Here is a 57,671-nt window from a genome sequence, read left to right on the forward strand (position 1 = left end):
ATATGAGGACAAAAAAACCAGAGACAAATATTTCTAAATGTCTCTGGTATAAAGTCCAACTTTTTGGGGTCACCTTAAATTTTGGTTGTGCTTTTTTTGCAATTAAAAATCCACATGCATGACATGTGGATAAGATTTAGATATCGTATTGTACTAAAGTATTGATGTAATAATTTTTGTTAACATCTCTTCCGCCAAGTTCAGTAAGTTCAATCAAAAATTCCATAGCAGTGATTTCGCCACCGTTTTTTTCAACTAACTTAGCTACTGCATTCACAGTTCCACCTGTTGCCAATAAGTCGTCAACTATAGCAACTTTGTCGCCTTCATAAATCGCGTCTCTGTGTACTTCTAATTTGTCGGTACCATATTCCAAATCATAAGAATACTCTGACACTTCTCCAGGAAGTTTTCCAGGTTTTCTAACAGGAACAAATCTAACTCCAAGCGCATATGCTACAGCTGAGCCGAACAAGAATCCTCTAGCTTCTGGAGCTGCTATCACAGTTATTCCTTTGTCTTTTAAATCTTCTACCATAAGGTCTACTGCGTATTTGTAGGCTTCTTTGTCGTTTAACAATGTAGTAATATCTTTGAATGAAATTCCTTCTTTTGGAAATCCGTCTATAACTCTAATTTTTTCTTTTAAATCCATTTTCATCACCGTTTCTTTTTTACTGTATTATCTACATCTATAGTATACCATATTGTGAGATTTGTTTGTTGTTAAATTATTTTTAGTTTTCTAAATCGTTATGTTTTTTATTTAAAAATTTTGTCAAAATATTTTATTTACAACTATATTTATATATGTTACGATATGTTTGGAGAGTGATGTAATGGACAGTTCGAGTGTCTCGCAAATAATTGCGTTAGTGTTCTTGGTTGCAATGTCCGCCGTATTTTCATCAAGTGAAACGGCGATAACATCTGTAAGCAAAATAAAAGTTCGACAATTAGACCAAAAAGATAACAAAAATGCACATTTACTGAAGAAACTGCACGATAATATGCAAACTACCATATCTACTATTTTGATTGGTAACAACATTGTAAATATCGCAGCGAGTTCTATAGCTACAATTTTATTCACAAATATTTTTCATCAAAACGGAGCTTTGATATCTACAGTTGTAATGACTGTTTTTGTGTTGATTTTTGGAGAGGTTTTACCAAAAACAATTGCACAATACAAAAACAAATCCGTAGCATTAAAGTTTTCAAGGTTTATTTATTTTCTGACTTTAGTTTTCAAACCAATTGTAAAAGTATTAAACCTCTTAACTCGTTTGATAATCAAACTTTTTGTTGGCGAAGATGAGGATAGTTCGACACTTACCGAAGAAGAACTAAAAACTTTGGTGGAAGTTAGTGAAGAAGAAGGCGTACTGAAAAATCAAGAAACTGAAATCATGATAAATGCGTTGGAATTAAAGGAAACTCTAGCAGTTGATATTATGACTCCAAGAACTAGCATGGCATCAGTTGATATTGAAGATGCAGAGAGTGATTTGAAGGAAATCATCAAAAATATTACTTATTCTAGAATTCCAGTCTATGAAGGCAGCATCGACGATATTATAGGCGTTCTTCACATAAAAGAATTAGCGCACAAAATCATCGAAGATGACCAAGATTTTAAAGTCAGAGATATCCTAAAACCAGCATTTTATGCTTATGAATACATTCCAGTAGTGGATTTGTTCAAACAAATGAGAACTAAAAATATTTCCATCAGTATAATTATCGATGAGTACGGTGGAACTAGTGGAATTGTAACGATGGAAGATATCTTAGAAGAACTTGTCGGAGAAATCGACGATGAATACGACAACGAAAAAGAAGTAACTAAACTTAGCGACAATGAATACTTAGTCGATCCTGAAATGAGAATTGATGAAGTAAACGAAAGATTTGACCTTGACATTCAAAGCGACAAATTCGATTCAATCGGAGGATTTGTAATAGAATTATTGGACAGAATGCCCAAATCAAAAGATGAGGTTGAATTTGAAAACTTGAAATTCGTCGTAGTTAATGTTGATAAAAGAAAAATTACACAACTAATGATAATATTCAAATAATTTACTCTCACGAGATTCGTGAGAGTTTTTTTGTGGGAAAAGTTCCAAATATAATAACATAAACAAAAAGTAGAAAATCATTTTTGCACGAACATCTGACTACATAAATTGGCGATTTCAAAATCTCGAACTACTAAAATCCAAAACTCAAGCAAGGCTCTCAAACAGTTGGATTTTTTAACGTAGTTCTTCGATGAGAAATCACAACAATTTATTCCGTATGATATTCTTAGCAAAAATGTAATCTACTTTAATTTTTTTAATATTTTATTATTTCCCTATTCCCAACGCCTCTTTTGCCAATTCATCAGCCATATCGTTATAAGTATCGTTGGAGTGACCTTTAACTTTGACGAAATTAATATCGATTTGAGGCTTTATTTCGTCAATAAATTTCTTGTAGCTTTTGGTTAAATAATTGTTTGTTTTCCAGTCGCCATTAGCCCAGCTTTCAATCCCTTGATAATCATAAAAAATCGTGATTTTGTTCATTTTAAGTTCGACTGCTTTTTTAATTGCAAATACCGACCCACTTACTTCTCCCGATACATTTCTATGCGTTGAGAATTCTGATTTGGGAAATTTTTGATTGAATTTGTCGATTTTACCATTGTGAAACAACACACAACCAAAACTATATTCTCCCGTATCTTTTTTAAATGATCCATCTACATAAGCCACACACTCATTTTCATTTAAGCTATCAATTGACGCTACTTTTTTATTATCTTCGCCATTTATAAAATTATCTGCCTCTTCTTTTGTCTTAAAAGATTTGAAAATCGCTCCCTTAAAACCATTTACTTGTTGTTGGCACTCTGACCAACTATTGTATATCCCCGGATTTTTCCCAATTTTTACTGCATAAAATTTACTCATTACATACCCACACGCTCAAAGTTCCAGCTCCCACTTCAAAATCTCCGAATCCTTCATCATCGATTACAATTTCATTAGAATTTGTTCCAGTGATTTCCGTATACTTTTTACCTGCATTTTCCTTTCCTACATTCATTCTCAAAGTGTTGATGTCACCCGTGCTGATTACAACAGCCATTGGATTGTGAAAATCATCACCGTGTCTAATCCAACCTATCAAATTTTCACTTTCCATATAATCTGTCTGTTCTCCAAATGCGTAGTGTTTTCTGATGTACATCAAATTGTCTATAATATCCTTTTGCCCTTCGATATTAAATTCTCCACCTATTTTACAATAATCACCGTAAAACACGCAAGGATATCCATCTTTTCTTAGTAAAATCAAACCGTACGCAATCTTTTTGAACCAAGGTTCTACAAATGATTCCAACGATTGACCAGGTTCGCTGTCGTGATTATCCACGAATGTAACCGCAATTGCCGGATGTTCTTTTACCAAAGTATTGTCGAAAATTTTTCTCATATCAAATTTATCGCCCATTTTCGATGCAGAATACATATTAAAATGAAGTGCCACATCGAACAAATCCACGTCATATTTCGTATCGTACAAATAATGATTGGTGTTGTCCTTATCTTGTAACCAAAATTCACCGAAAAAATAAAAATCGCGATTAACAACATTTTGTATATGTTTGGTGAAATCAATTATGAATTCATCGTCAATGTGTTTAAGCGCGTCGTATCTGAATCCGTCCACATTAACATAATTCACAAACCATTCTCCCCATCTAAAAAGCTCATCTTTAACATCAGGATTTTTGTGGTCAATATCTGCAAACATCAAATAATCGAAATTTCCTTTTTCGTTAGAAACATTCTTGCTAAATCCTTTGTTTTCTCCAGCGACTTCAAAAATTGCTTTCTTTTGTTGTTTATTATCAAAATCAACTCCATTAAAATGTTGGAAATGCCACACAAACTCAGAATATTTTCCATTCCTACCTTTAAAATCAAATCCAGTCCATGCTTCAATATCATAAGCATCAGTAATTCTTTTCGTCCTGTCGTTAGGATCGACTTCGTAAGCCTTAAAAGTTTCTGAGAAATCAGCTCCAGCTTTGTGATTTAAAACTACATCTGCATACACTTTTATGTCATTTTCGTGCAAAACTTCGATTAGTTTTTTCAATTCTTCTACAGTTCCGTATTTTGTACGCAAAGATCCTTTCTGATCAAATTCTCCCAAATCGTACAAATCATACACACCATAACCAACATCATTAGTTCCCGTTGCTTTAAACATTGGAGCAAGCCACAACGCATCAATACCTTTTTCTTTTAAATTTTTCGCTTCTTTCGTCAAATTTTTATAATAATTTCCATCGTCTGGTAAGTACCATTCAAAAGCCTGCATCATTATTTCGTTTCCCATTTGTTCCTCCTATTAATTGTAAGAAATTGCTTTATATTGTATAATCTAATAAGATTATAACATTAAAATGATAAGAATAAGGAGAATAAATGCAATATTTAGTCGGTAGAAATCCTGTTATGGAAGCTTTGGAAATGGATATGGGAGTAACCAATCTATACATACAAAAAGGCGAATTAAAAGGATTTATTAAAAAAATAGAAAAAAAAGCTTACGATATGGGAATTAAAATCGAATACGTCGATAAAAAATACATCGAAAAATTCGCAGAAAACACTGCTCATCAAGGTGTTATGGCAAAAATGCCAAGTTTTGGTTATTCAAGCGTTGATGAAATGATAATTTACGCCAAGAAAAAAAATGAAGATCCTTTTTTGATAATTTTAGACGAAATAACAGATCCTCACAATTTAGGATCCATCATTAGAACTGCAGAAGTTGCAGGATGCCACGGAGTTATAATTCCAAAACACCGAGCTTGTGAAGTCAATGCAACTGCAATCAAAACAAGCGCAGGAGCTGTTTTCAATATCAAAATCGCACGTGTAACCAACATAACCACGACAATTAATTATTTAAAAGAACATAACATTTGGATTTACGGGGCTTGTGGCGAAGCTTCACAAACTCACACACAAGCTAACTTGAAAGGACCTATCGGCCTTGTAATCGGAAACGAAGGCAAAGGAATTTCGAGATTAGTCAGAGAAAATTGTGATCAATTAATTAAAATCCCTATGTATGGAAAAACAGAATCACTCAACGCATCAAATGCTGCGAGCATTCTAATTTATGAAGTCATACGCCAAAGGTATGAAAAATAAACAAATTTATCTTTATGTCGATGGTTATAATATAATAAATGCATGGCCTAATTTGTACAAATTATCAAACGATGTGGATTTGGATAGTGCCCGTGAAGAGCTCATTGATATAATGAAAGAGTATCAAAATCTAAGCGGAGAACAAGTTTATGTAGTTTTTGATGCTTATCTTGTAAAAGGTGGAATGAGCATTGAAGAAAAGCGTGATAATTTGACGGTGGTTTACACAAAAGAACACGAATCTGCAGACAGATATATTGAGAGAAAAGTCAACGATATGAAAAAGCACGACAAAATGTATGTGGCAAGCAACGATGGAATGATTCAACGAATTATTTTATCGCGTGGAGGAATTAGAATTAGCGCCAATGAACTTTGGAAAAATTATCTAACTTTAAAAGAAAACCTCAGAAGATCTAAGCTAAGGAAAAGAAAACAATCTACTGAAAATATTGTTACTATAGATGATGAAATTTATCAACAATTAGAAAAACTTCAAGATGAAATAAAAAAACAAAACTAGGTTATGTGACCTAGTTTTGTTTTTTTAACATAAGGAGATACCCATTTAATGGATAAAATGAAAACGTTATTAACTGTTTTTATTATATCACCCTACATATAAATTGTCAAAATTTAAAATTAAATTTCCACCATTTATTCTTGTTTATCTTTCTCTATCAAGTTTTTTATTGCTTCAATTGCAACTTTAATGGCTACATCAGTATCATGACACACAGGATTGTCTAAGTGTTTTTTCTCACGTTCTTGGTTTGCTACAACCAAAAAACAAGATCCACATCTTACTCGAAGATAATTTGCAACTACAAAAAGAGCTGCCGATTCCATCTCACTTGCCAATGTGCCAAGCCTTTTCCAAGCTTCCCATTTGTTTAATAAATCGTATGACACAGGCATTTTTTCTGGCTCGTGTTGTCCATAGAAGCTGTCTTTGCATTGAACAACTCCAACGTGGTAATTGTGCCCCAAATCTTTTGAAGCTTTTACCAATGAATTTGTCACATCTAAGTTTGCAACTGCAGGAAATTCTATCGGAGCGTATTCTTTACTCGTTCCTTCAGCTCTTATAGCTGAATTTGCTATAACCACATCAGAACTTTTTACATCTTCTTGAATTCCCCCACAAGTTCCAACTCTTATGAAAGTATCTGCACCTGCTTTGACAAGTTCTTCCATTGCTATTGCTGCAGAAGCACCACCGATTCCAGTGCTTGTTACAGAAACTTTTTCTCCATTTATAGTTCCAGTGTATGTTACATATTCTCTATGATCTGCTACTAATTTTGCATCGTCAAAATACTTTGCAATTTTTTCGCATCTTTTTGGATCTCCTGGAAGGATTACATACTTCCCTACATCTCCATTTTTAATATTCAAATGATATTGCACGCCTTCTTCTGCGTATTTCATAAAATCACCTCTTTTTTATCTATATTACTAGTATATACTAATTTTAGATAAATAGCATTATTGAGCGTTGATTTTGATGTAATTTGTGCGATAAATTATTTTTTTGAAGAAAATTCCCACAATTGTATTCAAAACTGAAGTTGGTAAACACACTGCAACAAACATTGATGGTAGTAGCTCTACAAAATTTTCTGTACCCATTCCCATTGGAATTGCAAGAGATAAAAATACAAATCCACTTGTCAAAGTTCCTATCGCAAATATGAGATTGGATTTTCTGCTGGTTTTTCCCATCAATTTGAACAAATAAAATACAATAATTCCTGAAACTAATTTATCAATTATGTTTGGAAGCTGTCCCATTGGGAAACTTGTTGTAAAAGCTGCAATTGCCCCTGCAAACAAACTCAACACAAAAGCTTCTTTTACATTATCCATAAATAATATTGCCAAAAACATCATTACTAACAAAAAATCTGGTTTTACTCCCATGAACAACGCAGGTGTAACGTAATGAAGCAATAATCCTACACTTAAAAATATCGAACTTACTGTTAATTTTTTTGAATCCATAATATCTTCCTTTCTTTTTCATAAAATTTTACTCTTCTAAAATCATTTCATAAGTTCATTTCATTACACTCACCTGCCTTTATAATAAAAAAACACCTGTTCCCCAAAAGGAACAAGTGTCAAAACTCGCGTTACCATCCTAATTTATGTGCAAAAATGCACACATCTCTTTCAGATACTTCCATATCCTATCCCTGTAAAGTGAGAATCACTTTTTGAACTACTATTTTTCATTCAAAATTCAGATAACCCCATTCATATAAACTTCTCTTAGAAATTCGCACCAACCATTTCCTCTCTTGAAGTTTCATTTATACTACTATCTTATCTATTGAATTTAATATTTTTAAATATTTCCTAATATTATATCACAAATAAAATAATTTACAAGTTATAAAACAGTTTTAAAATTAACATTTACCAAATCTTTTATAGAATTGTAAATCAAAGTTCTATCCAAAACTTCATCCAAAAACTCTTGCAATTCTTCTCCTTCATAAAATGAGAAGAAATAAATGTCAATATTGATTTTGTTGATAATACTCTTATCTTCAAAACCTATAACATTTAACAGATACATCGGATTGTCGATATCTAAGTTCACCTTAGCTTCGATATCTTGTAATATAGTGTTTCTTTTCTTTGCAACTCTCATCATAGTCAAAATCAACTCTGAAACGATGGAGCTTACGAAAAAATCAATTGATGTAAATTCTTCTTTTTCTGAATCAAATGAAATAGATGAGTCCACAGGAATACATGATTTTTCGTTGTAAACTTTGACCAAATCATCGGATACAATAGCTCTGAAACTCTTTTGGAATGAATTTATATCATCATTCATATTCTTTCCTCAATTTATTTCTAGCATCAATCATCGATTGTAGTTTTTCTCTTATGTGGTCGTATTCATTTACTGGTCTATTGGAGAATGTAGCAAATCCACAGTCTGGGTTTAGCCATAATTTATCCTTGTCGATAAATGTAAGAGCTTCCTTGGCTCTTTTGTAAATTCCATCTGTATCTTCCTTATCATCCAATCTTGGATTTAACACTCCAAGTCCCAAAATCACTTTGTTATTGATTCTTTCATCAGCTAGTAATGCTTTTAATTCCCCAGCTCTTGGAGTAGAAAATTCTAACGCCAATAAATCAGCATTGATATCTGCAAACAAATCTAAAAGCGGAGTATAAGGGCCTGTCAATAAAATACTTTCGTTTTTACTCCAATTACCACGACACACGTGAAGTGAACAAATAGATTTGTCCCTATCGACACTATCCATCACGCTTTTTATCAAATGTGTGGCAAACTTTAACTCTTCAGTTGGATCTTTTCTAGTAGACAAAGATGCACACATAAATGTTCTTGGTTTACCTTCAGTGAACACAATTTCTGTAAGAACTGGTTCATCAAATTGAATTACATCTACTCCGATTTCTTGAAGATTTTTGATTTCTTTTCTGTAGATATCAATTACATCTTCTCCCAAATCTTCCTTACTGTCGTAATATTTGGAACTAACATTTGCAAGCCACATACTTCTTGTAACCAAGTAAGGACCAGGCATTGTAATCTTAACAGGCTTATCAGTTAATGATTTCAAAAGTTTTAATTCTTCTGATACAATGTCTCCTTTATATTCCAATTTGCCAGTACAAATAGCGTTCTTAATAGATGTAGCAGGAACATCCAATGTCGTCAAAATATTTTCGAACTCTCTTTTATCATCGACGTAATCTAGCATTTCGGCCATACTCATTTGAGTTACTCCACCTAGTTTTTCAGAAATAAAAGATACGTAATTGTCTCTTTCTATTTCTCCACTTGTGATTACATCGATATCCAAATCTTCTTGTAATTTTACAACTTCTTTAGTCTTATCATATACCAATTGTTCGTAGTCAGAAAGGCTAATCATATTAGCCTTTAACATCCTACGAGCTTTCATTATTTCGTCTCCTCTTGGCATAGATCCTATCAAAGAGGTATTGAATAATTTATTGTTCACTATTGAATTCCTTTAAGAAATTTCCTAAATATTCATTAGCTTCAGTAATTTGTTTGAAACCTTCTCTTCTACCAGGAATCCATTGTTTTAATCCTTCAAGATCCATGATTTCTTTTTCTTTTTCGTTGTTGTAATCCATCTTGAACATAATGTCATCAAATGCTTTGATGTCTTCATCAGAAACTTCAGGATTGAATGTAAATATACAATGGTCAAAGTTATCAGTTTTATCTAAAACTTCAACTTCGTTTTTGTCTAGTGTACCATCACTAATCCAAGCATCATAATTTGTACTTAAACAGAATGATGCATCAACTTCTCCATTAACCATAGCAATCATGCTGTCTTTTTCTCCACCAACGTGGTCTCCATGTAAGCCAACACCGATATCAAATCTTTTTTCAGTGTAATCTTTACCATATTCTAAACCATTTTGATGTAAATAGTTTATAGGAATAAGTCTTGCTTGTGGAGAATCAATAGCTCCAAATCCTATTGTTTTTCCTTTTAAATCAGAAACTTTTTCAAAATTTCCCTTTTTAACTACTAGATAAGTTTTCTTATCTCTATCAGTATCTCTCATACATCCGATCTTATCTTTTCCGTCAGATCTCAAATGAGCGTCTAAATGTGCTAATGGGGAATTCCATGCTCCATCAATTTCTCCATTCATTAAAGCATCTACTTGTAGTTTGTAGTCTTTGAAGAATACTCCTTCGATTTCTGCTCCATTTTCCTTGAAAAATTCTTCAATCATTTCCCATATTACTGTAACTCTTGGAGCGTAAATAACTGCACCTATTTTTAATTTTTTCATTTAATTCCTCCTATTTTATTTACTTGATAAAGATTGTCCTAACATAACATGCAACACATCTAAAGATGGTGCCATAATTTGTCCAGCGTAAGCATCTCTCATCAATTTTTCAATTTCAGTCTTTCTATTGTAACTAATTCCTCCACCCACTCTCATTGCAAGAGTTGAGGATTCCATCGCATGTTCAATTGCAATAACTCTGGAAGCTATTATTTTTTGTAAAGCATCTTCATCATTTCTATCTAATGCTTCAGCTGCATCTTCTGCTAATGTTCTTGAACTTTGTGCTTTCGAGTAGATCTTGGACAAATACATTTGAACAATTTCTATATCTGCTAAACATCTTCCATCTGGATACTTTCTATTTTTTGCATGATTTGTTGTGATTTTTGATAGTCTAATATTTAAGCCAGAATATACGCTAGCTAGACCTAATAGGAAAAACTTAGTAACTATTTTAGAAACTTCAGGACCTTCTCCTTCCACTCCTAATCTATTCATGTCTGTTAACTTAACATCTTCGAGTTTCATTGGACATGAAACATTTCCTCTCATTCCAACTCCATCCCAATATTTCATATTGAAACTCAATCCTTCAGATTCCAAAGGAACTGTCCAATAAGTAGTCTTACCTTCAAAATCACATGATTTACTCAAGAACAAATAATAACTAGCGAACGTAGCAGTAGTTACCATTGACTTTGTTCCGTTAAATACAAAATAATTTTCATCTTTTATGCAAGTTGTTTCTGGATTACCAAAGTGAGTTCCTGTTCCAAATTCAGAATTAGCCAATGCCAAATACTTATTGTGATTGACTACATCATCCACAACTTTTTCATACAAATCTTTTTGTCCACATTTAATTACAGCATTCAATGCTACATTATGCATCATATAACATAATGCAGCTGACGGATTATACTCAGCAAAAGCCATAATTACTTTTTGGTGTTCCTTCGCTCCTTTGCCAAGTCCACCCATTTCTTCTGGAACCAAAAGTTTTAAAAAACCTTCTTCTCCCATTTTTTCAAATGCTTCTTTTGGAAATGAACAATCCACGTCTGAATTTTTCCCAGCCGTTTCTAAATAATTTTTCGCAAACTCTTTTGCTTGTTCGTAAATATCCATAATTCCTACCTTTTTATTGACATTTGTGTTCTATTTACTTGTTTTCTGTCGCTAAAATACCACCTAACATTACATGGAGAACATCCAATGATGGTGCCATAATTTGTCCAGCGTAGGCATCTCTCATCAACTTTTCTATTTCAGTCTTCTTATTATAAGTGATTCCGCCGCCAATTCTCATTGCAAGTGTAGCTGAGTTCATTGAATTTTCAATTGAAGTCACTCTTGCTGCAATAATTTTTTTAAGCATATCTTCGCTATTATTAACTATAGCTTCTGCTGCATCTTCTGATAGTGTTCTTGCGCTTTGTGCCATTGAATATATCTTAGACAAATACATTTGAACAATTTCAATATCTGCTAAGCATTTTCCATTTGGATATTTTCTACTTGTAGCGTATTTATTAGTAATGTTTGATATTCTAATATTTAAACCAGCATATACACTAGCAAGTCCAAGTAAAAACATCTTTGTTACAACACTTGCGACTTCATCTGCTCCGCCTTCTTCCCCTAGTCTGTAATCAGATGTCAACTTAACATTGTCAAATTTCATTGGACAAGAAACATTTCCTCTCATTCCAACTCCATCCCAATATTCCATATTGAAACTCAAACCTTCAGATTCCAATGGAACAACCCAATATGTCGTTTTACCTTCAAATTCAGCTGATTTACTGTTATATTGATAATAACTTGCATAAGTTGCACTTGTTACCATTGATTTAGTACCCTTGAACACATAGTCGTCTCCATTTTTAGTACAGGTCATTTCTGGATTACCAAAATGTGTTCCACTACCAAATTCTGAATCAGCCAATGCCATAAATTTATTATTTTCAACGACATCTTTTACTATTTTATCAATTAAAGTTTTTTGACCATAATCCAACACTCCACTGATTCCAACATTATGCATCATATAGCATAATGCTGCAGATGGATTGTATTCAGCAAATGCCATTGTAACTTCTTGATGTTCTTTTGCTCCTTTGCCAAGTCCGCCCATTTCTTCAGGAATCAAAAGTTTTAAAAATCCTTCTTCTCCCATTTTTTCAAATGCTTCTTTTGGGAAAGTGCAATCCTTGTCAGATTTTTTTCCTTCTTCTTCTAAATATTTTTTTGCAAATTTTTTTGCTTGTTCGTAAATTCCCATTAAGTCTCCTATAAAAGTGGTTGACCTGTTATAGCTTTTCCTAACCAAACGTTAAGAACGTCTAGTGATGGAGCCATAATTTGTCCAGCGTAAGCATCTCTCATTAATCTTTGGATTTCGGATGCGCAGTTGTAAGTCTTACCTCCACCTACTCTCATTGCAAGTGTTGAAGATTCAATTGCATTTTCGATAGCACAAACTCTTGCTGCAATAATCTTACATACTGCATCTTCTTCACCATCAACTAAAGATCTAGCTGCTAATTCTGTAAGAGCTTTTGCACTCATACCATTTGAATAAATCTTACCTAAGTGAACTTGTACTGTTTCAATGTTAGCTAAACATTGTCCTGAAGGGTATTTTCTCTTCAATGCGTAATCATTAGTAACTTTTGATAATCTTAAGTTCAATCCAGTGTATACACTAGCTAAACCTAAAATGAAATATGGGGCAACTACGTTAAATACTTGGTCAACACCTGAACCTTCTTCGCCGATTCTGTTAACTTCGTCTAATTTAACATCATTCATAGTCATTGGACATGAAACATTACCTTTCATACCAATACCTTTCCAATGACTCATCTTGAATTCTAAACCTTCAGATTCCAATGGAATTAACCAGTTGTTGATGTCTCCTTCTTTTTCAGTTGATGGAGTTAAAATTAAGTAATAGCTTGCATGAGTTGCACTTGTTACCATTGATTTTGTTCCGTTGAAAACGAATTTTCCACCGTCTTTAGTAACTTTGATTTCTGGAATGTAGAAGTGAGTACCAGTTCCGAATTCAGAATATGCTAAAGCCATAAATTTGTTGTTTTCAACTATGTCTTTAACAACTTTTTTCTTTAATTCTTCATTACCATTAGTAAGAACAGTCATTAAAGCAACGTTGTGCATCATGTAGCAAAGACCAGCAGTTGGGTTGCTTTCAGCGAATGCTAAAACAGCTTGTTGGTGTTCAACAGCAGTCTTTCCTAAACCACCCATTTCTTCTGGAATAAGTAATTTGAAGTAACCAGCTTTTCCCATTTCTTCAAATGATTCTACAGGAAATCTACCTTCTTCATCTGATCTCTTTGCATATGGTTCTACATGTTCCAATGCAAATTTTCTTGATTCTTCGTAAAAATTCATAAAACCCTCCTAAAGTTTATATTTCATTTATATGATATCACTAATTCTCTAATAAAACCAGAAATATTGTTAAAAATTCTTCATTTATTGAAACTTTCTATAAATCCTACCAATTTCATTCGAATTTTAACAAATTAGAAAATTTATTGATTTTTTTATTCGTTTTATCATTGAAAAATCAACGTTATAAACTTTTTAATCATTTATAGAAAAAATCTATAAATGATTTTTCAAATTGTTAAAAACTTGCAATAAAAAACACTGCGAGATTTTCTCACAGTGTTTTCGTTATATTATCTATTTGTAGAATTTGGATTTACGACGTCTTCTTTCTTTGCGCCTTCTTCTTCCTTAGCTTTTTCTACAGATTCAACTTTCTTACCTTCTTTATCAAGGTTTTCTTCTTTTTCTGCTGCATCTGTATCTTCTACTGAGTTAGAATAATCCATTTCTGCCATTCTCTTGTAAGTGTTGTATCTTTCCTTAGCATCTCTTTCAGCTTCTTGGAATAATTCTTCAGCTTGTTCAGGGAATGATTTTTGTAATGACAAGTATCTTACTTCTCCTCTGATGAAGTCTTGGAATGATCCAGTTGGTTCTTTAGAGTCTAATTGGAATGGATTCTTTCCTTCTTCTGCAAGAGTTGGATCGAATCTGTATAAGTGCCAGTAACCAGCTTCTACAGCTAATTTTTCTTGACGTTGGCTCTTACCCATACCAGCTTTAATACCGTGGTTGATACATGGTGAGTAAGCGATGATTAATGATGGTCCATCATATTCTTCTGCTTCTCTAATAGCTTTTAATGTTTGATTTTGGTTAGCACCCATAGCGATTTGTGCTACGTATACGTATCCGTAAGTTGATGCCATCAAGCCTAAATCTTTCTTTCTAACTTTCTTACCACTTGCAGCAAATTGTGCTACAGCAGCTGTTGGAGTTGACTTAGAAGCTTGTCCACCAGTGTTTGAGTAAACTTCTGTATCGAATACCATAACGTTGATGTTTTCACCTGATGCTAATACGTGATCCAATCCGCCGTATCCGATATCGTAAGCCCAACCGTCTCCACCGAAGATCCATACAGATTTCTTAATTAAGAAGTCTCTGTCTGTTCTTATATATTTCAATAATTCTTCAGCTTCTTCGTTGTTTGTATTGTCATCTAAGTGTTGTAAGATTTCTGCTGCACATGCTTTCGATGTAGCTACATCGTCCATGTTTTCAACGAATTTTTTGAATGGTGTATTCAATGGACTTTCAATGTTCAAGTCTAAGAATGCTTGCATTTTTTCTTTTAATTGTAATCTAATCTTCTTGATAGCTAAGTGCATACCATATCCGTATTCAGCATTGTCTTCGAATAATGAGTTAGCCCAAGCTGGTCCTTTACCTTCAGCGTTTGTGCAGTAAGGAGTTGAAGGAGCACTTGCACCCCAGATTGATGAACAACCTGTAGCGTTAGCTATAAGCATTCTATCACCGTATAATTGAGTGATTAATTTAGCGTATGGAGTTTCTCCACAACCAGCACATGCTCCAGAGAATTCAAATAATGGTTGTTGGAATTGTGAACCTTTAACTGTTTTTTCTGCTGGCATTAAGTCTTCTTTGTATCCAACTTTTTCTACAGCGTAAGTCCAATTGTCTTTTTGTGCAAGATGTTGTTCTTCGAAAGGTTTCATGATTAATGCTTTTTCTTTTGCTGGACATACATCAGCACAGTTACCGCAACCTGTACAGTCTGCTGGTGAAACTTGGATTCTGAATGTTAAATCTTCAAATCCTTTACCAACTGCTTTTTTGCTTTCGAAAGTTTCAGGAGCGTTCTTTCTATCTTCTTCGTTTAATAAGAATGGTCTGATAACTGCGTGTGGACATACATAAGCACATTGGTTACATTGGATACATTTATCCATTTGCCATTCTGGAACGTTAAGAGCGATACATCTCTTTTCGTAAGCTGAAGTTCCCATTGGGAATTCACCATTTGCTCTGTCTTTGAATGCAGATACTGGTAAATCATTACCTTGTTGTGCGTTCATTACACTTGCAACTTCTTTTACGAATTCTGGAAGGTTAGCGTCTTTTTCAACGTCTTCTTCAGCATTTTTCCATTCAGCTGGAACATTGATTTCTACAAGTTGATCGATACCTTGATCTACTGCAGCGTAGTTCATGTTTACAATGTCTTCACCTTTTCTACCGTAGTTAGCAACTATAGATTCTTTTAATTTCTTAATAGCTTCATCTATAGGTAATACTTTAGATAATTTGAAGAATGCAGCTTGCATAATCATGTTAGTTCTTCCACCTAATCCTACTTCTGCTGCAATCTTAGAAGCGTTGATAGTGTAGAATTTAATGTCGTTTTCAGCGATATATTTCTTTAATTTGCCTGGAAGGTGAGTGTCTAATTCATCTTCATTCCAGATACAGTTTAGTAAGAATGTACCACCTTTTCTTAAACCTCTTAATAAATCGTATTGATATACATAAGCTTGTTTTGAACAAGAAATGAAATCTGATTCATCTAAAAGGTAAGTTGAGTGAATTGGGTTGTTACCAAATCTTAAGTGAGACATTGTAACCCCACCAGATTTTTTAGAGTCATAATCGAAGTAACCTTGAGCGTACATGTCAGTACCATCACCTATAATCTTGATAGCTGATTTGTTAGCACCTACTGTACCGTCAGAACCAAATCCCCAGAACTTACATCTTATAGTTCCTTCAGGTGAAGTGTTTATAGTTTCTTTTACTTCTAATGATCTGTGAGTAACATCATCTACTATACCGATAGTAAATTGTGTTCTTGGTTGATCTTGTTTTAAGTTTTCGTAAACTGTGTTAATGTGAGTTGGAGTTGTATCTTTTGAACCTAAACCGTAGATACCACCAACGATAACTGGTTTATTTTCATGATCGTAGAAACAATCTCTAACGTCAAGATATAGAGGTTCTCCTAATGAACCTTTTTCTTTAGTTCTATCTAAAACTGCAATCTTCTTAACTGTTTTTGGAATAGCATTTAAGAAATGTTCTTTAGAGAATGGTCTGTATAAGTGAACTTTTAATACTCCGACTTTTTCTCCTTTAGACACTAAATAATCAACAGTTTCTTCAATAGTTTCAGTTACTGAACCCATAGCTACTATAATATTTTCAGCATCTTCAGCACCATAGTAGTTGAATAATCCGTAGTTTCTGCCTGTAATCTTGTTAATTTCATTGATATAGTTTTCAGTGATACCAACGATATCTTCATAGTATGTATTAGATGCTTCCATACCTTGGAAATAAACGTCTGGATTTTCAGCTGTACCCATAGTCTTAGGGTTTTCTGGATTTAAAGCATTTCTTCTGAATTCATCAATAGCTTCCCAATCAACAATCTTTGCCAAATCTTCATAATCCATAACTTCGATTTTTTGAATTTCGTGACTTGTTCTGAAACCATCGAAGAAATGTAAGAATGGAACTTTACCTTTAATAGAAGAAAGGTGAGCTACTGCTGCTAAATCCATAACTTCTTGTACTGAACCTGAACATAACAATGCAAAACCAGTTTGTCTTGCTGCCATAACGTCTTGGTGGTCACCAAAAATGCTAAGCGCATGTGATGCTAAAGCTCTTGCTGATACGTGGAATACGCCAGGTAAGTTTTCTCCGGCAATCTTGTACATATTTGGAACCATCAACAATAAACCTTGTGATGCTGTGAATGTAGATGCCAAAGCCCCTGCAACTAAAGCCCCGTGTACTGAACCAGCTGCTCCACCTTCTGATTGTAATTCAGTTACTTGTACAGTTTCACCGAATAAGTTCTTACGTCCATCTGCTGCCCATACATCAATTGCTTCAGGCATTGGTGATGATGGAGTAATTGGATAAATAGTTGCCACATCTGAAAATGCATAAGCTACGTGAGCAGCGGCTGTATTTCCATCCATGGTTTTCATGTGTTTTGCCATTTATTTAACCCCCTATATATAAATAAATAAATTGTTTAATTTAAAACGGACGAACTCCGCTCTATGAGTTATTATAACTCAATAAAATTCTCATTGCAAGAATAACAAACTTCATCAAAAAATTTTATTGTGAAATTAATTTTTGTTATTTTTTAACTGCTTTCTGTGTTCTTCAGTATCTTTTTTCATATTTGCAATTAACTTATTATTTAACTCTTGTGCCGCATTATAACCCAAAAGTTTTTGTCTTTGATTTCTAACTGCAACCTCAACAATCATTGCAATATTTCTGCCTGGTTTTACAGGAACTTCAAGATATGGAAGTTCAACCCCCAAAATTTCTGTAGTGTGATCGTCAAGTCCGATTCTGTCGTATTCTTTATCGTCTTGCCATTTTTCTAGCTTTATAACCAAATCTATAAACGTAGTTAATCTTACAGAACCTGTACCGTATAACCTTTGAATATCTAAAATTCCAAGACCCCTAACTTCCAAATAATGTCTAATGTTAAGAGGAGCTTGTGCCAACAATCCTTTTTCGATTTTTCTAATTTCAACCACATCATCTGCAACAAGTCTGTGACCTCTAGTAACCAAATCTAAAGCAGTCTCGCTTTTTCCTACAGAACTGTCTCCCATCAACAAAACACCCATACCAAAAACATCCAACAGAGAAGCGTGGATTGTATCTTCCTCACTAAGAAAATATTCCAATACTTCATCCAATGCTGAGATAAGTCTGGTAGTTGTTCTATCTGAAATTAGTAGAGTTTTATCGTATTCTTCAGCTAATTTTCTAACTTCATCAGGAATTTGAGCATAATGCGAAAACACAATACAAGGAATATCATATTCCATCATTGCTCTTACTCTTTCTTTTCTAAGCTCCATATCCATCGCCATATAATATGCAAGTTCAGCCTTACCGAACAACTGAATTCTTCTATATGGAAATTCTTCCAAGAAACCAGATAATTGCAACCCTGGTCTATTTATTTCAGAATTTGTAATCTCAATTGTTTCGTAATCAGAACTTGTCCTTACAACGTGCAAGTCTAATTTTTTAACAACCGCACTTAATTTTACTGTTTTCATAAGTTCCCTCCTTATTATATTTTATTATCTAATCTGTATATAAGCAAACAATCTTCGATAATAAATGACGAAATCACAACTTAATTGTTACGTTTTTGTAATATTTAACGTTTTTTTAACCTAATTTATTACAAAAAAGTTACAACAAGTTACAAATGTGTTACAATATATTATATTAAATTTGCAGATTAAAAACTTTTAATCGTAAAATTAGGAGGAAAAATGAACAATATAAAAAAACCATTGTTAGTGATGGGATTAATGTTTACCTTTTCTGCTTTAAATGCAACTTCTTCATTTGCTGATGTTGACAATACAAAGCTTGTAGAAGAAGTAAAACATGACGCTTTAAATTACACTACAAATTTGCAAAATACAATTAAAGATCAAGAAAATGTGAATACAGAGGATTCCATCAAATCCAATGATGCACAACAAACTGAAAAAGTTAATACTGAAAATACTGAAAAAGAAGATAAAGAAGAAACTAGTAAGGAAGATTTGAAAGAAGACTTTGAAGATTCAAAAGAACTTTTGAAAAAACCTGCTGAGGTAAAAGCAGTTAAAAGAGCCGATGTGAAGAAAATCACTTCATCAAGTAAATTCGAAACAGCTACTAATATAAGAAATGAATATTTTTCAAAATCAAATACAGTTATTTTGACAAATAGCTCAACATTTGTAGATTCACTATCTGCTGTTTCACTATCAAGAGGTAACACTCCAATATTATTTACTAACCAATCTTCATTAGGTAGTAAAACATTGGCAAGCCTAAAAGCTAACAAACCTAAAAAAGTTTACATTCTAGGTGGAGAAAAATCCGTTAGCAATTCTGTAGTAAATCAACTTAAAAGTTTGGGAATAATCGTTGAAAGAATTGCTGGACATGATAGATACGAAGTTAATTCTAAAGTAGCAGCAAAAACACATAATCCAAATACAAAACAAAAAACAAATATACTTATAACTTCAGGCGAAAATCATAGTGATGCTATATCATCTGCTGTTTTATCTCAAAACAAAAAAGCTCCTATACTTTTCGTTAGAAAAAATGAAGTTCCTACATCTATAAAAGGTTATTTGTTATCTTTAAAGAGAAACAATGCTATAGGAAGTATAACAATAGTTGGTGGTAACTTATCAGTATCTCAACAAGTAGAATCTTACTTAAGAACTTTTAGCAATAATGTAAGTAGGATTGCTGGTCGTGACAGATACACTACTAACCTAAAAGTTGCAAAACAAGTTAACCCTAACGCAAAAAGAGTAATCGTAGCTGAAGGTAATGGTTACAACGATGCATTATTAATGTCACCTGTTGCTACAAAGTTAAATGCTTCTTTAATATTGACAAAACCTAACGATGTAACAAGAACAAAAGATTATTCTTCAAACGACAAAAGCTCTACTATGGAAGCATTCTTTAAGAACAACAAATCCATAGACCAAGTTATAGTTTGTGAAGGAAATCATTCAATTTCCGATTTCGTATCATCATCTATATCTGATTTGTTAGCAGGTAAAAATCTTAAGACTGCACCAAAAGCAGATGCATTATACAAAAAAGAAAAAGCTGAACTAAGAAAAAGTAAAACTGAAAAATCTAAACCTGTAGATTCATTACAAGCTCAGCTTGCAAAAGCAAAAAGAGTATTCACAGTAAGATCCACAGCTTACACTTCTGATCCTAGAGAAAACGGTGGATGGAATGTAACAGCAATCGGAACTAAAATTAGACGCGGTGTTATCGCAGTAGACCCAAGAGTTATTCCTTTGAGAACAAGAGTATATGTAGAAGGATACGGATTTGCTACAGCAGAAGACACTGGTGGAGCTATTAAAGGAAATAAAATTGATGTAGTTATGGATACTAAAGCTCAATCTCGTAACTGGGGAGTTAGAAACGTCAAAATCTACATCTTATAATATAAACTACTAAGCACTGATTAAAATCAGTGCTTTTTTAATGTAATTTTTTAGAATGATTTTGAGATATAATCTCAGTTTTCAGTCGTTACCAAACAAATTTTAAGCGATTTTTCATAAAAACTAGCAATTGTTACATTTTTTTAATAATTAAGTTTTTGAATGGTGCATTTCATGTTTTTTTCTAAAAGTTACAAATCGGTTACAAACTATTCCCTATTTTATGGGAAGTATGATTTTCAAGTAATTCACAAATTTTTCAATTTGTAAATAGTTTTGAGCAAATTTTACATAAAATCTAGCACATTGTGCAAATTAAACCAATAAATGTCAAATTTGTTTGAAAGTTATGAAAAATTCTTGTAAACTATTAGAGTAATTTGAATAAGTTACAAATCGGTTACAAAAAATAATGAGCAATTAAAATTAGCTCATTGAAGTATATTAGGAGGATACATGAATAATTTTAAGAAGCCACTTCTTGTAATGACTTTGGCTGTATCATTATCTTTGGGAGCAAATGTTTCATTTGCAGATAATGAAAATAACAAGTCAGAAACAAATGTTAAAGCTATATTAGATAATTCAAGTAAAACTGAAACAACAACTAAGATACAAGTAAAGCTAGATGAAAATAATAAAGTAATATCTAATAAAAATCAAAATAATACAGAAAAAAAAGAAGCTGAAGTCAAATCACAAAAAAGTGCAAAAACAGAAAGAATAGACGCAAAAAACAGATTTGAAACAGCTAAGAAAATCAAAGAAAAAGAATTCAAAAACGCAGATACTGCAGTAGTTGTGAATTCTAACGAATTTTCAGACTCAATCAGTGCAACAAACATTTCAAATGGTAAATCACCTATCCTTTACACTGATTCCGACAAATTAGACAACTTGACAAAAGAAGCCTTGAAAGGTGTCAAAAAAGTCTACATAACTGGTGGCGAAAAGACTATTAGTTCAAAAGTAGTTGACGAATTAAACGGTATGGGAATTGAAGTCATCAGAGTAAAAGGCAAAGACAGATACGAAGTTAATGCAAAATCAGCTACTACGTCTCACCCAGTTTCTAACAAGAAACAAAACGTAGTTATCGCATCTGGTGAAAACTTTGCAGATTCGATTTCTTCTACTTCTTTGGCTAAGAAAAAGAACGCTCCAGTTCTATTAGTTAAAAAGAATGAAGTTCCAAAATCAATCAAAGAATACTTAAATTCTTTCAGCAAAAAAGGTCTTTTAGGAGACATCACTATAGTAGGAGGAGAAAATTCAGTTTCAAAAGCTGTTGAAAACGAACTTTCAAAACTTGCAAAAGTTACTAGAATTGCAGGACATGATAGATACCAAACATCTGTAAAAGTTGCAAAACAAGTCGGTGTAAATTCTGAAAGAACAATCGTAGCTAGTGGAGAAAAATTTGTAGATGTACTTGCTGCATCTCCTGTAGCTCAAAAATACAACGCACCAATAGTTTTGGTTAAGAAAATGGACGTTCCAAGAAACGAAGATTACAAAACACAAGAACAAAAATCAAACTCTGTGGAATCTTTCTTCAGACAAAACAAATCAAACATCATGTACACAATGGTATTTGGTGGCAAAAACACTATCGATAATTTCGTAGTTAACGGAATTAAAGATTTGTTAGCTGGTAAATCACTACAAGCAAAACCAAAAGTAGATGCATTAGTAAATGTACCTAAAAAAGAACAACCAAAACAAACTAACAAATTAGACAAAATCGTAAATCTTGCTTACAAACAATTAGGTAAGCCTTACGTTTGGGGAACTCACGGTCCTAGATCATTCGACTGTTCAGGACTTACATCTTATCTTTACAAACAAGCTTATGGAATTTCAATAAGTCCAAGCTCAAGATCACAAGTTTCTTATGGACACAAAGTTTCCAAATCAAACTTAAAAAAAGGCGATTTGATGTTCTTCGCAACAGGTGGTGGCGGAATAAGTCACGTTGGAATTTACGTTGGTAACAACAAATTAATCCACGCTTCTACACCATCAACAGGAGTTATCTTATCAGATATCAACTCAAGTTATTACCAAAGAACATTCGTTACAGCAAGAAGATTATTAGGTTAAATTTAAAAGCAATGGTTCATCGGAATCATTGCTTTTTTTAATGTCTATTTTATTTCACAAGATACAAATCTTAGCGTAATTTTCTATAAAACTTTTCGGTTCCTTTTTCAGTTGGGAAATTGAACACAAGGTTTTTGTTATCCTTAGTCTTTATCCAAATAGCCCTTGGATTGTCGTTGTGAATGTACACATCACAGTTTCCAATTCCTTTTATTGAAAACTTCCCGTAGGAATAGTGTTTTAACGCAGTTCCGTTCAATCTAACTCCGTCTGTTTTACCTATATCTTCGATTAATTCAACTTTTTCGATTGATTTTTTGTCGATTACAGTTGTATAAACAGATTCAGTGATTGTAAGTGTGCTTGGCGTGTTATCTACGGTGTAAGTTTTCGGTAAACTCATATTTATCATCAAAAATTCGACTGAAATCAATAAAACTGCGGTCAATGCGTAGAGTATTTTGCCTGATAATTTTGCCCTGTTAAAAGTCATATTGCCATTTCTTACGCTAACATCTTCAACCATAAGTCTGTCATCTTTCGGATTGTAATAACCCCACGGATCAAAGAAATCTCCATTGTACAAATCGCTATTAATCGCAGTTAAATTTTTTGCTAGGGTTTGGTATTTAAAAAGAGCCAATATAATAGCTATAGTGTACAAAACAATATAGGAAAATATTGGAAATATCTTGTAAATGTCTTTTGATGAATAGTAAGCTACGACAAATCCCAAAACGATAAACATAATATATATCGCATACATTGTTTGTTGTACTTTTATGATGCTTTCTTCATTCAACTTTAAGTTTTCATCGGAATTTGTGGAATAAACTTTGGTGTTTTTCTTGCCCAAAAACCATCCCGTTAATATCGTACTTACACTCATTGCTACTAGCAACAAAATGTAAACGAAGAACATCTCACTGTTTTTGAAAAAAGCTACCAACAGTACGATTTGAACTACCAGTGGAATAATCCATGCCTTTAGTTTGATTTTCTTTTTTTCAATATCTCTTGAAGTCTTCAAATCATACGTCAAAATACTACTCTCAGTCGTTATATTATTGTCCTTTTTGTATTGTCGTATTCTTTTCATTGCGTTGTATTCGATAATATTTGCACTCACAAGATAAACGATTATTAAATTGTAATACACAAGCATTATCCAGTCATAATCAAGTAACACAAGAAAAGATAAAACAATGCTTATCGTAAATAAAATATTCAATTTTTTCTTTGTTTTTCCCAACAAATCTACGATGAACTCATCATCTTCATGACCTTTTGGAAAATTTGTAAACAACATAAATGTATCGTTTATTTTCAATGTATATATGCTCATTCTTCGCATGATGAACAAAATAAACACCAAACTAAAAAATAAAACAAATTGCAACATCATTTTATAATTTCCTCCACTATATTTTTAATATACTCTTGTGATTTGCCGCGAATTTTCGCTTCCATCAACAGTAGTTTCAATTCATCTTCGAATGAATTTCGTGAATAACCTTCGTCCACGCAAATCTTCGCCCCAACTCTTCTGTCTATTACAATAATTTTTTCGTCCTTCAAAATGTTGTAAGCCTTACTAATTGTCATAGGATTAATTCCCAAATCATTTGCAAATTGCCTAACAGAAGGAAGTTCGTCGCCGTTTTGTAAATTACCATTGGCAATTTCTCTAATAATTTCGTTTCGAATTTGAGTGTAAATTGGAACATCACTCGTCGTATTTATATTAATCATACTGTCCTCCTTGTATTACTTATTATAATACAGATTAGACAAAAGTCAATATTTTTTCAAAGAAAAAAAGAGTGCATCGAAATGCACTCTAAATTTTTAATATGATGGTTTATCTACAAATAAATTTCTACTATAAAACTACATCGCACCTATTAATTTGTTAAACGTTTCATTGTCGATTTCCCATACTCCTTCGTATGGTTTTTCAATGTAGTATTTTTTGTTTTGATACAAATACAAAGTCATTTTTTCATCTTTTCCGTAGAATATTTCCATCTTTCGAAAATCTTTTGTATTCGCTGGAGTATCGTTGTTTGATTTTTTCCTAGTTGGTTTTGCTTTTTCTTGTATCAATTTTATTGTGTCTATTATATCTTTTTTCGAAGTGATGGACGCAGTTGGTCCTTCCTTGTTTTCTTCGATTTTTGTAACTGTGATTACTTGTGAATCATTAGCGTTTGGAAGTGTTATTGGATTTGCTTTTTTGCAAGATACCATAACCAACATCAACACCATAACTAAAAATACTAATCTAAATTTGTTTTTCATAATTACCTCAATTCTAAAATTTGTTTTGATTTTTCTAATAATCTGTGTGCTTTTTCTTGTGGATTGTCGTCATTCATCAACGCTCTTACTACAGCTATCCCACTTGCACCACTACTTTTCAATACATCCATGTTATCCTCATTTAAACCGCCAATAGCGACAGTTTTTATGCTTATACTATTGTTGATATCTCTTAAGGTATCAACCGATGTTATTTTCGTTTTAACGTGGGTTTTCGTTGGATAAATCGCCCCAACTCCAAGATAATCTGCGCCTTCTTTTTCACACTGGATAGCTCTGTCTACGCTTTTTGCAGTTGCACCAATAATATAATCATCGCCCAAAATTCTTCTTGCATCTTTGATTTCCATGTCTTCATCTCCAAGGTGAACTCCAGCGCAGTCACTTGCCAAGCAAACGTCGATTCTATCGTCAATTAAAAGTGGTACATCGAATTGATCACAGATTATTTTCACTTTTTTCGCTAAATCTATGTATTCCTTTGTAGAAATATTTTTCTCTCTTAGTTGCACCAATGTTACTCCGCCCTTGATTGCTTCTTCGATTTTTGTTAGAAATTTTTCTTCGTCAGCTACATTAGTCCTATCAGTAACCAAGTACAAGCTAAGATTCAACTTTTCTCGCATTTATATTCTCCTTTATTTGTTCCCATTTTATTTTGGATAAATTATCGTACAAGCCGATTTTAAACGAACTAAGTCCAACATTTTTATCCACCATTTCACAGCTGATATTCATCATACTAATTGCTAGAATACACGCCTCTATCGTTTGCGATACGCTAAGCGTACAAGCGATTAAACTTCCCACAACACAACCTGTCGCGGTGATTTTTGAAAGCCTTTCATCTCCATTGTTAAGTAGATAAATTTCATTTGCACACACAATATCTGTCTGTCCTGTTGCTACAACGATTGAATGGTATTTTGCGTATAAATCCTTGCAATAATTTATCACATCATTTACTTCAAGTTTTTTCGAATCCACACCCTTTGTGCTCAAGTCTTCAATAAAGAGTGATTTTATCTCACTATAATTTCCCTTTATGCAAGTTATCTTGTGTTTTCGCAAGATTTCTAGCGTTAAATCAAGCCTTAATCGTGATGCACTCACTCCCACCAAATCCAACGTGATTGGAATTTTATTTTCATTTGCAATTCGAACGGATTTTTTGATTGATTCTATTCTGTAATCTGTTATGTTACCAAGATTTATAAGTAGAGAATCACAATTTTTCGTAACATCTTCCACTTCCCTAGGATTATCCGCCATAAACGGACTTTGGTTAACACTTAGTACAGCGTTTGCCATATCATTGATGGATATCGCATTTGTAAGGCAATGAATCAGATTGTTTTCGTCATAAAGCCCAGAATAAATTTCTGAAAGTTTTTGTTTTAAATCATCCATTGATACTTTCCTTTAATTTATCTAGCATTTTATTTTTTTGCATAGCTTTTAAAAATGCGAATGCAACAGTCGCTCCCATTAACGTCGCCAGAATAAAAGACGGTGTGTAGAAAAACAACGTCAAATTGCTTTTCCCAAAGAAAAACTTCATAACGGGAACGCTTACGATTGATCCTATTATTCCTGTGCCAATAACTTCGCCTACACAAGCCATAATCAATTTGTTCGTTCTCTTATATAGCACACCCGATAAAAACGCGCCAAACACCGCTCCTGTGAGTGCTAACGGTGGTATTGCCATCAGTGACATTCTGATTATTCCAATCAAAGTTGCACACAACAATGCATACCACGGTCCCAAAAACACCGCACACACGATATTTACAAAATGTTGCGTCGGACAAAACCCTACAACTCTTAAAATCGGAGATATTACAACGCCTATTGCGACAAATATTGAAAGCATTATCATTTTAATTAAAGTAGAATTTTTTCTGTTCATAAACCATCCATCCTTCACTACCTTATATCTTACCATCAATCAATAATTCTTTACAATAAAAAAATATAGCAAATTATTGCTTAAAATAATTCACTATATTTTCTGCCGCTTTTTCGTTCATTCCATCTACTTCGCAAAGCTCTTCTACACTGGCTTTTTTTATTCTATCAAGCGTTTTGAAATGTTTCATCAAAGCTTTTTTCCTTTTTTCGCCGATTAATTTTATGTTGTCCAATTCAGATTTCTTGAAATTCTTTTCGTGAAGTTTTCTGTGATAATTGATGGCAAATCTGTGTGTTTCTTCCTGAATTGCAAACAACAACCTGTACAAAGGAGTGTTCACTTTCAATCTGATTTCGTCGTTTTCGTAAATTATTCCACGCGTTCTGTGCTTATCGTCTTTTACAAGACCCAAAATCGGAATATCCAAGTTGAATTCGTTCAACACTTCTTTTGCAATGTTGACTTGACCTTTGCCACCATCCATCAAAATTATAGAAGGCATTTCATCAAAACTGTTGTCTTTTTTATCAGAATCCAAAAGCCTTCTGAATCTTCTGGTCAACACTTCTCTGTGCGATGCGTAATCATCTGCACCCTCTACGGTTTTGATTTTGAATTTACGATAATCTTTGGGAGATTTCGTGCCGTTTTTGAACACAATCATACTTCCCACAGAATCCACACCACTTGTGTTGGAAATATCGTAGCATTCAATTCTATCAATCGGTTTAACGCCTGTGATGTCTTGTAAATCCAAGATTGCATTTTCGCGATTGCGTTCCCTTTTCAAATGTCTGGAGATGTATTTGTCCAATCCTTCTTTCGCATTTACTCTGACCATTTCCAAGAGATCCGTCTTGTTGCCTCTTTTAGGAATTTTGATTTCGACCTTGGAACCTTTTTTCTCCGTCAGCATTTCTTCGATAAGCTCACGGTCTTCGATCTCAATATCTGTTAGGATTTGTTTCGGAACATACGTCAAATCAATGTAGAATTGTTTGAAAAATTCTCCCACAATGTGTTCGTTTGATTCTTCGTATTTATTGTCGATAATAAAATGCTGTCTTTCGATGATTTTCCCATTTCTCATGAAAAACACTTGAACACATACAGTCTCAGCTTCTCTCGCCATGGATATCATATCCAAGTCCAATCCCTTGGTGTTGGTTATGTTTTGTTTTTCCAAAATCACTTGGATATTAGCGATAGAATCTCTGAGCTTCGCTGCCAATTCGAAGTTCAAATTCTTGGATGCAGCCATCATTTTATCGGTCAATTTCTTAGTTAATTCATCTTCACGACCATTCAAGAAATTTTCCACTTCTAATAATTCTTTGTTGTAATCTTCTTCACTCACGTCATAAACGCACATTCCATCACAACGATTGATGTAATAATTCAAGCAAGGTCTCTTCAACTTTTGACCCTTATCAAAATTCAAATTACACGTTCTGATTTTGTACGTTTCGTGAATTAAATCTATAATATCATTAACTGCATAAGCATTAGGAAAAGGCCCAAAATACTTTGCCTTATCCTTCAAAACACGTCTTGTTTTCAAAACTCTTGGAAACTTTTCGCTCGTGATTTTGATGTAGGGATATTGCTTATCGTCTCTTAAAACGATGTTGTATTTCGGGCTGTTTTTCTTGATTAAGTTTGATTCCAGAACCAAAGCTTCACATTCATTATTTACGATAATATACTCAAAATATTCTACGTGACTTACCATTGCAGCGACCTTTGCAAGTTTTTGTGATGAATCAAAATATTGACCCACACGTCTTCTCAAATCAATCGCCTTACCAACGTAGATTATCTCGTCATTTTTATCGTGCATAATATACACGCCTGGTTTGTGAGGTACTTTTTGCAGTTCTTTTTTAATATCAAACATTTCTATATTGCTTTTGTTTTTTGCTCAAGATATTCTAAGTCAGATCCTTCCAAATAAGGTGATAATTTGTCGTAGCATTCCTTGTTGTAATTATTCAACCATTCTAATTCGAAAGGAAGTAATTTTTCTTTGATAACAGGTCTTGTGTCGATTGGGCAGATAGATAACGATTCAAATCCCAAGAACTCACCGAATTCAGATTCTCCAACTTTGATGCAGTGCATAATATTTTCGATTCTAATTCCGTGTGAACCTTCGATATAAATTCCTGGTTCGTCACTTGTAACCATTCCTTCGTCCATGTCGATGTCGTTGTTCATTGAGGAAATTCTTTGTGGACCTTCGTGAACTCCAAGGTAGAATCCAACACCGTGACCTGTTCCGTGTCTAAAATCCAACAATTCTTGCCAAATAGGTCTTCTAGCAATTGGATCTAGGCTTGATGATTTTGTTCCTTTTGGGAAAATTGTAGTCATCAAATTAATGTGTGATTTCAAAGTTAAAGTGTAGTGAAGTTTTTCGTCATCAGTCAACTCACCAAGAGCAACTGTACGAGTAATATCAGTCGTTCCGTCCAAATATTGCGCACCACTGTCAACTAAGTACAAGCCTTTTGGTTGTAATGTCACTGGATGATCGACAGATGGTTCGTAATGAGGAAGTGCTGCATTTTCTCCATAAGCAGATATAGTTCCGAAACTCAAATCCATGAACAAATCACCTTGTTCTCTGAAATATCTCAACTTATCCGCTGCACTCATTTCAGTAACATTTCCAGTTGGCGTACCTGTTTCTACCCAATTGAAAAACTTAACCAACGCAACACCATCTTTGATGTAAGCATTCTTTTGATTTTTGATTTCTGTTTCGTTCTTGTGAGCCTTCATCAAAGTTGTAGGTTGAATTCCTTTTGAAATTCTGATATTTGAATTAATTGAATTGTAAATTCTAACATTTGTCTTAGAAGGATCCAAGAACAAAACGCTCTTACCAGGAAGTCCACTCAAATCTTCGAACACTTTTTCGTAGGATTTTACAGTAACACCTTGTTCTTTCAACAATTCAATCAAATCGTCATCAATTTTTTCATCTTCAATGTACAAATTAGCAAAATCTTTTCCAACTAATGCGTAACTTATGATAACAGGATTGTACAAAACATCGTTACCTCTAATATTGTAAAGGTAGCAAATGTCATCCAAAGAACCGATAAAGTTATAATCACATTCATTGGAATCCATGAAATATCTCAACTCTTTTAATTTGGTCTTAGTATCTTTTCCACAGTATTTCACATCGAATGAATAAGCTTTTGAGTTTGGTTTTTCAGGACGATCTTCCCAAATATCACCAACAAAATCCACATCAGTGATTATCATTCTGTCGCCTAATTTTTCTAACCACTGATAGTAATCGTTATAGTCCAAAGTAAGTCCGTCAACGCCGATTTTTCCGCATTCAGGAACATTTTCTTTCAAATATTCAATCAAAGTAGGAACGCCAGGTTCTCCCATCTTCATCAAATCTACAGTAGAACCTTCAAGTTCTTTTGCAGCTTGAATGAAATATCTTCCGTCAGTAAACAAAGCTGCTTTTTTCTTCAAAATTACAGCAGTTCCTGCACTACCACTGAATCCAGTAATATATTTTCTAGTTTTATAGTAATCTGCCAAATATTCCGATGTATGAGGATCGCTTGACAATACAACATACGCATCGATATTTCTTTCGCTCATTTTTTTTCTTAGCTTTTCTAATCTTTCTGTAATCATAAATTACCTCCTCGTAGTTATAATAATTATATCACAAATTTTAACGATGTTTATTTTCACGCTAACAATAAAAAACTAGGTAAATTAATACCTAGTTTGTAAATTATGCTAATAAAAAAACCAAAACCAATTAGCACAAATATCTGTCTCCAAAAATAAACAAATTCAAAGCTTATGAAGCTAAAATCTCAAACTCGTGCTACGCACTCAAACAATGAGATTTTTTAACGCTTCATTTCGCTAGAATTTGTAATTATTTTTTACGAATGATATTCTTAGCTAATACGGTTTTGATTTATATTCTAATATATTAACAATACCTTTAACTGGTTTTTGATGTTTTAAGATATATTTCTATTCTATACATTAAATCTAAAATGAACCACATCTCCATCTTGCATTAAATACTCTTTACCTTCCAATCTCATTAGGCCTTTTTCTCTAACTGCAGCCATGGATTTTAATTCGATTAAATCATCGTAGTTCACGATTTCTGCTCTGATAAATCCTCTTTGAATGTCTGTGTGAATTTTACCAGCTGCTTGTACTGCAGGAGTGTTTTTCTTGATAGTCCACGCACGTGTTTCATCTTCTCCTGTTGTCAAGAAACTCATAAGTCCCAATAAATCATAGCTTTGTGTAATCAAATCGTCGATTCCCGATTTTTCAAGACCGATTGCTTCCAAGAATTCTTTCTTATCTTCTTCACTGTCCAACGCAGAAATTTCCGATTCAATTTGCGCAGAGATTACAACTACTTTTGCATCTTCTGATTTTGCAAAATCTTTTACTTTTTGAACCATTTCGTTGTTTTCGTAAGCATCTGCTACTTCATCTTCACTTACATTGCACACGTAAATTATTGGCTTAACACTCAAAAGATTGAAACTTCTCATAAGTTTCATTTCATCTTCGTCCAAATCCAAGATTCTGATTGATTTTCCTTCTGATAAAACTTCGTAGATTTTTTCAAGAAGATCCACTTCTTCCTTCAAATCCTTATTACCTTTCAAAGCTTTTCTAGATTTTTCTAATCTTCTTTCAACCATTTCCAAATCAGATAAAATAAGTTCGTAGTTGATTGTTTCAATATCTCTAAGAGGATCCACTGAACCATCAACGTGAACTATATTTTCATCTTCAAAGCATCTTAGAACTTCAACAATGGCATCAGATTCTCTAATATTTTCCAAAAATTTATTTCCCAAACCTTCGCCCTTGCTTGCGCCTTTTACAAGACCTGCAATGTCATAAAATTCGATTGTCGCTGGAATAATTTTTTTGGAATTAAAAAGTTCTGCTAATTTATACACTCTCTCATCTGGAACATTTACAAGTCCGATGTTAGGATCTATCGTACAGAATGGATAATTCGCCATTTCTGCACCTGCTTTTGTTATCGCATTAAAAAGTGTTGACTTTCCTACATTTGGAAGCCCCACAATACCTAATTTCATATCATTCACTCCTTTTAACTAACTCAAATTTTACCATATACCATATTTTTTGTAAATTATACGCATTTAAAAAGAGCTCTTTTCAGAGCTCTAATTTAAAAATTATTTAGTTTGGCATTTTTGATAATCTTTGGATAGTTTTTGTAGGAATAGTTCATATCTACTCCGCCTTCTCCAGTATCTGGAACGCCTTTTATTTTTGATTTATTTGTAAATTGCCACATTCCATAATCAGGTGTGAAGCAGTTAGGTCTTGTAACGTGCCAGTGTGCAATCCAAATATCGTAATCTTTTAATCTTTCCTTTTCAAATTGATTGTTAATCCAAGATCCCGAGCTGTACAATCCTGTGTAGTATCCATTCTTTTCAAGAATACTCATAAAGGCAATCGCCATATCCGTTTTTGTTTTTGTTGGAATTCTTCTTTGTGAAGGATCTTCGAAGTCCAAATATACTGGGTATTCGAATTGTTTTTTGCCCAATATCTTCAAGTATCTTACAGCTTCTTCCTTAGCTTCTTCAACATTTACAGCGTATGAATACCAATATGCTCCAACGTTTAATCCAGCTGCTTTTGCATTTCTGTAGTTTTGTTGGAATTTTGGATCTTCACCACTGTATCCGGAACCTGCTTTTAATATTACAAAATCCATTCCGTTTTGCTTAGCTAATTTCATATTTACATTGCGGTTGAATTTTGAAAGGTCTGCTCCCTGTTGAAATACTAATCTGTATTTGTTAGGATTAAACATTCCAAAATCATCAATTTTTGCATATCCTTTAAATCCATTTATATCCAATTGCATCCATCCATTATTTAAAATACTTATAACTTGCATAACTGTTGAAGTGTTGATATTTCTCACAGATTTTGCAGAACTATTTGCAGCATTGTAAAGTTTTGTTGAGTATTTTGCAACCACGAAATCGTGCAAACCTATCGCTTTATCTTCTTCGATAATATCTGATTGATCTTTTACAACTGGTGGCTTTGGCTTCGGCTTTTCTGGAGCTTTTGCCAAAACATTTTTAACAGTACCATATACGTTGTTATCGATAGTTCTGTATCCACCAACAATATATACATCCTTGATCGACTTTTTGAAGTTATTCAAGAATGCTATGACACTTGTGTCTAGTTTACTTCTTGAACTCAATAAAATCGGTGCATTTAATTTTTGGGCCAACGGACTTATAGCAAGTGCATCTGCAAAATCTTCACCACTTGCGATGAACACTTTGTCCTTGTTCATAGAATTAGCCACTTTTACAGATCCATCGTATCTGTTTCTGCCACTAATTCTACTAACATTTTTGCCAGTGACTGATTGAATATATCTAACTGTAGCTGATGAGATGGATTGTCCTCCACCAACAACTGTTACTTTTCCAATACTAGATTTATTTCTAAGTAAATAATCTCTTGTTTGTCTGGACAAAGTTTTTCCAGAACTCAACAAAATCTTAGCGTTATTTGAATAAGCGTAAGAAGATGCGTAAAGTGGGTCACTGAAGTTTTCTCCACTTGCAATAACTACGTTCTTTTTCTTGCTCATAGCTGCAACCTTTGCGCTAGTTTCGTATCTATCTCTTCCGGCAATTCTAGTAACTTTATTTGAGTATTTCTTTAATATGTTTTCAATTCCAGAACTAATTGATTGCTGACCACCAAGAAGATATACTTCTACAGGATTAAGCCTTTGAATTTCATTTCTTGTAGCTGTTGGAAGAGAATCTTTTTCTGTGTACAAAATAGAATATTTTCCATCAGACAAAGTCGTTGCACTCAATGCATCGGCGTATTTTTGTGCATTAACAACAATAACCTTCTTAGCATTAGTGAATTGTTCTCTTGAAATTTGTGCAGCAGATTCGTATCTGTTTTGACCTGCAATTCTAGAAGGAATGATTTGTCCAGCAGAATTTAATGCTTTTACTTCTTCATCTTGCGCTTTTTTATCATCAGCTTCTTCAGAAACTTGTTCTTCTGAATTTTCCTTTGATACAGATTTCTCAGGTTTAATAGGCGAATCTTCTAAGACTTCTTCTGTATCTTTTATATCTGATTTTTCAGATACAACTTCTTTTTCAGTCTCTTCTTCATCTTTTGTAGACTCTGAAGCTTCTTTTTTTTCTGATTTTTCCTTAATATCTTTATTTGAATCTGTTGATTTTAAATCTTCATGATTCAAATCACCATTTTCCTTTTTTTCATTTTGTAAGTTGTCTACGTTAGCGTATCCCAATTTAGCTTTCTTAGTCAACTTACTTTGATTATGTGTGCTAATTGATGTATATTTGGCACTAAGCTCGTTTTCTACATCTTTCTTATCATTTTCTGTTTGAGCCATAGATCCTGTTGAGATCATTAATGACACAGACAGTGCGACAAACGATACCTTAGCAATATCTTTTAAGTTCTTCATAGATACAACCTCCTAATATACATACATAATAACATAAAAAGTTACAAAATGGTATCAATTTTGATAATTGTTGACATTCAAAACGAATTAATAAAATTTCTTAACAATTTAATAGGATTTAAACAAAAAAATCCCCTGAGTAAAATTTACCCAGAGGAAAAATTCTTAGTCTAATTCAGCAATTGCTTCTATTTCGATTATTGCCCCTTTTGGAAGAGCTGCAACTTGAACTGCACTTCTTGCTGGTTTGTGATCTCCAAAAAATTCTGCATAAACTTCGTTCATATCAGAAAATTGTGATAAATCTTGCATGAACACGCCAACTCTTGCGATGTTTTCAACTTTGCCGCCTTCAGTTTCGATAATATGTAAAATATTATCTAATGATGCTTTTGTAGCTTTTTTTATATCAGTTTGTAATTCTCCATCAACGATTGGAAGTTGTCCTGATACATAAATTGTTTTGTTAGCAGATGTTGCTTGTGAATATGGTCCAATTGCAGCAGGTGCTTTGTCTGAATGTAAAAATTTCATACTGTCCTCCTAATTCCACAATCTTTCTATATCGTAGAAAGAACGTGCTTCTTCTGTAAATACATGTACTATAATATCATTAAGATCTAGCAAAATCCAGTTACCTTCGCTGTAACCTTCTTTTCCTAAAATCTCAAAACCATTTTCGTCGCACACTTTTTCCACTTCATCAATAATAGATTGAGCGTGGTTAGGTGCATTGGCAGTTGCAATCACAAAATAATCTGCAACAGCTGAATCTAATTTCAAAGTTACAATATCTTTTCCAATCTTATCGTCTATTGCTTTTTGAACTAACTCTAATTCAGTCATCTATACTCCCTTCAATAAATAATTTCTGACATTAACACTGGTGATAGATATTTCCCTCTCACCTTCTATAAGATATTTTATCGTATCATCTAGTGATTTGACAATTGCTTTATTCAAATTTATTTTGGATAATCTTCTGATTTCATCAACGTCATCATAATCTCTCTTATCTTCGGTCTTATCAGCCAAGTAAATTATTTTTTCGAAATCAGTCATATTAGTTCTTCCAGTTGTGTGAAATTCTATCGCATCCAAAATTTCTTCGTCATTTACGCCGTATTCTTTGCTAGCGACAATTCTACCCAAATAGCAATGCAACAACTTTGGATTTTCCATATCAGGATCGTTTTGTCGTAAATTTCTAAGCTCTTCAAATTCCTTCTTGTACTTATCCAAATACATTTCCTCGTTGTTTTTTGCACAGTCGTGTAGAAGTGCTGCTAGTTCTATTTTTATAACGTCTTGATTGTGAAGCTTTGCTAATTCAATAGCTTTGTCTCTTACTCGCAAAACGTGTTCGTATCTTGTTTTCTTGAGCATTTTACTCAAATTATTTTCTATTTCTTTAACTTTCATATAACTTGTTTCCCACAATATATTCAAAAACTTGATTTGGCACGAAATACCTAAAATCTTGATTTGTTTGAACTTTCTCTCTGATTTTTGTAGAAGAAATATCTATAAAACTTGTGGGAATTTTCTCCACAAAATATCCCTTTGATTTTAAATCATCGATTTTTACATCTAGTTTGGACATCTCTTCTTGTCTTCTAATACAAGCTAAAATCTTAGTATTTCTCAAAAAATCTTCTGCATTTTCCCAAGTTTCCACACTTATCAGCGAATCTTCGCCCATTATGAAATAAAAATCATGATCGTAATTTTCTCTCAAATATTTCATAGTTTCCCATGAATATGTCACGCCATTTTTTTTGATTTCATAATCACATACATTAAACTTCTTGTTATCCTGTGTGGCAATCTTCACCATTTCAAATCTTTTTTGTTTGTCTGTGACATTTTTATCTTGCTTAAAATTCGGATTACCAGTAGGAATAAACCACACTTCATCCAAATTTTTGTAATTAATAGCTTCCATAGCTAATATCAAATGTCCTATATGAATGGGATCAAAAGTCCCACCCATTATTCCGACTTTAATCATCTAGATCTATTACCTTATTTTCAGACTCTCTGTAAATTGTTAGAATATTTCCCATATATCTGACAAATTCACAGTCAAGTTTTGTTAATATTTCATCTATCAGCATATCCCTATCGTCCAAATTATTGTTAAGGATTTTTATCTTCATGACTTCTCTCTTGTTCAAAGTATCGTCGATTTGTTTCAAAGTATTTTCTGAAATTCCACCTTTACCGATATTAACAAGTGGTCTGTAACCGTGAGAAATCTTTTTTAATTTCGCTCTTTGTTTTGGTGTTATCATTTTATCTCCTATTCGTAAAAATCAAATTCCACATCACCGATAATTACATTATCTCCATCTTGTATTCCTAAATCTTTGAGTTGTTGAATGACTCCCTTGTCTTCGAGAACTTTTTGCAAGTGATTTACTGATTCGTACACCTCAAAGTTTGTTCTGTAAATCAAGTTTTCAATCAATGGACCTTCGACAATGTAATTTTCGTTTTCTTTTCTAACTTTGAAGTCAGCTTCTTTTTCTTCTTCAAAGTAAACGTATTGTTCATCCAATGTAGAATAATCATCTTCTATACTATCCAAAGTATCTGCAATCAAATACATAAGCTTGTCCACATTTTCTGTTGTAGCAGCACTTATCTCTACGATTTCATCAACTTTGTCAGAATATTTTTCTCTAAATTCTTTTATATTATCTTCTGCTCCTAGGTCTGTTTTATTCAAAACCACGAGCATCTTCTTGTCGTTCAATTTGATATTGTATGAAGACAATTCACTATTGATAAGTTCAAAATCTTCGATTGGATTTCTACCTTCACTTCCAGAAATATCCAACACATGAACTAAAATTTTAGTTCTTTCAATGTGTTTTAAGAAATCATGACCAAGTCCCAATCCTTCACTTGCTCCTTCAATTAATCCAGGAATATCTGCAAGTACGAAACTTTTTTCTCCGACTTTGCACACTCCAAGATTTGGCTCAAGTGTTGTAAAGTGATAATTTGCAATTTTAGGCCTTGCGTTTGACATTATCGATAAAAGTGTAGATTTTCCTACGTTAGGAAGCCCTATCAATCCAACATCTGCTAGAAGCTTTAATTCTAACTTTATTGTTTTTTCTTCACCTTTTGTTCCAGGCTCTGCAAATCTTGGCGCTTGTCTTATAGATGATTTGAAATGAACATTTCCCTTTCCGCCTTTGCCACCTTTGCAAATTACAAACTCTTCCTTGTCGTGTTTTACATCGTAGATAACCGTATCTGTATCGTAATCTTTAACCAAAGTCCCAACTGGAACTTTAAGAATTAAATCTTCACCTTTTTTCCCAAATTGTTTTTTGTTTCTGCCGTCGCCGCCATTTTCAGCTTTGTAAATGGATTTGTAACTGTAATCCATCAAAGTTTTAATGTCTTTATCTCCGACAATTATAATACTACCGCCATCTCCGCCGTCGCCACCTGCAGGGCCTCCTGATGGTTCGTATTTTTCTCTTCTAAATGCAACAGAACCGTCTCCACCTTTTCCAGCTTTTAGTTCTATCTTCGCTACATCTATAAACATTTTTCACCTCTTTATTAATGCTCACTATACTTGTAAGTTTACATTATTTTCCACTAAAAAAGCAACACCTTACGATTATAAAAAGGAAATCCAATTTATAATCATAACAAAGGTGTTGCTAAAAAATTAAGCTTCTTTTGGATATACAGAAACTTGCTTTCTGTTTTTACCAATTCTTTCGAACTTAACTACTCCGTCAATTTTAGTGAAAAGTGTATCGTCTCCACCCTTTCCAACGTTGTTGCCTGGATGTATTTTTGTTCCTCTTTGTCTAACTAATATGTTACCAGCTAGAACGTATTGGCCGTCACCTTTTTTAGTTCCTAATCTTTTGGATTCGGAATCACGACCGTTCTTAGTAGAACTTACTCCCTTTTTACTAGAGAATAATTGTAAATCTAATTTTATCATCATTACACCTCCCGATAGTTAATTTTCAAGTGTTTTATATTTTCGTTTCGTATTGATTCCAGAGCAAATACCAATGATTTCATCAAAATATCCACCTGAATCATTTCAGTCTCGTTTAGTAAGTCATAGTTTATTTCGAAGAAAGCATCTCCGCTTTCAAAATGAAATTTCAACTTATCACTGTCAAGCTTAAGTATTTCAGTAAATGTGTTAACAGTATTAATCAGATAAACACTGATAGCGCTGCAGACCACATCATTTCCATAGGATCCATGATCAGCATGACCAGTTGATTTGACTTTTACAAATTTTTTGTCTTTTCTAAAAATATCGACAGTTACCATTAAGCATCAATTTTTTCGATTTTAACTAATGTATATGGTTGTCTGTGACCTTTTTTCTTTCTGTAGTTTTTCTTAGCTTTGAACTTGAAAATAACAATTTTCTTGTCTTTCTTTTGATCCAAAACTTCAGCTGAAACCTTAGCTCCTTCTACTACAGGGCTTCCAACTTTAACATCGTCTCCAGCTACCATTAATACTTGATCAAATTCGATTTTATCGCCTGCTTCAGCTTCGATTTTTTCAACTTTAATGATATCTCCTTCAGAAACTTTGTATTGTTTTCCACCAGTTTTAATAATTGCGAACATTTAGTGCACCTCCTCATTTTTAAGACTCGCCAAATCTAGGTACTTTTTAAGTTTGAAAACCCGATTCGAGCGGTTACACACCAAATAATTGTACAGTAATTTCATTTATTTGTCAAGTTTTACTGTGAATTCTAATAGATTTAAATTGCTAAATCCATGAAAATTTATATTCGGTTCACAAAATTCATTTTCAATAAAATCTGATAACTTTTTGTTGTCACTTTCTCTGACACAATCCACAATAACCATGCCCACCATTTTCTTCAAATAAATCATCTGATGAATTTTCTTCAAAGCTTTTGTGTTTAGTTCGTGAAAATAATCCTCACTCATTATCATTTGAGAAGAATTCACATCCACAACCCACATCGCCTCGGTTTTCTGAATGACAATTTCTGCGTTATTGTTCAGTTTTATTATTTCTGAATTTTTATCTATTATATCACGACTTATCAAATTATCATAGGTATAATCGTAATTTTCATCAAATTTTACATTTAAAATCCCCTTGTACTGTCTGTAAACTATTCTGTCATTAGTTATCAAATAATCCACATCTTCTTCTTGAATTATTTTATCCACTGGATTTTTCTTGTACAAAAGTTTTGGAATCGGAAGGAATTTCTTCTCTGTTTCAATGTAACGTAATTTGTTTACAATGAAATTCATTTCCTTTTCTTGTTGTGACTTTTCTTGTTTGAAGAAATCCTCGCCCACAATTCCTGTGAATGTGTATTTTTGCTTGAATTTATCGATATCTTTGTATTTTTGTTTTCCTTCAAATGTTAATTTGTCGCCGTTTGTGTATTTCAAATTTTCTGTTTCAATCGTAATTTTCGTTGTGAATTTGGGGTATTTGTCACCTATTGATTCTTTTGTCATCTGAACTATTATTTCATCAGATGGTTTCAAATTTTTGGTGAACTTTGTATTATTCAGAAATCCTGTTTTCTTTTTGTCGTATTCTATAAAAAACGCGTCGAGTTTTTTATCGTATTTTGTGATTTTGGCTACGTAGATGTTACCAAGTTCACTGTCGTAATCTCCCAATAATTTAAGCTCATCATCATAATATCCCCAAGTGTTTTTGTCTATGAATAGATATTTCATCTTTTGAAAATCCTATCGAAAAATCCGATTTTCGCTTCTTTGTCTTGTTTGTAATTTTGGATAATTTCAGTTAGTTTTTCATCGACATTTTCAGAATAGGAATTGATTTTCTTCTCGTATTCTTTTGTGAATTCTAATTTTCCAATGTATTTGTAATCAGATTTACTTTTAGATGATGAATCCGTAATTTGATACGATTTTTTTGCGTGAGATTTTTCTTCATTTCCCCACATTATTTCTTCATCAAATTCTATTCCAATATCTTCAGTGAATATTACAATGTCAAACTCATTTAATTTATCCAATAAATTTTGGTAATCATCAATTGTAGCAGAATATTTGTCGGGTTTTATGGTTGAAGGTATAACATATCTATCTTCTGTGATTTTGACCATGGATTTCTTGTAATCAACCACATTACTCAACACATCCAATGTGTCATAAACGCAGTAATCCTCCACTCCTAATGCGTATTCTATTTCTCTTGATTTTTCTGAATTTACTATTAAAATTTTTCCGTCTAATAAATTACAAAGGCTTTGTATCAACAAAGCCTTTTTTTGTAATTGTGAATTAACGAGTACTGTTTTCATACATATCATTCTCACTCTCAGTATTTTCTTGTTTTTCGTCTTTTTCTTTTTTTAATTTCAACGCTTCTGCCATTATATCTCTTGTCATTGGTCCATTATTCGTGCTCGTTCCACCTTGCATAATAACTGTTACCACTGCAACTTTAGGATTTTCAACTGGAGCAAATCCAATCATCCATGCATGATTGTCATATGTCTCTCCAGTTACTGGATTAACCCCAACTTGGGCTGTTCCTGTCTTAACTCCCGCAGAAACTGGGAAGTTTTTAAAGGTATTTTTTTCGTAGCCTTCAGTCGTAGCCAAGTGAAGTCCTTTTCTGATATATTCCAAATTTTCGTAATTTTTCAATTTGATTTTTTCGCTTTTCTTTTCATTTTTAAATAGCGATGTGGAATTGTCATTGGATTTTACTTCATTTACAAGTGATAATTTGTTCAAGTATCCATTATTTGCAAATGCAGACATATATCTTGCCATTTGAAGTGGCGTGTATGCGTTCTGTCCTTGACCGATAACTACGTTCAACATATCACCGATATTCCACTTTGATTGACTCAAATAATCGTATTTGATTTTATCGGCGAACGAATTTCTCTCTCCGTCTATTTTCTTTTCTGCATCAAATCCCAAACTATCCAATGTATTTATAATATTGTTTCTAGTTTGAAGATTTTTATCATCTGCAAGTAACATTATTTTGTCGATTTTGGATTTCATTTCCTTTGCAGTAAATACTTCTCCCTCTTTGACGTATTTTTCTGCATTCTTTTCCAAAAATCTTCTGAATATCGCTTTGAAATTATTTTCTTTTATTTGTGGGTCTGGAACCGTTCCTGTACTTTCTGCTGGAATATTGATATCTATTCCAGTTTTACTACCTAGGCCAAGTTTTCTTGCAGTAGATACTAATTCATCAACACTCAATTGATATCCCAAATCTCTGGAACGTCTTTGATCTTTTCCAAGTGCTAGAGAATAATAATAGTAGTTACAACTGTCTCTTAGTGCTTTCATCACATTGTCGCTGCCGTGAGTTCCTTTATGTTCATTCCATATCCAGCAACCGAATATAGAGCCTCCAACATCGACGTATCCTCCACATTTTATTTCGTGATAAGGGTCAAATCCACCTTCTAATGCTGCAAGAGAAGTATTAAGTTTGAAAATAGAACCTGGTTGCATAGCAGCTTGCATTGGAATGTTATACAAAGGTCTTGGGGATATTGGATCTTTCGGATCTTCTGCTTGTAAACTTTCCCAATCAGTTTGTGAAATCCCCGTTGAAAACAAATTTGGATTATAAGATGGGAATGAAGCCATTGCAAGTATTTCTCCAGTTTCAACATCTACTGCAACTGCTGCACCACTTTTTGCATTTTTATATCCAGCTAAAGTTTTGTCGCCCCATTCGGATACATAAGTTCCTCCAGAGCTTACGGCTTTTATAGATTTTTTCAAAGATTCTTCGGCAACTCTTTGAACATTAGTGTCAATACTCAAATACACATTGTCGCCAGGAATTGCTTTTTTCTCAGACAAAGTTTCAGTTCTATTTCCTTTGCTGTCGACCATAACTCTCAATGATCCGTCTTGTCCTTTTAATGCATCTTCTTTGCTTTCTTCAATTCCAGTTTTACCAATCAAAGCATCCTTGCTGTAGCCTTTTTGTTTTACGTATTCTTCAATTTCTTTCTCAGTAGAAATCTTTCCGATATATCCCAACACGTGACTTAGTTCTTCACCATTAGGATAATATCTAACTGACCTTGTCGCTACCTCTATTCCTTGGTTTTTTCCAAATCTTTCCTCGATGCTACTCACGGATTCTTCCGTTAAATTGTAGCTTAGAGCGATTGGCTCATAACCTTTTTGTCCTTTATTTTTTAATTGATTGTAAATACTTACGATGTTGTAGGCATCGTATTTTGAATATTTTTCGCATTTATTTTTCTTCAAAATTTCTTCATACAAAAGCTTAACATCAGAATTTATTTCCTTGTCGTAACTCTTGTAGAAATCTTCCATATTTTTTTCGTAAATGTACTTCCAATCATTAACACTAATCGAAGGATTGATATTGTTTTCAGTGTTTACCGATTGAGCAATAAGTTTGATTTCGTCATCTGTTATGAATTTGAACGATAAATTATTCGAATTCAATAAATCTGCAACGTGTTTGTATGGATCTGTAGACTTTTTACTTTCTGTGACAAACTTAGCCTTAACTTTTGGATTTTGCTTGTCTTTTTCATCCAAGCTAAACTCTACGTTTGTTTGTATTCCGTTTTTCTTGAGTAAGTTTAGGGCTTTTTCCAACACGACAGTTTTCTTGTCATCTTCTACATCAACTTTTTTCAAAAGCTCAACTATAGTATTGTCTTTTACAATATTTACAAAATCGTCAGCAGCTTCTGTTTTAAAATCAATTTTGTTGGACAACTTCATCATTTCAACTTTTTTCTCCAAAAGTTTTTGGTTGTCTTTTAGTTCCATATCTTTCAGAACGATATTATCTTGAAGATTTTCCTTTTCCAATTCCTTGTAAACCATCGACCTAATGACGCTGTCGTTCAAAAGTTTTCTGATAATTGATTTATCTTTTTGAATTATCGTAGCAATCGCAGAATTAACATCTGAAGTTTCCTTTAATCCGTGTTTTTTTAGTAACTTCACAGTTTCTTTGTCATTTGTATCGAACTTTGTATTATCTTTACGATCCAATTTCAAAGTCAAACCTTTTGAACGAAGTGCATTCAAGCAATAATCCAAGACTGTTTTCTTATAAATTCCTTGATTAGTTTCTTGTGTGTAAGTCTTGTCGATCAGATTTGCCATTATGTTTTTATCCATGACAATTGATGCCACTTTATCAAGCGGTGATTTATCTTCTTTCAAATAATCGTCCGTATTTCTGTAAGTAAAAGCGTTAAGTGCGATTGGAAAATCTTCGGTATTCATCGAACCATCTTTTTCCAAAATTCTCGATAAATTCAACAATGCGTCATTACTATCGTCAAGCTTCATTTGTTTGATTTGATCTTTGTACAAATTAGCAACATAAACATTTTTCGTCGTCGCTAACAATTCTCCGTTTCTATCGTAAATATTTCCCCTAGGAGCAGGGATTTTGACTTCACGAAGTCTATTATTCTTGGCAATATCCCTGTAGTAGTTTCCTTTAATTAATGTCAAATGCATTAATTTCAAAGTAAGTACGGTCATCATTATTGCCAATATCACAATAATTATCGTAAATCTATCGTATTTTTCAAGTTTTTTTAAAAATTTATTGTCAAATTTCTTCATTTTGTACCTCAAATAAACTTAAATTTTGGAAATTTAAATATCTTTTTGAACAATTTAAACAAAACATAATACAATAGAACATTTAAAATCATTTCGATTAAAATCGGTCCTTTTAAATAAGCTTTATTGAATCCATTTCCAGTAATATAGAGTACAAAATAATGAACGAGAGTGTAGTACAAAGTCACAAAAAACGTAAGTATCATACCACTTCTTGGATCTTCTTTGTTAATTCCTGCTTCGCTATTTCCAATCAAAAATCCTGATGTAAAATAAATCAACGCTCTTACCCCAATAACTGGACTGAATATCGCATCCTCAATTAACCCAATTATCATACCGTTTAACGAGCCTGTATACGCACCAAATCCAATAGACAATAACACTACTATCGGTATGGAAATATTCGTGTACACGTTGAATACTGAAATTCTGGAAAGAAGTGTCGCTTGGATTATGATGTCCAACAAAACTATCAAAAATATTTTTAATTTGTTCATCTAATTCACTCCTTGTCCATCAACTATAAGAACGCGGTACATATTGTTGAAGTTGATTTGGGATTTGCATTTGATAATTTTGGTGAAATTATCCTTTGTCTTGATAACTTCTGTTACTTCTCCGATTTTGATATCTCTCGGATACACTCCTCCAAGTCCAGAAGTTGTCAGAATATCTCCAACTTTTACATCTGCATTAGAATCGTACATATATCCTTTTAAAATATCTTTTTCTTTTTCATTCAAAATCCCAACGTCTTCGCTTTTTGCAAGTCTAAATCCAACGTTGTTTCCGCTATTCATAATAGTGTCCACTTTGCTATGGTTAAGTCCAACTTCTGTTACAACTCCAACCAAACCTTTTTCGATTCCATCATTTGAAGACACAGCTTCAATCACGATGTCACCTTTTTTGATTTTATCCATTGAACCTTTATCTATACTAAATCTAGTAAAAATATTCCCCGGATCTTTTCCAGTTATAAAAGCTTTTGTTTTTATAGCCCTATCCTTACTCAAAAGTTCGTATTCTTCTTGCAAATATCTCTTGTCACTTATAACTTTGTTCAAATTATCTACGTTTTTTCGTAGTTTTGCGTTTTCTACCGTTAATCTTTGATTATCTTCACGCATTTTTTTAGTTCCAAAAACATAATGAACTGATTCCTTAAATTTGGAGCCTATCACATAAAACACTTTGTTAACAGGAGTAATCACTGTTCCTATCGCGTTTTCCCCAATAGACATGTAGGTTTTATTATTGTTTGATATTGTAATAGTCAATATGAGAAACAAAGTCACCGCAAAGAAGAACACTCTTTTTCTAAGCTTATTATTATATCCAAACTTAGCCAATTATTTGTCTCCCTTCTTTAAGAATTTGCCAATACCAATTCCCGTGCAATCCATCGGGCTATCCACTTTCAACACTTTAATTCCCAAAACATTTGTGATGTATTCATGAATGTAGTCGATAAGACTCACTCCACCTACAATGTAGATTCCTTCAGCGATAATGTCGTTTGCGATATCCGGTGGAGTTTTCTCCAAAACTTTTCTCAACGCTTCGATGCACATATCTGCTATCGGCACAATTGCTGGTGTAATATCCTTCGCCCTAATCTCAACAGATTTTGGCATCGTGGATATCACATCAGTTCCCCCGACAATCATCGTGTTGTTTTCCCTGTCAGAATTCAATGTCGCAATCTTATACTTAATCGCTTCTGCTGTTGAAATACCGATGTTAACTCCAAATTTTTTCTTCAAAATTTGTTTTATTTCTTGGTCAATATCTTCTCCACCGCTTTTGATGCAGTAGCTTGTCACAATTCCACCCAAACTAATCACAGAAGCTTCGATTGTACCTGCGCCTATGTTTAAAATAATGTGTCCCGTTGGGTCATCTACATCGACACCCAATCCTTTAAGAGAAGCGATGTTTTCTTCAACCAATTTTACACTTCTCGCTCCAGAATTTAGCGCCAAATCTTCCACGCTTCTTCTCTCAACATCCGTCAAAGATGCAGACACTGATACACACACTTCTGGTTGGAAAACCGAAAAATTTGGTCTCGCTTTTTTTATAAAATACGAAAGCATACTAACAGTCGATTCAAAATCAGCTATAACGCCGTTTTCAATTGGACTTATCGCCACGATATTGTCAGGGGTTTTTCCAATCATACTTTTCGCTTCAGTTCCCACTGCGACAATATCGTAATTATTTATATCTATAGCTACAACGCTAGGTTCGTTAATTATTATTTTTCCGTTTTCATCGGAAATAATGGAATTAGAAGTTCCCAAATCAATTCCCAAACCTTCTTGTTGAAATTTAAATAATTTCATTTAAAAATACATTCCTTTCCTCATACTCAGACTATCATTTGAGCTAACAATAATATGATCTAACACTTGTATTCCTACCAAATCTCCCACTTTATCCAATCTTTTTGTAACTTCAATATCCGCATTTGATGGAATAAGAGAACCTGAAGGATGATTATGTACTAAAATAATCGAATTCGCTCCCTTCTTAATAGCAGATTTAAAAACTTCTCTAGGATGAACGATAGATTGATTGATAGTGCCTTTGCTAATAAGTTCTTTGGAAATAATTCTATTTTTAGTATCGAGAAGTAGTGCATAGAAGTTTTCCACATCGCAACTTCCAATCTCATTACAAAAAATCTCTGCAACGCTATCTGGATCATTAAGACTGAAACTATCCATCGCTTTTCTCAAAGCAAGTCTTCTTCCTATTTCAATTCCAGCCAAGATTGATGTAGCCTTTGCCATCCCAATTCCCTTTATTTTCATTAATTCCTCAACGCATAAATCCTTGTAATCATTTTCGTTAATGTAATCAATGACTCTTTTGGAGAGAATTTCTACTCCCTCTTCTTTGATTCCAGTCTTCAATATGATTTGCATTAATTCTTCGTCACTCATTGAAGAAATACCATTGATTTTCATTTTTTCTCTAGGTCTTAGGGACTCATTCATTTCCTTAACTCTCATTGTTATCTCCTATTATTAAACAAATAATTTTTTTGCTTAGAAAGTGCATTTGTAAGGTAATTCGAAGTAAGTCCCACAAAAACACCTGTAAATATACTCAAAAACACCAAAACTGGCAAATAAACAAAAATTCTTAGATTGTTCAGCATAATTGCACACACCAGCACTTGCGATAAGTTATGAGTGAAAGCTCCGAACAAGCTAACTCCAATCAACGAAAAATATTTTCTCAAATATTTGTTGACCAAATACATCACAACAAGGGAGCTTACAGCTCCTGCCAACGAATAAAAAAAGCTTATAACGGCCCCGGTGATTAGCATTAGTAAAAATGATTTTAAGATTCCTATTACAAGAGAATCTCTAAAACCAAAAACAATTAAGCATGTTAGTATTACAATGTTGCTGAGCCCAAGTTTTGCTCCAGGCATTACGATTGGAAGTGGAATCATTGACTCAATCAAGCTTACAACCAATGCAACTGCCGTTAAAATAGGAATATGTAATCTTTTCATCAATAATTCACCACATCAATATCATCTTTGTTTTGCTTGTTAGCCTTAATTTCTACAACTAATTTGTTCGGCAAACAAACAATAACATCCCCTGGTTTATCTATCTTTCCTTTTAGCATACACAACTTGTCCGGACAATCGGATTCAGTAATTGCAACACTGTATCCATTAATATGAACAATGTTGTGACCGTATTTATTATCGATTTTATAATCATAATGATCGATTGGAAGTGTAATTTGTTTGATTTCTTTTCCGTTCACTTGAATTGAAACGTATTTGTCTTGTGAATTTACGTTATTAATATTCAAAATCACAAACAATACAGCTGAAAAACACAACAAAAATCCAATCAAAATTTTATCGTATTTAGTCATTAAATTCTCCTTTAAACTACCTTATAGTTTATCATTTTATCGTGTATCTTTTCAAGATTAAACAAAAATGAAAATTCATTTGCAAATAAAAAAAGAACCTCGAAACTTTAAATGTTCCGAAGTTCTTAAATCAAAATTTTTATGATTTTAAATCATATTTTATTTTAATGAGTTTTTCCACCTGTAACTTTGATGTCTTCATCATTGTCTATTACAGCTTCAATTGCTTTTTCCAATGCTTTTGCAATTGTATCCAAGTTCATTGAAGCAGTGTGTGGTTTATCTAAAACTTGTTCTGGTAAGAATGGAATGTGAATAAATCCAGTTCTCATATTAGGATATTCAGTAGCTCTTACATGAGCCATTCCATATGCAACATGATTACAGATGAATGTTCCTGCAGTGTTTGACACAGATGCTGGAATGTTTGCCGATTTAATATTTTCAACCATCGCTTTGATTGGTAGAGTCAACAAATATGCATCAGGGCCATCTTCGGCGATTTTTTCGTCGATTGGTTGGTTTCCTTCGTTATCTTTAATTCTACAATCATCAACATTGATTGCAACTCTCTCTACAGTGATGTCTTCACGTCCACCCGCTTGTCCTACTGATATTACAACATCTGGTTTAACTTCTTTTATCTTTTCTTTTAATTTATCTACACTTTTCCCAATAACTGTAGGAATTTCTATTTTGATTATTTCATTTCCTTTAATTGAATCAGGTAATAGCTTAACTGATTCAATTGCAGGGTTAATTTTTTCTCCGCCAAATGGATCAAATCCAGAAACTAAAATTTTCATAAATTTACCTCCTAAAATGCTAATATCATTAATAATACAACATGAACAACTACTAGAGCTAAAGCAACGGGAAGTTGTGCTTTAATAACTCCATTTTTATCTTTCATCTCTAAGATTGCAGCTGGAACTATGTTAAAGTTTGCTGCCATTGGTGTAATCAAAGTACCGCAGTATCCAGCAGTCATACCAAGTGATGCTACAACAGCAGGATTTGCTCCTTTTGCCATCAATAATGGAACACCAATTCCTAGAGTAATAACAGTAAATGCAGCGAATGCATTACCCATTATCATCGTAAATACAACCATTCCAACAATATATGCAACAGCAGCCGCAAATACTCCCGCATCGCCTACAATTCCAGCAGCCAAGCTACCTATTAGCTTACCTACCCCAGCAGATGCAAATATAACTCCCAAACCACCTAATAATTGTGGTAGTAATGATGAAGATCCAACTTGCATCAACATTTTTGTAGTGTCTTCTGCAGTTTCTTTTGCTTTTGGTTTTGCGATTATAATCGCAATAATCAAAGCCAATAATGATGAAATAGTAAGAACTTGTGCAGCTGACAATGAGAATATACCATCAGTGTTTTTCAAAGGAATCTTAAAAGATTTCAATTGCGATAAAAGCATCGCACTAATTCCCATTACTAAAGCTGGAATAAAAATCTTGCCTCCAACTTTTTCAGCATTTTTCATTCTTTCTTCTTCTGTTAGTTCTTTAAATTCTGCTGGCTTGATTTGATTTGCGATTGATAATAAACCCAATAATAAAAGTATAACACCTACAATTATTCCTCCAGATTCTACATTTCTTACCAAAAATCCTCCACCAGCAAACAATACTCCAAGTAATATCCAGAAAAGCATTGTACCTATTTTTGCTTCTTTGTTGAATCTTGCACGGATACCAGTCATTATGCAGATAATTCCACATAAGATGTATGCTATCTCATCAAGAACAACCTGATTATCTACAAAAAAATCAAACATTTTTTATATCCTTTCTAAGTTTCATTTCAAAAACAGCACATTGTATAAGTGCAATAATCAACATACTAACACCTGCAAATATAGACCATTTTGCTATTTCTGCAGTTTCCAATGGAAATCCAGCATCTTTTAATGTAGTTTGCATCAAAAGTACACCAGATGCCAATGGAAATATATTTTGTCCGTAGAAGTTACCGTAGTTTTCAACAGCAGCAGCTAAACCCTTTAATTCATCAAGTCTTACTTCTGTCAAATCAACTTTCTTTCTTGCAGCACCTTCTGCCATTGGTAAAATCAATGGACGTATAAATTGAACGTGTCCACCAAGTCTTAAAGAAAACGCAGCAGCTATCCATCTAATGAACAAGTATATCCACAAAACAGAACCTGCACTAGCCATTTTAAATTTCGATATAAAATCTCTAGCCTTTTCCTTAAGTCCGTATCGTTCCATAATCGCGATAACAGGAAATGAAATCAAGAACAAACTCATCAGTCTATTATTGACAAATCCTTCTCCCATAATTTTCAAAGTGCCTGTTAATCCAAGACCTCCCGCAAGACCTGTAACAAGACCTGCTAAGAGAACTATTCCCAAAACATCTAGTTTTAGTGCGAATCCAACGACAATAATTAATATTCCTATGAAAACTAAATATTCTCCCATATTGCTCTCCTTAATTTTTATTGGCCAAACAAAATTTGACTTCTTAAAATTATACCCATTACTTTTTTATTTTAAACTTTTAATTAATTTTTATTTTCAATTTTGCTGTTTTGATGTCTTTGTTTGTTAAGTTTTTGATAATTAAACGTAAAAAAACAGACCGTAAAAAACGGTCTGTAAAATATTAAGCTTCTTTAGCAGGAGCTTCTTGAGCTTTTGCTTTAGCTTGTTCTTCTTTTATTTTAAGTCCTGGATAAATAGCTTTTGTAGGACATTTGTCTACTGCTTTTTGAACTTGTTCTGGATCTAATCCTTCTGCATTGTTGAAGTGAGCTAAGTTATCTTCAACGCTGAATCCATCTGGACACATCTTAGCGCAAATTCCACAAGCAATACATCCAACTTTACAGTATTGTCTTACATCTTTACCTTTATCGTGACTGTTACATCTTACATAAACGTCTTGATCGTAGTCAACAAGTTTAATAATATTTCTTGGACAGATTTCAATACATTTTTTACAAGATGTACATTTTTCTTTATCTACTAATGCAATGCCATTTACAATGTGAATCGCATCGAACTCACACACATCTACACAGCTTCCGCAACCCAAACATCCGTCTGGACAAGTTTTGCTTCCACCTTGAAGATTATGGTTAACTCTACAATCCATAATACCTTTGTATTTGAATTTTTCAGTAGCGTATTCTGGAGTTCCTTGGCACATTACACATGCAACTTGCTTTGCAGAATCTACTGCATCAGCTCCCATGAATGCTGCTAGTTTGTCGGCAGTTTCTTTTCCACCAACTGGACAAGAATTACAAGGTGCTCCTTTGTTTACGATGGCATCTGCAAGTCCATCGCAACCTGGAAATCCACAGGCACCACAGTTTGCGCCAGGTAACATTTCTCTTACTTTAAGTACTCTTCTATCAACTTGAACTTCGAATTTTTTAGATGCAAAACCCAAAAGCAATGCAAATAAAATTCCTAGTGCTCCTAAGATTATAAATGGAGTTAAAATTGTCATTTATTACCTCCTATACCAATCCGCCGAATCCGAAGAATGTCATCGCCATTAATCCAATAGTAATAAATGCGATTGGTACACCTTTAAAACTTTCAGGAATATTTTTGTTCAATGCTATTCTTTCTCTGATTGCAGCTAATAAAGTTATCGCTAAAATGAAACCTAGTGAAGCACCAATAGCACTTGCTAATGTTTCAATTAAGTTGTATTTTTCTTTTACGTTTGCTAATGCAACACCCAATACTATACAGTTTGTAGTTATAAGAGGCAAAAACACACCAAGTGCGGAGTACAAGTTTGGACTCATTTTCTTTAATGCCATTTCTACGAATTGTACCAATGTCGCAATAACCAATATGAACACTATCGTTTGTAAGTATTCAATGTGAAATCTTTCTAGTATTTGAATTTGTAGAACGTAAGTAACGACAGATGCTATTGTGATTACAAAGAATACTGCCATACCCATACCAATAGCTGTTTCTGTTTTTGAAGATACACCTATCAATGGGCAAAGTCCTAAGAATTGACCAAATACGTAGTTGTTTACTAATAAGTAAAGAACTATTATTTTAAATATATTTGCTAACATTAGTCTTCACCTCTCATATTGTTCTTCTTTCTTTCTTGTCTTGATAAGAAAGAATTGTAAGTAGCTAACAATATTCCAAGTACTATGAATGCTCCTGGAGCTGCTGACATAATACCAATTGGAGGAATATCTCCTATTACAAGTTTTCCTAAGATTTTTCCTGAACCTAATAACTCTCTGATGAATGCAACCAATACGATTACAATACCATATCCCAATCCATTTGAGATACCATCTAACAATGATAAGAATACACCATTTTTAGATGCAAAAGATTCGGCTCTCGCTAAGATTATACAGTTTACAACGATTAGAGGAACGAATGCTCCTAACGAACTGTATAACGCTGGAACAAATGCTTGAAGCATCATTGAAACTAATGTTACGAATGTTGCAATTACAACGATATATGCCGGAATTCTAACTTTATCCGGAATAAAATTTCTAAGTAATGATATTACTATGTTTGAACAAATCAAAACGAATGTGAACGCCGCAGTCATACCAATTGCGTTTTCTACTGATGTTGATACACCAAGTACAGAACACAAACCTACCAATTGGATTAAAACTGGGTTGTTCTTAAGAATGCTGCTTTTGAAAACTTTAGCCGCTTTACCTTTTTCCATAATTTCCCTCCTATTTTAATCCCGCATTAGCTTTTTGAGATACGTTCAATGCGTTTTTGGCTGCTGTAGTGGAATAAGTCGCACCACTTAGAGCTTGAATTTCGTTGTCAGCTTGTGGTTTTTTAACAGCTGCTAATTCTTTTTCCATAGATTTTCCAATAACTGAATCTACGAATTCAGGATCTCCAATTCTACTTCCAATTCCTGGAGTTTCTTGTGATTCAAGAATTGAATAGCCAACGATTTTGTTCTCATTGTCTACACCAACTACGAAAACAACATTTCCTGAATATCCACCAGCTCCAATTGCTTTGTATACATGACCTACAGGTTTTCCACCTTTGATAGCTTCTTGTACGTCATCTAAATTTTCGTCTTTTGCTTTTAAATCTTTAATTTTTGCTTCATCAAGTGGTTTAAAAGATTCCGCTTCAGGAAAAGCTACTTTTAAAGATTTTTGATAATTTTCTAGTCTCTTAGCTTCTATTATTGGTTCAGTAACTTGGTTTGCAAATGCAAGTACTACCGCACTTATTGCTGTTATTACGAACAATCTAATAGCTAAATTTATTGAACTTCTCATATTCCTTGTTTACCTCCTCTACCAATTGGTGTTGGAACTGTATATTGATCGATAAATGGTACAGCACAGTTCATGAAGATTATCGCATAAGATACACCTTCTGGAAGGTTACCAAATTGTCTTATGATTGCTGTAAAGAAACCACAACCAATTGCAAATATAATTTGTCCTTTTGGAGTAACTGGACTAGTTGAATAATCTGTAGCCATGTAGAATGCACCCAAGATTAAACCACCAATAAATATGTTCATGCATGCATCTTGAATTCCTACGCCGCAAATAAGTAATGTTACAAATGTTGTTGCGATGTAAACTAATGGAATTCTAAGATTAATTACTCTTCTGTATAATAGATAAGCCACACCGATAAGTAATGCCAACGCACTAACTTCACCGATTGTACCACCCAAGTTTCCTAAAAATGCATCCATAAAGCTAACTGGTTGACCACCTGATAAAACAGTCGCATAAGTTTCTGCATCCACTGCTTTTTGTGTTAATGGAGCAGTGTAGTTACTCATTGCTTGTGCCCAACTTGCCATTATGAAAGCACGTCCTGCTAATGCAGGGTTCATAAAGTTTGATCCAATTCCTCCGAATAATTGTTTTACAATTATAATAGAAAATACCGATCCTATGATAATCATTGGAATTGGTAGTGTAACTGGCACGTTGAATGCCAACAATATACCTGTAACAACAGCTGATAAATCGCTAATTGTAGAAGGTTGTTTCATTATTTTTTGATAACAGTATTCTGATAAAACGCAAGCTGCAACTGCTGCCAATACCAAAACTAAACTTCTCATTCCGAATTCGTAAACACTCACTATCAAAGCAGGAACTAAAGCAATGATAACATCAAGCATAATTCTTTGAATAGATACTGCACTTCTTTGATGAGGAGCAGCTTCTACGATTAAATGAGATAAGTCGTATTCTTTTTGTACAATTTCTTTATTTTCCATAGACTATCCCCTTTTCCTTTGTTGTGCTTTTAATTGAGTCTTTGCGTGTACAATTGCTTCAACTAATGGTCTGTTTGATGGACAAACATAGCTGCAAGTACCACATTCTATACAATCATTCAAATGCATTTTTTCTGCTCCTTCAAAATCACCGTTCAATGATTTTAATTGCAAGAACAATGGTAATAAGCCGATAGGACATACATCCACGCACTTAGCACATTTAATACAAGGTTCTGGAGAAGCAAGAGTTGCATCTTTTTCGTTCATAAAAATAATTCCGCCTGTTGTTTTAACAGTTGGAGCATCCAAGTTGTATTGGCAAGCGCCCATCATAGGTCCACCAACGACAATCTTATATGGAGTTTCTTTGAATCCGTCACAATAATCCACTAAATCTTTGAATTTAGTGCCGATAGGAACGTAAATATTCTTAGGTTCTTTGATAGCTGAACCTGTCATAGTAACTATTCTGTGAGTCAAAGGAATACTGTGAACTACAGCATCGTAAATCGCCATAGCACTTGAAATATTCAAACCTTGAACTCCTCTTTCGTTTGATCTTTGAGCTTTAGAAATTTTCTTACCAGTAATTGCATTGATAAGTCTTCTTTCGTCCCCTTGTGGGTATTTAGTTTTAACAGCACAAATCGAAATATTTGTTTCATCTTTTGCGGCATTTTTCAAAATTCCGATTGCCTTTTGTTTGTTATCCTCAACCCCTATGTATCCTTTGTCACAATCCATCAATTTCATGATAATTTTCAATCCACCGATTGCTTTTTGAGGATATAATTCCATATTAAGTTGGTCACTAGTTAAATAAGGTTCACATTCTGCCCCATTTAAGATTACTTCTTCGATTTTTACATCTGGTTTTTTCTTCATCTTAATGTGAGTAGGGAATCCTGCTCCACCCAAACCTACTATACCAGCTTCTTTTATTCTTTCTAGGATAACTTCTTTTGATAACTGTGTGAAATCATCATTTGTTTCAGTGTATCCTAATTCGTTTAAACCGTCTGATTCGATTACTACAACTTCACCTTTTTGACCATTTGACAATACCATCTGCTCAATCTTCATAACCTTTCCACTAACTGAACTGTGAACAGGTGCTGAAATAGTCGCTTTAGATTCACCAATTTTTTGGCCCACTTTTACCTCATCTCCTACTTTTACTGTAGGTGTACAAGGCGCACCAATATGTTGATGCAATGGAATATAAACCATTTTAGGTTCAAAATTTGTATCTAAAGGACAATTTTGAGTATAGGATTTATGATCATCCATGTGAAATCCGCCTTTAAAAGTCAGATTTTCTAAACTCATTTTTTCACCCCTTTAATAAAATAAAAAATGGTGCAGAGAAAGAGACTTGAACTCTTACGGGATTACTCCCACTGCCCCCTCAAGACAGCGTGTCTACCATTCCACCACCCCTGCGTGATAAAGACCTTTGTACAAAGGTCTTTTAATATATGTTAATAATATTTTTGATTAATTTAATGTAGTTTTTCGCCCAAACTTTGAAATTTTTGTGCATATTTTCTTCTAGCTTAGTATCTTCGTAGAAAATCTTGTAAATATTGTATTGGTTTTCAACCTTTACAACATAATATTTCGTCTCAGAAGAAGGAATATCGTCTAAAGTTTGACCATCTTTTGAAAAAGATTCGTTAGACAACCATTCTTTTACATTTCCAATTCCACCGTTATAAGCCGCAATCGCCAAATCGTGATTTTTGAAATGGTGCAATAAATAGGACAAATAAGCCGTACCCATTTCAATATTCTTATCAGGTTTTTTCAAATCTTCCACTGTAAAGTGAGTGTTTCTCATATTGTTAATACTTTCAGCAGTATCTGGCATCAATTGCATAAGCCCCAAAGCTCCAGCTTTTGATTTTACACTTGGATCAAAGTTAGATTCAACTTTAATCACACTCATAACCAAAAGTGGATCAACGTTGTATTCTTTTGCGTATGTATTAACCAAATCGACATATTTCACTGGTCTTGACATAGTTGAATAAGCGCTCACGCCAAATCCAACTAAAAACACAATCACAATAATAGAAATAATCGTGATTAAAAATCTTTTAATAAATTTCATATTTTTTTCCTATCTATTAGTTCGTCAACTTTTTGTAGCAGATCAGCTTCAGTCGTGTTGTTTACAATAACTTCGTCAAATTCACTAATTTTTTTCTCATAGTCTAGTTGAGAATTAATTCTTGTAACTGCAGTATCGTAATCAAAGTTGTTTCTATCTATTATCCTTTGAATTCTGATATTTCTATCAGCTACAACTACCCAATCTTCGTCGACATCAATGTATTTATCAATCAAATTTTTGCTTTCCAAATACATAGAAATTTCCAGAAAAATCAAATCAGATTTTTCCTTCTTAATTCTTTTTACTACTCTTAATATTATATCAGTATGTGTCAATTCTTCAAGTTTTTTTAGTAATGTTTTTGAATTAAATACAATGTTGGAAAGTTTCTTCCTATCGATGTTAGAATTTTCGTCCAAAATTCCTTCGCCAAACTCATCTATGAGCTTATAATATAGTTCTGTGCCATGTTCATAGATTTGGTGAGTAATCTCATCCAAATCTATTACAACAAAGCCTTTTTCTCTGATTCTTTTGCACACCGTACTTTTTCCGCTGGCTATATTACCACATACTACGATGATTTTTTTATTTTGCATCATACCAATTATCTGCGCTGTTAACATCAATCTTCATATCGACCTTCAGATCAACAGCATGTGTCATAACATCTTTCATAATTTCTAGAACTTTTTCTCTTTCATCTTCTGGACAATCAACAATAAGCTCATCGTGAACTTGCAAGATTAACTTGGCTTTTAGATTTTCTTCATTCAATCTATCGTAGAATTTCACCATTGCTACCTTAATTATATCCGCTGCAGAGCCTTGAATTGGCGTATTAAGTGCCACACGTTCTCCAAAGCTTCTGACATTGTAGTTCTTGGATTTCAATTCAGGAATGTATCTTCTTCTTTTCATAATAGTTTCAACGTAGCCTTTTTCCTTACCAATTGCAACTATATCTTCCATGTATTGCTTTATGCCTTTGTACGTGTTCAAATAATTTTCGATATATTCCTTGGCTTCTTTTCTAGTTATGTGCAAATCTTTACTCAAAGAATAATCTCCAATTCCGTAAACAATACCGAAATTTACAGCTTTTGCGTTGGATCTTTGAAGTGATGTTACCTTGTCAAAATCAACCTTAAACACTTCGCTGGCAGTTTTTCTGTGAATGTCTGCTCCGTTTTTGAATGCATCAAGCATCACTTCATCATTTGCCAAATCAGCCAACACTCTAAGCTCAATTTGAGAATAATCCGCATCCAACAGAACACTTCCTTCGCTTGGAACAAATGCTTTTCTGATAAGTCTTCCTTCTTCAGTTCTAATAGGAATATTTT

At 33.4% G+C, this 57,671-nt stretch carries 58 protein-coding genes, 1 tRNA gene and 1 other annotated feature (1 of these 60 running past the window's edge); of the genes, 5 read left to right on the forward strand and 54 right to left on the reverse strand.

The window, feature by feature from the left end; all coding sequences use genetic code 11:
- Nucleotides 1-136: 136 nt before the first annotated feature.
- A complete protein-coding gene (locus tag GKF99_RS06450) occupies nucleotides 137-655 on the reverse strand; it encodes an adenine phosphoribosyltransferase (protein WP_154272928.1) in 519 nt (172 codons plus the stop codon).
- A gap of 184 nt (nucleotides 656-839) precedes the next feature.
- On the opposite strand from GKF99_RS06450, the gene GKF99_RS06455 reads away from it, so the two are divergent.
- Nucleotides 840-2,084 carry a hemolysin family protein gene (locus GKF99_RS06455; protein WP_154272929.1) on the forward strand — a complete coding sequence of 415 codons (1,245 nt, stop codon included), beginning with the start codon at nucleotides 840-842 and terminating at the stop codon, nucleotides 2,082-2,084.
- 270 nt (nucleotides 2,085-2,354) lie between these two features.
- Here the strand turns inward: GKF99_RS06455 and GKF99_RS06460 are convergent, their stop codons facing one another.
- Both GKF99_RS06460 and GKF99_RS06465 read right to left on the reverse strand, forming a co-directional pair.
- Nucleotides 2,355-2,963, reverse strand: coding sequence for a ribonuclease H family protein (locus tag GKF99_RS06460; RefSeq protein ID WP_154254441.1), 609 nt, complete (start codon nucleotides 2,961-2,963; stop codon nucleotides 2,355-2,357).
- Nucleotides 2,956-4,401 (reverse strand): alpha-amylase, encoded by a 1,446-nt coding sequence (locus tag GKF99_RS06465; RefSeq protein WP_154272930.1) that lies wholly within the window; start codon nucleotides 4,399-4,401, stop codon nucleotides 2,956-2,958. Before GKF99_RS06465 ends, GKF99_RS06460 begins: the two co-directional genes overlap by 8 nt.
- An 89-nt stretch (nucleotides 4,402-4,490) precedes the next feature.
- Between GKF99_RS06465 and rlmB the strand changes: the two genes are divergently transcribed.
- Nucleotides 4,491-5,225 carry a 23S rRNA (guanosine(2251)-2'-O)-methyltransferase RlmB gene (gene rlmB / locus GKF99_RS06470; protein ID WP_094206856.1) on the forward strand — a complete coding sequence of 245 codons (735 nt, stop codon included), beginning with the start codon at nucleotides 4,491-4,493 and terminating at the stop codon, nucleotides 5,223-5,225.
- Nucleotides 5,215-5,748, forward strand: coding sequence for an NYN domain-containing protein (locus GKF99_RS06475; protein ID WP_094205354.1), 534 nt, complete (start codon nucleotides 5,215-5,217; stop codon nucleotides 5,746-5,748). Before rlmB ends, GKF99_RS06475 begins: the two co-directional genes overlap by 11 nt.
- Before the next feature lie 134 nt (nucleotides 5,749-5,882).
- Here the strand turns inward: GKF99_RS06475 and udp are convergent, their stop codons facing one another.
- From udp to hprK, 10 genes are all read right to left on the reverse strand, one after another.
- Nucleotides 5,883-6,656 (reverse strand): uridine phosphorylase, encoded by a 774-nt coding sequence (udp, locus tag GKF99_RS06480; RefSeq protein ID WP_094206855.1) that lies wholly within the window; start codon nucleotides 6,654-6,656, stop codon nucleotides 5,883-5,885.
- 57 nt (nucleotides 6,657-6,713) lie between these two features.
- Nucleotides 6,714-7,229, reverse strand: a complete 516-nt coding sequence (locus GKF99_RS06485; RefSeq protein ID WP_094206854.1) for a tryptophan transporter — start codon at nucleotides 7,227-7,229, stop codon at nucleotides 6,714-6,716.
- 391 nt (nucleotides 7,230-7,620) lie between these two features.
- Nucleotides 7,621-8,073: an OsmC family protein gene (locus tag GKF99_RS06490; protein ID WP_094203338.1), complete on the reverse strand. Its 453-nt coding sequence runs from the start codon at nucleotides 8,071-8,073 to the stop codon at nucleotides 7,621-7,623.
- Nucleotides 8,066-9,241 carry a cobalamin-independent methionine synthase II family protein gene (locus GKF99_RS06495; protein WP_094206853.1) on the reverse strand — a complete coding sequence of 392 codons (1,176 nt, stop codon included), beginning with the start codon at nucleotides 9,239-9,241 and terminating at the stop codon, nucleotides 8,066-8,068. Before GKF99_RS06495 ends, GKF99_RS06490 begins: the two co-directional genes overlap by 8 nt.
- Nucleotides 9,231-10,058 carry a PhnD/SsuA/transferrin family substrate-binding protein gene (locus tag GKF99_RS06500; RefSeq protein ID WP_102164640.1) on the reverse strand — a complete coding sequence of 276 codons (828 nt, stop codon included), beginning with the start codon at nucleotides 10,056-10,058 and terminating at the stop codon, nucleotides 9,231-9,233. Before GKF99_RS06500 ends, GKF99_RS06495 begins: the two co-directional genes overlap by 11 nt.
- A 15-nt stretch (nucleotides 10,059-10,073) precedes the next feature.
- The gene (locus GKF99_RS06505; protein ID WP_094206851.1) at nucleotides 10,074-11,189 is read right to left on the reverse strand and encodes an acyl-CoA dehydrogenase family protein; all 1,116 of its coding nucleotides are present in this window, start codon (nucleotides 11,187-11,189) and stop codon (nucleotides 10,074-10,076) included.
- A gap of 34 nt (nucleotides 11,190-11,223) precedes the next feature.
- A complete protein-coding gene (locus GKF99_RS06510; protein WP_094206850.1) occupies nucleotides 11,224-12,345 on the reverse strand; it encodes an acyl-CoA dehydrogenase family protein in 1,122 nt (373 codons plus the stop codon).
- Nucleotides 12,346-12,353: 8 nt separating this feature from the next.
- Nucleotides 12,354-13,481 (reverse strand): acyl-CoA dehydrogenase family protein, encoded by a 1,128-nt coding sequence (locus GKF99_RS06515; protein WP_094206849.1) that lies wholly within the window; start codon nucleotides 13,479-13,481, stop codon nucleotides 12,354-12,356.
- A 293-nt stretch (nucleotides 13,482-13,774) separates the two neighbouring features.
- A complete protein-coding gene (nifJ, locus tag GKF99_RS06520) occupies nucleotides 13,775-17,455 on the reverse strand; it encodes a pyruvate:ferredoxin (flavodoxin) oxidoreductase (protein WP_154272931.1) in 3,681 nt (1,226 codons plus the stop codon).
- 135 nt (nucleotides 17,456-17,590) lie between these two features.
- The gene (gene hprK / locus GKF99_RS06525) at nucleotides 17,591-18,550 is read right to left on the reverse strand and encodes an HPr(Ser) kinase/phosphatase (RefSeq protein WP_154272932.1); all 960 of its coding nucleotides are present in this window, start codon (nucleotides 18,548-18,550) and stop codon (nucleotides 17,591-17,593) included.
- 222 nt (nucleotides 18,551-18,772) lie between these two features.
- On the opposite strand from hprK, the gene GKF99_RS06530 reads away from it, so the two are divergent.
- Both GKF99_RS06530 and GKF99_RS06535 read left to right on the forward strand, forming a co-directional pair.
- Nucleotides 18,773-20,479 (forward strand): cell wall-binding repeat-containing protein, encoded by a 1,707-nt coding sequence (locus GKF99_RS06530; RefSeq protein WP_154272933.1) that lies wholly within the window; start codon nucleotides 18,773-18,775, stop codon nucleotides 20,477-20,479.
- A 456-nt stretch (nucleotides 20,480-20,935) separates the two neighbouring features.
- The gene (locus GKF99_RS06535) at nucleotides 20,936-22,582 is read left to right on the forward strand and encodes a cell wall-binding repeat-containing protein (RefSeq protein ID WP_154272934.1); all 1,647 of its coding nucleotides are present in this window, start codon (nucleotides 20,936-20,938) and stop codon (nucleotides 22,580-22,582) included.
- Between the two features lie 70 nt (nucleotides 22,583-22,652).
- On the opposite strand, the gene GKF99_RS06540 is transcribed toward GKF99_RS06535, so the two are convergent.
- From GKF99_RS06540 to polA, 41 genes are all read right to left on the reverse strand, one after another.
- The gene (locus tag GKF99_RS06540; protein WP_154272935.1) at nucleotides 22,653-23,987 is read right to left on the reverse strand and encodes a PH domain-containing protein; all 1,335 of its coding nucleotides are present in this window, start codon (nucleotides 23,985-23,987) and stop codon (nucleotides 22,653-22,655) included.
- Complete coding sequence (locus GKF99_RS06545; protein ID WP_002835508.1) at nucleotides 23,984-24,334, reverse strand: GntR family transcriptional regulator; 351 nt, start codon at nucleotides 24,332-24,334, stop codon at nucleotides 23,984-23,986. The genes GKF99_RS06540 and GKF99_RS06545 overlap by 4 nt, the downstream gene beginning before the upstream one ends.
- 138 nt (nucleotides 24,335-24,472) lie before the next feature.
- Nucleotides 24,473-24,883 carry a DUF5301 domain-containing protein gene (locus GKF99_RS06550; RefSeq protein WP_154272936.1) on the reverse strand — a complete coding sequence of 137 codons (411 nt, stop codon included), beginning with the start codon at nucleotides 24,881-24,883 and terminating at the stop codon, nucleotides 24,473-24,475.
- 2 nt (nucleotides 24,884-24,885) lie between these two features.
- Nucleotides 24,886-25,530 carry a thiamine phosphate synthase gene (gene thiE / locus GKF99_RS06555; protein WP_154272937.1) on the reverse strand — a complete coding sequence of 215 codons (645 nt, stop codon included), beginning with the start codon at nucleotides 25,528-25,530 and terminating at the stop codon, nucleotides 24,886-24,888.
- Entirely contained in the window at nucleotides 25,508-26,314 is an 807-nt protein-coding gene (thiM, locus tag GKF99_RS06560) for a hydroxyethylthiazole kinase (RefSeq protein WP_154272938.1), read from the reverse strand. The genes thiE and thiM overlap by 23 nt, the downstream gene beginning before the upstream one ends.
- A complete protein-coding gene (gene thiW, locus GKF99_RS06565) occupies nucleotides 26,307-26,816 on the reverse strand; it encodes an energy coupling factor transporter S component ThiW (protein WP_154272939.1) in 510 nt (169 codons plus the stop codon). Before thiW ends, thiM begins: the two co-directional genes overlap by 8 nt.
- 73 nt (nucleotides 26,817-26,889) lie before the next feature.
- The gene (gene uvrC / locus GKF99_RS06570; protein WP_154272940.1) at nucleotides 26,890-28,716 is read right to left on the reverse strand and encodes an excinuclease ABC subunit UvrC; all 1,827 of its coding nucleotides are present in this window, start codon (nucleotides 28,714-28,716) and stop codon (nucleotides 26,890-26,892) included.
- Between the two features lie 2 nt (nucleotides 28,717-28,718).
- Complete coding sequence (locus GKF99_RS06575; protein ID WP_154272941.1) at nucleotides 28,719-30,488, reverse strand: aminopeptidase P family protein; 1,770 nt, start codon at nucleotides 30,486-30,488, stop codon at nucleotides 28,719-28,721.
- 359 nt (nucleotides 30,489-30,847) lie between these two features.
- On the reverse strand, nucleotides 30,848-31,945 hold the full coding sequence (gene ychF / locus GKF99_RS06580; protein WP_154272942.1) for a redox-regulated ATPase YchF: 1,098 nt from the start codon (nucleotides 31,943-31,945) through the stop codon (nucleotides 30,848-30,850).
- Nucleotides 31,946-32,040: 95 nt separating this feature from the next.
- Nucleotides 32,041-34,371, reverse strand: a complete 2,331-nt coding sequence (locus tag GKF99_RS06585) for a cell wall-binding repeat-containing protein (RefSeq protein ID WP_154272943.1) — start codon at nucleotides 34,369-34,371, stop codon at nucleotides 32,041-32,043.
- Between the two features lie 165 nt (nucleotides 34,372-34,536).
- Nucleotides 34,537-34,905, reverse strand: coding sequence for a Rid family detoxifying hydrolase (locus tag GKF99_RS06590; RefSeq protein ID WP_094223227.1), 369 nt, complete (start codon nucleotides 34,903-34,905; stop codon nucleotides 34,537-34,539).
- Nucleotides 34,906-34,914: 9 nt separating this feature from the next.
- On the reverse strand, nucleotides 34,915-35,217 hold the full coding sequence (gene rsfS / locus GKF99_RS06595; protein ID WP_002835520.1) for a ribosome silencing factor: 303 nt from the start codon (nucleotides 35,215-35,217) through the stop codon (nucleotides 34,915-34,917).
- Nucleotides 35,218-35,793, reverse strand: a complete 576-nt coding sequence (gene yqeK / locus GKF99_RS06600; protein WP_154272944.1) for a bis(5'-nucleosyl)-tetraphosphatase (symmetrical) YqeK — start codon at nucleotides 35,791-35,793, stop codon at nucleotides 35,218-35,220. It abuts the gene before it with no gap.
- Nucleotides 35,783-36,382, reverse strand: coding sequence for a nicotinate-nucleotide adenylyltransferase (gene nadD, locus GKF99_RS06605; RefSeq protein WP_154272945.1), 600 nt, complete (start codon nucleotides 36,380-36,382; stop codon nucleotides 35,783-35,785). Before nadD ends, yqeK begins: the two co-directional genes overlap by 11 nt.
- The gene (locus GKF99_RS06610) at nucleotides 36,375-36,665 is read right to left on the reverse strand and encodes a YhbY family RNA-binding protein (protein ID WP_154272946.1); all 291 of its coding nucleotides are present in this window, start codon (nucleotides 36,663-36,665) and stop codon (nucleotides 36,375-36,377) included. The genes nadD and GKF99_RS06610 overlap by 8 nt, the downstream gene beginning before the upstream one ends.
- Before the next feature lie 8 nt (nucleotides 36,666-36,673).
- Entirely contained in the window at nucleotides 36,674-37,939 is a 1,266-nt protein-coding gene (gene obgE, locus GKF99_RS06615) for a GTPase ObgE (protein WP_154272947.1), read from the reverse strand.
- A 126-nt stretch (nucleotides 37,940-38,065) separates the two neighbouring features.
- A complete protein-coding gene (rpmA, locus tag GKF99_RS06620; RefSeq protein WP_035109683.1) occupies nucleotides 38,066-38,350 on the reverse strand; it encodes a 50S ribosomal protein L27 in 285 nt (94 codons plus the stop codon).
- A gap of 2 nt (nucleotides 38,351-38,352) precedes the next feature.
- Nucleotides 38,353-38,694: a ribosomal-processing cysteine protease Prp gene (locus GKF99_RS06625; RefSeq protein ID WP_154272948.1), complete on the reverse strand. Its 342-nt coding sequence runs from the start codon at nucleotides 38,692-38,694 to the stop codon at nucleotides 38,353-38,355.
- Nucleotides 38,694-39,002, reverse strand: coding sequence for a 50S ribosomal protein L21 (gene rplU / locus GKF99_RS06630; RefSeq protein ID WP_002838776.1), 309 nt, complete (start codon nucleotides 39,000-39,002; stop codon nucleotides 38,694-38,696). Before rplU ends, GKF99_RS06625 begins: the two co-directional genes overlap by 1 nt.
- Before the next feature lie 12 nt (nucleotides 39,003-39,014).
- Nucleotides 39,015-39,087: a sequence feature (ribosomal protein L21 leader region), on the reverse strand.
- A 20-nt stretch (nucleotides 39,088-39,107) separates the two neighbouring features.
- Nucleotides 39,108-40,112, reverse strand: coding sequence for a ribonuclease E/G (locus GKF99_RS06635; RefSeq protein ID WP_154272949.1), 1,005 nt, complete (start codon nucleotides 40,110-40,112; stop codon nucleotides 39,108-39,110).
- Nucleotides 40,109-40,705 (reverse strand): cell division inhibitor, encoded by a 597-nt coding sequence (locus tag GKF99_RS06640; RefSeq protein WP_154272950.1) that lies wholly within the window; start codon nucleotides 40,703-40,705, stop codon nucleotides 40,109-40,111. Before GKF99_RS06640 ends, GKF99_RS06635 begins: the two co-directional genes overlap by 4 nt.
- Entirely contained in the window at nucleotides 40,686-44,012 is a 3,327-nt protein-coding gene (locus GKF99_RS06645; RefSeq protein ID WP_154272951.1) for a penicillin-binding transpeptidase domain-containing protein, read from the reverse strand. The genes GKF99_RS06640 and GKF99_RS06645 overlap by 20 nt, the downstream gene beginning before the upstream one ends.
- An 8-nt stretch (nucleotides 44,013-44,020) precedes the next feature.
- Nucleotides 44,021-44,512, reverse strand: coding sequence for a rod shape-determining protein MreD (mreD, locus tag GKF99_RS06650; RefSeq protein WP_002838856.1), 492 nt, complete (start codon nucleotides 44,510-44,512; stop codon nucleotides 44,021-44,023).
- Nucleotides 44,513-45,367, reverse strand: a complete 855-nt coding sequence (mreC, locus tag GKF99_RS06655) for a rod shape-determining protein MreC (RefSeq protein ID WP_154272952.1) — start codon at nucleotides 45,365-45,367, stop codon at nucleotides 44,513-44,515.
- The gene (locus tag GKF99_RS06660) at nucleotides 45,368-46,363 is read right to left on the reverse strand and encodes a rod shape-determining protein (protein WP_154272953.1); all 996 of its coding nucleotides are present in this window, start codon (nucleotides 46,361-46,363) and stop codon (nucleotides 45,368-45,370) included.
- Nucleotides 46,364-47,035, reverse strand: coding sequence for a DNA repair protein RadC (gene radC, locus GKF99_RS06665; protein ID WP_002838846.1), 672 nt, complete (start codon nucleotides 47,033-47,035; stop codon nucleotides 46,364-46,366).
- Between the two features lie 2 nt (nucleotides 47,036-47,037).
- Nucleotides 47,038-47,550, reverse strand: a complete 513-nt coding sequence (locus GKF99_RS06670; protein ID WP_154272954.1) for a Gx transporter family protein — start codon at nucleotides 47,548-47,550, stop codon at nucleotides 47,038-47,040.
- A complete protein-coding gene (locus GKF99_RS06675; RefSeq protein ID WP_094206822.1) occupies nucleotides 47,550-47,927 on the reverse strand; it encodes a NusG domain II-containing protein in 378 nt (125 codons plus the stop codon). The genes GKF99_RS06670 and GKF99_RS06675 overlap by 1 nt, the downstream gene beginning before the upstream one ends.
- Before the next feature lie 164 nt (nucleotides 47,928-48,091).
- Nucleotides 48,092-48,733, reverse strand: a complete 642-nt coding sequence (gene pcp / locus GKF99_RS06680; RefSeq protein ID WP_094206821.1) for a pyroglutamyl-peptidase I — start codon at nucleotides 48,731-48,733, stop codon at nucleotides 48,092-48,094.
- An 11-nt stretch (nucleotides 48,734-48,744) separates the two neighbouring features.
- Nucleotides 48,745-49,731 (reverse strand): DUF979 family protein, encoded by a 987-nt coding sequence (locus tag GKF99_RS06685; protein WP_154272955.1) that lies wholly within the window; start codon nucleotides 49,729-49,731, stop codon nucleotides 48,745-48,747.
- Complete coding sequence (locus tag GKF99_RS06690; RefSeq protein ID WP_002835543.1) at nucleotides 49,724-50,398, reverse strand: DUF969 domain-containing protein; 675 nt, start codon at nucleotides 50,396-50,398, stop codon at nucleotides 49,724-49,726. The genes GKF99_RS06685 and GKF99_RS06690 overlap by 8 nt, the downstream gene beginning before the upstream one ends.
- A gap of 184 nt (nucleotides 50,399-50,582) precedes the next feature.
- On the reverse strand, nucleotides 50,583-51,434 hold the full coding sequence (locus tag GKF99_RS06695; protein ID WP_094208305.1) for an RnfABCDGE type electron transport complex subunit B: 852 nt from the start codon (nucleotides 51,432-51,434) through the stop codon (nucleotides 50,583-50,585).
- A gap of 10 nt (nucleotides 51,435-51,444) precedes the next feature.
- Entirely contained in the window at nucleotides 51,445-52,026 is a 582-nt protein-coding gene (locus tag GKF99_RS06700; RefSeq protein WP_094205310.1) for an RnfABCDGE type electron transport complex subunit A, read from the reverse strand.
- Nucleotides 52,026-52,655, reverse strand: a complete 630-nt coding sequence (locus GKF99_RS06705) for an electron transport complex subunit E (RefSeq protein WP_154272956.1) — start codon at nucleotides 52,653-52,655, stop codon at nucleotides 52,026-52,028. Before GKF99_RS06705 ends, GKF99_RS06700 begins: the two co-directional genes overlap by 1 nt.
- A 10-nt stretch (nucleotides 52,656-52,665) precedes the next feature.
- Nucleotides 52,666-53,238, reverse strand: coding sequence for an FMN-binding protein (locus GKF99_RS06710; RefSeq protein ID WP_154272957.1), 573 nt, complete (start codon nucleotides 53,236-53,238; stop codon nucleotides 52,666-52,668).
- On the reverse strand, nucleotides 53,235-54,206 hold the full coding sequence (locus GKF99_RS06715; protein WP_094206812.1) for an RnfABCDGE type electron transport complex subunit D: 972 nt from the start codon (nucleotides 54,204-54,206) through the stop codon (nucleotides 53,235-53,237). The genes GKF99_RS06710 and GKF99_RS06715 overlap by 4 nt, the downstream gene beginning before the upstream one ends.
- Before the next feature lie 3 nt (nucleotides 54,207-54,209).
- Complete coding sequence (rsxC, locus tag GKF99_RS06720) at nucleotides 54,210-55,538, reverse strand: electron transport complex subunit RsxC (RefSeq protein WP_094205306.1); 1,329 nt, start codon at nucleotides 55,536-55,538, stop codon at nucleotides 54,210-54,212.
- A 28-nt stretch (nucleotides 55,539-55,566) separates the two neighbouring features.
- Nucleotides 55,567-55,652, reverse strand: a tRNA-Leu gene (locus tag GKF99_RS06725).
- 28 nt (nucleotides 55,653-55,680) lie between these two features.
- Entirely contained in the window at nucleotides 55,681-56,322 is a 642-nt protein-coding gene (locus GKF99_RS06730) for a lytic transglycosylase domain-containing protein (protein WP_154272958.1), read from the reverse strand.
- Complete coding sequence (gene coaE, locus GKF99_RS06735; RefSeq protein ID WP_241673579.1) at nucleotides 56,319-56,927, reverse strand: dephospho-CoA kinase; 609 nt, start codon at nucleotides 56,925-56,927, stop codon at nucleotides 56,319-56,321. Before coaE ends, GKF99_RS06730 begins: the two co-directional genes overlap by 4 nt.
- Nucleotides 56,914-57,671, reverse strand: partial view of a DNA polymerase I gene (polA, locus tag GKF99_RS06740; RefSeq protein ID WP_154272959.1) — the end only. 1,870 nt of this gene lie beyond the right edge of the window; 758 of the gene's 2,628 nt are visible here — the last part of the coding sequence; its start codon lies beyond the right edge, outside the window — the gene reads right to left on this strand; it ends in the stop codon at nucleotides 56,914-56,916. Before polA ends, coaE begins: the two co-directional genes overlap by 14 nt.

It is taken from the genome of Finegoldia sp. BIOML-A2, assembly GCF_009678315.1.
Taxonomy (GTDB): Bacteria; Bacillota; Clostridia; order Tissierellales; family Peptoniphilaceae; genus Finegoldia; species Finegoldia magna.

What these genes read in the sequence shown, in the direction of transcription:
- GKF99_RS06450 (WP_154272928.1), bottom strand. Translation starts at nt 655, where the DNA reads ATGGATTTAAAAGAAAAAATTAGAGTTATAGACGGATTTCCAAAAGAA.
- GKF99_RS06455 (WP_154272929.1), top strand. Translation starts at nt 840, where the DNA reads ATGGACAGTTCGAGTGTCTCGCAAATAATTGCGTTAGTGTTCTTGGTT.
- GKF99_RS06460 (WP_154254441.1), bottom strand. Translation starts at nt 2,963, where the DNA reads ATGAGTAAATTTTATGCAGTAAAAATTGGGAAAAATCCGGGGATATAC.
- GKF99_RS06465 (WP_154272930.1), bottom strand. Translation starts at nt 4,401, where the DNA reads ATGGGAAACGAAATAATGATGCAGGCTTTTGAATGGTACTTACCAGAC.
- rlmB (WP_094206856.1), top strand. Translation starts at nt 4,491, where the DNA reads ATGCAATATTTAGTCGGTAGAAATCCTGTTATGGAAGCTTTGGAAATG.
- GKF99_RS06475 (WP_094205354.1), top strand. Translation starts at nt 5,215, where the DNA reads ATGAAAAATAAACAAATTTATCTTTATGTCGATGGTTATAATATAATA.
- udp (WP_094206855.1), bottom strand. Translation starts at nt 6,656, where the DNA reads ATGAAATACGCAGAAGAAGGCGTGCAATATCATTTGAATATTAAAAAT.
- GKF99_RS06485 (WP_094206854.1), bottom strand. Translation starts at nt 7,229, where the DNA reads ATGGATTCAAAAAAATTAACAGTAAGTTCGATATTTTTAAGTGTAGGA.
- GKF99_RS06490 (WP_094203338.1), bottom strand. Translation starts at nt 8,073, where the DNA reads ATGAATGATGATATAAATTCATTCCAAAAGAGTTTCAGAGCTATTGTA.
- GKF99_RS06500 (WP_102164640.1), bottom strand. Translation starts at nt 10,058, where the DNA reads ATGAAAAAATTAAAAATAGGTGCAGTTATTTACGCTCCAAGAGTTACA.
- GKF99_RS06505 (WP_094206851.1), bottom strand. Translation starts at nt 11,189, where the DNA reads ATGGATATTTACGAACAAGCAAAAGAGTTTGCGAAAAATTATTTAGAA.
- GKF99_RS06510 (WP_094206850.1), bottom strand. Translation starts at nt 12,345, where the DNA reads ATGGGAATTTACGAACAAGCAAAAAAATTTGCAAAAAAATATTTAGAA.
- GKF99_RS06515 (WP_094206849.1), bottom strand. Translation starts at nt 13,481, where the DNA reads ATGAATTTTTACGAAGAATCAAGAAAATTTGCATTGGAACATGTAGAA.
- nifJ (WP_154272931.1), bottom strand. Translation starts at nt 17,455, where the DNA reads ATGGCAAAACACATGAAAACCATGGATGGAAATACAGCCGCTGCTCAC.
- hprK (WP_154272932.1), bottom strand. Translation starts at nt 18,550, where the DNA reads ATGAAAACAGTAAAATTAAGTGCGGTTGTTAAAAAATTAGACTTGCAC.
- GKF99_RS06530 (WP_154272933.1), top strand. Translation starts at nt 18,773, where the DNA reads ATGAACAATATAAAAAAACCATTGTTAGTGATGGGATTAATGTTTACC.
- GKF99_RS06535 (WP_154272934.1), top strand. Translation starts at nt 20,936, where the DNA reads ATGAATAATTTTAAGAAGCCACTTCTTGTAATGACTTTGGCTGTATCA.
- GKF99_RS06540 (WP_154272935.1), bottom strand. Translation starts at nt 23,987, where the DNA reads ATGATGTTGCAATTTGTTTTATTTTTTAGTTTGGTGTTTATTTTGTTC.
- GKF99_RS06545 (WP_002835508.1), bottom strand. Translation starts at nt 24,334, where the DNA reads ATGATTAATATAAATACGACGAGTGATGTTCCAATTTACACTCAAATT.
- GKF99_RS06550 (WP_154272936.1), bottom strand. Translation starts at nt 24,883, where the DNA reads ATGAAAAACAAATTTAGATTAGTATTTTTAGTTATGGTGTTGATGTTG.
- thiE (WP_154272937.1), bottom strand. Translation starts at nt 25,530, where the DNA reads ATGCGAGAAAAGTTGAATCTTAGCTTGTACTTGGTTACTGATAGGACT.
- thiM (WP_154272938.1), bottom strand. Translation starts at nt 26,314, where the DNA reads ATGGATGATTTAAAACAAAAACTTTCAGAAATTTATTCTGGGCTTTAT.
- thiW (WP_154272939.1), bottom strand. Translation starts at nt 26,816, where the DNA reads ATGAACAGAAAAAATTCTACTTTAATTAAAATGATAATGCTTTCAATA.
- uvrC (WP_154272940.1), bottom strand. Translation starts at nt 28,716, where the DNA reads ATGTTTGATATTAAAAAAGAACTGCAAAAAGTACCTCACAAACCAGGC.
- GKF99_RS06575 (WP_154272941.1), bottom strand. Translation starts at nt 30,488, where the DNA reads ATGATTACAGAAAGATTAGAAAAGCTAAGAAAAAAAATGAGCGAAAGA.
- ychF (WP_154272942.1), bottom strand. Translation starts at nt 31,945, where the DNA reads ATGAAATTAGGTATTGTGGGGCTTCCAAATGTAGGAAAGTCAACACTT.
- GKF99_RS06585 (WP_154272943.1), bottom strand. Translation starts at nt 34,371, where the DNA reads ATGAAGAACTTAAAAGATATTGCTAAGGTATCGTTTGTCGCACTGTCT.
- GKF99_RS06590 (WP_094223227.1), bottom strand. Translation starts at nt 34,905, where the DNA reads ATGAAATTTTTACATTCAGACAAAGCACCTGCTGCAATTGGACCATAT.
- rsfS (WP_002835520.1), bottom strand. Translation starts at nt 35,217, where the DNA reads ATGACTGAATTAGAGTTAGTTCAAAAAGCAATAGACGATAAGATTGGA.
- yqeK (WP_154272944.1), bottom strand. Translation starts at nt 35,793, where the DNA reads ATGAAAGTTAAAGAAATAGAAAATAATTTGAGTAAAATGCTCAAGAAA.
- nadD (WP_154272945.1), bottom strand. Translation starts at nt 36,382, where the DNA reads ATGATTAAAGTCGGAATAATGGGTGGGACTTTTGATCCCATTCATATA.
- GKF99_RS06610 (WP_154272946.1), bottom strand. Translation starts at nt 36,665, where the DNA reads ATGATAACACCAAAACAAAGAGCGAAATTAAAAAAGATTTCTCACGGT.
- obgE (WP_154272947.1), bottom strand. Translation starts at nt 37,939, where the DNA reads ATGTTTATAGATGTAGCGAAGATAGAACTAAAAGCTGGAAAAGGTGGA.
- rpmA (WP_035109683.1), bottom strand. Translation starts at nt 38,350, where the DNA reads ATGATAAAATTAGATTTACAATTATTCTCTAGTAAAAAGGGAGTAAGT.
- GKF99_RS06625 (WP_154272948.1), bottom strand. Translation starts at nt 38,694, where the DNA reads ATGGTAACTGTCGATATTTTTAGAAAAGACAAAAAATTTGTAAAAGTC.
- rplU (WP_002838776.1), bottom strand. Translation starts at nt 39,002, where the DNA reads ATGTTCGCAATTATTAAAACTGGTGGAAAACAATACAAAGTTTCTGAA.
- GKF99_RS06635 (WP_154272949.1), bottom strand. Translation starts at nt 40,112, where the DNA reads ATGAAATATCTATTCATAGACAAAAACACTTGGGGATATTATGATGAT.
- GKF99_RS06640 (WP_154272950.1), bottom strand. Translation starts at nt 40,705, where the DNA reads ATGAAAACAGTACTCGTTAATTCACAATTACAAAAAAAGGCTTTGTTG.
- GKF99_RS06645 (WP_154272951.1), bottom strand. Translation starts at nt 44,012, where the DNA reads ATGAAGAAATTTGACAATAAATTTTTAAAAAAACTTGAAAAATACGAT.
- mreD (WP_002838856.1), bottom strand. Translation starts at nt 44,512, where the DNA reads ATGAACAAATTAAAAATATTTTTGATAGTTTTGTTGGACATCATAATC.
- GKF99_RS06660 (WP_154272953.1), bottom strand. Translation starts at nt 46,363, where the DNA reads ATGAAATTATTTAAATTTCAACAAGAAGGTTTGGGAATTGATTTGGGA.
- radC (WP_002838846.1), bottom strand. Translation starts at nt 47,035, where the DNA reads ATGAGAGTTAAGGAAATGAATGAGTCCCTAAGACCTAGAGAAAAAATG.
- GKF99_RS06670 (WP_154272954.1), bottom strand. Translation starts at nt 47,550, where the DNA reads ATGAAAAGATTACATATTCCTATTTTAACGGCAGTTGCATTGGTTGTA.
- GKF99_RS06675 (WP_094206822.1), bottom strand. Translation starts at nt 47,927, where the DNA reads ATGACTAAATACGATAAAATTTTGATTGGATTTTTGTTGTGTTTTTCA.
- pcp (WP_094206821.1), bottom strand. Translation starts at nt 48,733, where the DNA reads ATGAAAATTTTAGTTTCTGGATTTGATCCATTTGGCGGAGAAAAAATT.
- GKF99_RS06685 (WP_154272955.1), bottom strand. Translation starts at nt 49,731, where the DNA reads ATGTTTGATTTTTTTGTAGATAATCAGGTTGTTCTTGATGAGATAGCA.
- GKF99_RS06690 (WP_002835543.1), bottom strand. Translation starts at nt 50,398, where the DNA reads ATGGGAGAATATTTAGTTTTCATAGGAATATTAATTATTGTCGTTGGA.
- GKF99_RS06695 (WP_094208305.1), bottom strand. Translation starts at nt 51,434, where the DNA reads ATGACAATTTTAACTCCATTTATAATCTTAGGAGCACTAGGAATTTTA.
- GKF99_RS06700 (WP_094205310.1), bottom strand. Translation starts at nt 52,026, where the DNA reads ATGTTAGCAAATATATTTAAAATAATAGTTCTTTACTTATTAGTAAAC.
- GKF99_RS06705 (WP_154272956.1), bottom strand. Translation starts at nt 52,655, where the DNA reads ATGGAAAAAGGTAAAGCGGCTAAAGTTTTCAAAAGCAGCATTCTTAAG.
- GKF99_RS06710 (WP_154272957.1), bottom strand. Translation starts at nt 53,238, where the DNA reads ATGAGAAGTTCAATAAATTTAGCTATTAGATTGTTCGTAATAACAGCA.
- GKF99_RS06715 (WP_094206812.1), bottom strand. Translation starts at nt 54,206, where the DNA reads ATGGAAAATAAAGAAATTGTACAAAAAGAATACGACTTATCTCATTTA.
- rsxC (WP_094205306.1), bottom strand. Translation starts at nt 55,538, where the DNA reads ATGAGTTTAGAAAATCTGACTTTTAAAGGCGGATTTCACATGGATGAT.
- GKF99_RS06730 (WP_154272958.1), bottom strand. Translation starts at nt 56,322, where the DNA reads ATGAAATTTATTAAAAGATTTTTAATCACGATTATTTCTATTATTGTG.
- coaE (WP_241673579.1), bottom strand. Translation starts at nt 56,927, where the DNA reads ATGATGCAAAATAAAAAAATCATCGTAGTATGTGGTAATATAGCCAGC.